Origin of the sequence: Geobacillus sp. B4113_201601 (assembly GCF_001587475.1) — a bacterium.
GTDB classification, from domain to species: Bacteria; Bacillota; Bacilli; order Bacillales; family Anoxybacillaceae; genus Geobacillus; species Geobacillus icigianus.
The window spans coordinates 79858-137528 of the sequence record NZ_LQYX01000035.1 but is presented as its reverse complement, the minus strand read 5'-3'; the positions used below and the strand labels follow the sequence as shown (position 1 = coordinate 137528).

Annotated in this window: 56 protein-coding genes and 2 pseudogenes (1 of these 58 running past the window's edge); 40 read left to right on the top strand and 18 right to left on the bottom strand. The window is 54.3% G+C overall.

Annotated features, from left to right (window positions below):
• The 6 genes from B4113_RS05195 to B4113_RS05170 form a co-directional block, all read left to right on the top strand.
• Positions 1–232, top strand: partial view of an ABC transporter permease gene (locus B4113_RS05195; protein ID WP_033020180.1) — the 3' end only. The gene continues 998 nt to the left of window position 1, outside the view; only the last 232 of its 1230 coding nucleotides appear in the window; its start codon lies off the left edge, out of view; its stop codon occupies positions 230–232.
• 123 nt (positions 233–355) lie between these two features.
• On the top strand, positions 356–1333 hold the full coding sequence (gene yhaM / locus B4113_RS05190; RefSeq protein WP_033020176.1) for a 3'-5' exoribonuclease YhaM: 978 nt from the start codon (positions 356–358) through the stop codon (positions 1331–1333).
• 23 nt (positions 1334–1356) lie between these two features.
• Entirely contained in the window at positions 1357–1482 is a 126-nt protein-coding gene (locus B4113_RS05185) for a hypothetical protein (RefSeq protein ID WP_033020175.1), read from the top strand.
• Between the two features lie 106 nt (positions 1483–1588).
• The gene (locus B4113_RS05180) at positions 1589–1774 is read left to right on the top strand and encodes a sporulation YhaL family protein (protein ID WP_033020174.1); all 186 of its coding nucleotides are present in this window, start codon (positions 1589–1591) and stop codon (positions 1772–1774) included.
• Positions 1775–1901: 127 nt separating this feature from the next.
• Positions 1902–2984, top strand: coding sequence for a 3-phosphoserine/phosphohydroxythreonine transaminase (gene serC / locus B4113_RS05175; RefSeq protein WP_033020185.1), 1083 nt, complete (start codon positions 1902–1904; stop codon positions 2982–2984).
• A gap of 94 nt (positions 2985–3078) precedes the next feature.
• The gene (locus B4113_RS05170; RefSeq protein WP_033020173.1) at positions 3079–3603 is read left to right on the top strand and encodes a tryptophan transporter; all 525 of its coding nucleotides are present in this window, start codon (positions 3079–3081) and stop codon (positions 3601–3603) included.
• A 505-nt stretch (positions 3604–4108) separates the two neighbouring features.
• Here the strand turns inward: B4113_RS05170 and B4113_RS05165 are convergent.
• Positions 4109–4297: a hypothetical protein gene (locus tag B4113_RS05165; protein ID WP_033020183.1), complete on the bottom strand. Its 189-nt coding sequence runs from the start codon at positions 4295–4297 to the stop codon at positions 4109–4111.
• 154 nt (positions 4298–4451) lie between these two features.
• Here B4113_RS05165 and B4113_RS05160 point away from each other — a divergent pair, with 154 nt between their 5' ends.
• The gene (locus B4113_RS05160) at positions 4452–5057 is read left to right on the top strand and encodes an HTH-type transcriptional regulator Hpr (protein ID WP_172418675.1); all 606 of its coding nucleotides are present in this window, start codon (positions 4452–4454) and stop codon (positions 5055–5057) included.
• Here B4113_RS05160 and B4113_RS05155 read toward each other — a convergent pair.
• Positions 5050–5391 (bottom strand): YhaI family protein, encoded by a 342-nt coding sequence (locus tag B4113_RS05155; protein WP_033019625.1) that lies wholly within the window; start codon positions 5389–5391, stop codon positions 5050–5052. The two genes, B4113_RS05160 and B4113_RS05155, sit on opposite strands and share 8 nt — an antisense overlap.
• Before the next feature lie 184 nt (positions 5392–5575).
• Between B4113_RS05155 and B4113_RS05150 the strand changes: the two genes are divergently transcribed.
• Positions 5576–5761 (top strand): hypothetical protein, encoded by a 186-nt coding sequence (locus tag B4113_RS05150; RefSeq protein ID WP_033019628.1) that lies wholly within the window; start codon positions 5576–5578, stop codon positions 5759–5761.
• 78 nt (positions 5762–5839) lie between these two features.
• On the opposite strand, the gene B4113_RS18555 is transcribed toward B4113_RS05150, so the two are convergent.
• Positions 5840–5935 (bottom strand): YjcZ family sporulation protein, encoded by a 96-nt coding sequence (locus B4113_RS18555; protein WP_081897173.1) that lies wholly within the window; start codon positions 5933–5935, stop codon positions 5840–5842.
• 230 nt (positions 5936–6165) lie between these two features.
• Here B4113_RS18555 and B4113_RS05145 point away from each other — a divergent pair, with 230 nt between their 5' ends.
• Positions 6166–7008, top strand: a complete 843-nt coding sequence (locus B4113_RS05145) for a peptidylprolyl isomerase (RefSeq protein WP_033019740.1) — start codon at positions 6166–6168, stop codon at positions 7006–7008.
• Positions 7009–7063: 55 nt separating this feature from the next.
• Here B4113_RS05145 and B4113_RS05140 read toward each other — a convergent pair whose 3' ends face one another.
• Entirely contained in the window at positions 7064–7486 is a 423-nt protein-coding gene (locus tag B4113_RS05140) for an HIT family protein (protein WP_033019631.1), read from the bottom strand.
• A 458-nt stretch (positions 7487–7944) separates the two neighbouring features.
• Between B4113_RS05140 and B4113_RS05135 the strand changes: the two genes are divergently transcribed.
• The 8 genes and pseudogenes from B4113_RS05135 to B4113_RS05095 all read left to right on the top strand — a co-directional run bounded on the left by B4113_RS05135 (position 7945) and on the right by B4113_RS05095 (position 17499).
• The gene (locus tag B4113_RS05135) at positions 7945–8682 is read left to right on the top strand and encodes an ABC transporter ATP-binding protein (protein WP_033019632.1); all 738 of its coding nucleotides are present in this window, start codon (positions 7945–7947) and stop codon (positions 8680–8682) included.
• Positions 8679–9878 carry an ABC transporter permease gene (locus B4113_RS05130; RefSeq protein ID WP_033019634.1) on the top strand — a complete coding sequence of 400 codons (1200 nt, stop codon included), beginning with the start codon at positions 8679–8681 and terminating at the stop codon, positions 9876–9878. Before B4113_RS05135 ends, B4113_RS05130 begins: the two co-directional genes overlap by 4 nt.
• A gap of 100 nt (positions 9879–9978) precedes the next feature.
• Positions 9979–10227: pseudogene (locus tag B4113_RS05125) on the top strand (hypothetical protein); the annotation flags it as partial.
• A gap of 204 nt (positions 10228–10431) precedes the next feature.
• Positions 10432–11469 (top strand): uroporphyrinogen decarboxylase, encoded by a 1038-nt coding sequence (gene hemE / locus B4113_RS05120; protein WP_033019742.1) that lies wholly within the window; start codon positions 10432–10434, stop codon positions 11467–11469.
• Positions 11470–11484: 15 nt separating this feature from the next.
• On the top strand, positions 11485–12435 hold the full coding sequence (gene hemH / locus B4113_RS05115) for a ferrochelatase (RefSeq protein WP_033019638.1): 951 nt from the start codon (positions 11485–11487) through the stop codon (positions 12433–12435).
• Positions 12428–13870 (top strand): protoporphyrinogen oxidase, encoded by a 1443-nt coding sequence (gene hemY, locus B4113_RS05110; RefSeq protein WP_033019640.1) that lies wholly within the window; start codon positions 12428–12430, stop codon positions 13868–13870. Before hemH ends, hemY begins: the two co-directional genes overlap by 8 nt.
• A gap of 606 nt (positions 13871–14476) precedes the next feature.
• On the top strand, positions 14477–15049 hold the full coding sequence (locus B4113_RS05100) for a TetR/AcrR family transcriptional regulator (RefSeq protein ID WP_033019642.1): 573 nt from the start codon (positions 14477–14479) through the stop codon (positions 15047–15049).
• A gap of 74 nt (positions 15050–15123) precedes the next feature.
• Positions 15124–17499 (top strand): YhgE/Pip domain-containing protein, encoded by a 2376-nt coding sequence (locus B4113_RS05095; RefSeq protein ID WP_061912280.1) that lies wholly within the window; start codon positions 15124–15126, stop codon positions 17497–17499.
• Positions 17500–17919: 420 nt separating this feature from the next.
• On the opposite strand, the gene yhfH is transcribed toward B4113_RS05095, so the two are convergent.
• A complete protein-coding gene (gene yhfH / locus B4113_RS18550) occupies positions 17920–18057 on the bottom strand; it encodes a protein YhfH (protein WP_082799297.1) in 138 nt (45 codons plus the stop codon).
• Between the two features lie 149 nt (positions 18058–18206).
• Between yhfH and B4113_RS05090 the strand changes: the two genes are divergently transcribed.
• The 5 genes from B4113_RS05090 (at position 18207) to B4113_RS05070 (ending at position 23769) form a co-directional block, all read left to right on the top strand.
• Positions 18207–18941, top strand: coding sequence for an MBL fold metallo-hydrolase (locus B4113_RS05090; protein ID WP_061912279.1), 735 nt, complete (start codon positions 18207–18209; stop codon positions 18939–18941).
• Between the two features lie 273 nt (positions 18942–19214).
• Entirely contained in the window at positions 19215–20759 is a 1545-nt protein-coding gene (locus B4113_RS05085; RefSeq protein ID WP_061912278.1) for a fatty acid--CoA ligase family protein, read from the top strand.
• 174 nt (positions 20760–20933) lie between these two features.
• Positions 20934–21944, top strand: coding sequence for an ABC transporter substrate-binding protein (locus B4113_RS05080; protein WP_061912277.1), 1011 nt, complete (start codon positions 20934–20936; stop codon positions 21942–21944).
• Between the two features lie 69 nt (positions 21945–22013).
• Positions 22014–23006, top strand: coding sequence for an ABC transporter permease (locus B4113_RS05075; protein ID WP_061912299.1), 993 nt, complete (start codon positions 22014–22016; stop codon positions 23004–23006).
• Complete coding sequence (locus B4113_RS05070) at positions 22972–23769, top strand: ABC transporter ATP-binding protein (RefSeq protein WP_033844799.1); 798 nt, start codon at positions 22972–22974, stop codon at positions 23767–23769. Before B4113_RS05075 ends, B4113_RS05070 begins: the two co-directional genes overlap by 35 nt.
• A 60-nt stretch (positions 23770–23829) precedes the next feature.
• Here the strand turns inward: B4113_RS05070 and dat are convergent, their stop codons facing one another.
• Positions 23830–24693 (bottom strand): D-amino-acid transaminase, encoded by an 864-nt coding sequence (dat, locus tag B4113_RS05065; RefSeq protein WP_061912276.1) that lies wholly within the window; start codon positions 24691–24693, stop codon positions 23830–23832.
• 340 nt (positions 24694–25033) lie between these two features.
• Between dat and B4113_RS05060 the strand changes: the two genes are divergently transcribed.
• A complete protein-coding gene (locus tag B4113_RS05060) occupies positions 25034–25750 on the top strand; it encodes an AzlC family ABC transporter permease (RefSeq protein WP_061912275.1) in 717 nt (238 codons plus the stop codon).
• Positions 25743–26048 (top strand): AzlD domain-containing protein, encoded by a 306-nt coding sequence (locus tag B4113_RS05055; protein ID WP_033843212.1) that lies wholly within the window; start codon positions 25743–25745, stop codon positions 26046–26048. Before B4113_RS05060 ends, B4113_RS05055 begins: the two co-directional genes overlap by 8 nt.
• Positions 26049–26116: 68 nt before the next feature.
• On the opposite strand, the gene B4113_RS05050 is transcribed toward B4113_RS05055, so the two are convergent.
• Positions 26117–26710, bottom strand: a complete 594-nt coding sequence (locus B4113_RS05050) for an SCO family protein (RefSeq protein WP_033843213.1) — start codon at positions 26708–26710, stop codon at positions 26117–26119.
• A gap of 190 nt (positions 26711–26900) precedes the next feature.
• Here B4113_RS05050 and aceA point away from each other — a divergent pair, with 190 nt between their 5' ends.
• The 9 genes from aceA to B4113_RS05005 all read left to right on the top strand — a co-directional run bounded on the left by aceA (position 26901) and on the right by B4113_RS05005 (position 42802).
• Entirely contained in the window at positions 26901–28187 is a 1287-nt protein-coding gene (gene aceA, locus B4113_RS05045; RefSeq protein ID WP_033843214.1) for an isocitrate lyase, read from the top strand.
• Positions 28188–28373: 186 nt separating this feature from the next.
• Entirely contained in the window at positions 28374–28568 is a 195-nt protein-coding gene (locus B4113_RS05040; protein ID WP_033019657.1) for a hypothetical protein, read from the top strand.
• A gap of 406 nt (positions 28569–28974) precedes the next feature.
• Positions 28975–29508: a competence protein ComK gene (locus B4113_RS05035; RefSeq protein WP_033843215.1), complete on the top strand. Its 534-nt coding sequence runs from the start codon at positions 28975–28977 to the stop codon at positions 29506–29508.
• 79 nt (positions 29509–29587) lie between these two features.
• Positions 29588–30211 (top strand): TVP38/TMEM64 family protein, encoded by a 624-nt coding sequence (locus B4113_RS05030; RefSeq protein WP_033843216.1) that lies wholly within the window; start codon positions 29588–29590, stop codon positions 30209–30211.
• Entirely contained in the window at positions 30208–30756 is a 549-nt protein-coding gene (gene lepB, locus B4113_RS05025) for a signal peptidase I (RefSeq protein WP_033843217.1), read from the top strand. The genes B4113_RS05030 and lepB overlap by 4 nt, the downstream gene beginning before the upstream one ends.
• Positions 30757–30955: 199 nt before the next feature.
• Complete coding sequence (gene addB / locus B4113_RS05020; protein WP_280516686.1) at positions 30956–34462, top strand: helicase-exonuclease AddAB subunit AddB; 3507 nt, start codon at positions 30956–30958, stop codon at positions 34460–34462.
• Entirely contained in the window at positions 34459–38187 is a 3729-nt protein-coding gene (gene addA / locus B4113_RS05015; protein WP_033843219.1) for a helicase-exonuclease AddAB subunit AddA, read from the top strand. The genes addB and addA overlap by 4 nt, the downstream gene beginning before the upstream one ends.
• Positions 38188–38279: 92 nt before the next feature.
• The gene (locus B4113_RS05010) at positions 38280–39464 is read left to right on the top strand and encodes an exonuclease SbcCD subunit D (protein WP_033843220.1); all 1185 of its coding nucleotides are present in this window, start codon (positions 38280–38282) and stop codon (positions 39462–39464) included.
• On the top strand, positions 39461–42802 hold the full coding sequence (locus tag B4113_RS05005; RefSeq protein ID WP_033843221.1) for an AAA family ATPase: 3342 nt from the start codon (positions 39461–39463) through the stop codon (positions 42800–42802). The genes B4113_RS05010 and B4113_RS05005 overlap by 4 nt, the downstream gene beginning before the upstream one ends.
• Positions 42803–42889: 87 nt before the next feature.
• On the opposite strand, the gene B4113_RS05000 is transcribed toward B4113_RS05005, so the two are convergent.
• The 7 genes from B4113_RS05000 to B4113_RS04970 all read right to left on the bottom strand — a co-directional run bounded on the left by B4113_RS05000 (position 42890) and on the right by B4113_RS04970 (position 45217).
• Positions 42890–43111 (bottom strand): spore germination protein, encoded by a 222-nt coding sequence (locus B4113_RS05000; RefSeq protein WP_033843223.1) that lies wholly within the window; start codon positions 43109–43111, stop codon positions 42890–42892.
• Positions 43112–43220: 109 nt separating this feature from the next.
• Complete coding sequence (locus tag B4113_RS04995) at positions 43221–43598, bottom strand: spore germination protein GerPE (RefSeq protein ID WP_033843224.1); 378 nt, start codon at positions 43596–43598, stop codon at positions 43221–43223.
• Positions 43595–43786, bottom strand: coding sequence for a hypothetical protein (locus B4113_RS04990; RefSeq protein WP_033019677.1), 192 nt, complete (start codon positions 43784–43786; stop codon positions 43595–43597). The genes B4113_RS04995 and B4113_RS04990 overlap by 4 nt, the downstream gene beginning before the upstream one ends.
• Positions 43783–44385 carry a spore germination protein GerPC gene (locus B4113_RS04985; protein WP_033843225.1) on the bottom strand — a complete coding sequence of 201 codons (603 nt, stop codon included), beginning with the start codon at positions 44383–44385 and terminating at the stop codon, positions 43783–43785. The genes B4113_RS04990 and B4113_RS04985 overlap by 4 nt, the downstream gene beginning before the upstream one ends.
• Positions 44386–44466: 81 nt before the next feature.
• On the bottom strand, positions 44467–44691 hold the full coding sequence (locus B4113_RS04980) for a spore germination protein GerPB (protein ID WP_033019681.1): 225 nt from the start codon (positions 44689–44691) through the stop codon (positions 44467–44469).
• Positions 44692–44704: 13 nt separating this feature from the next.
• Entirely contained in the window at positions 44705–44926 is a 222-nt protein-coding gene (locus tag B4113_RS04975; RefSeq protein ID WP_033011654.1) for a spore germination protein, read from the bottom strand.
• 66 nt (positions 44927–44992) lie between these two features.
• Positions 44993–45217, bottom strand: a complete 225-nt coding sequence (locus B4113_RS04970; protein WP_033019684.1) for a spore germination protein — start codon at positions 45215–45217, stop codon at positions 44993–44995.
• Between the two features lie 146 nt (positions 45218–45363).
• On the opposite strand from B4113_RS04970, the gene B4113_RS04965 reads away from it, so the two are divergent.
• From B4113_RS04965 to B4113_RS04955, 3 genes and pseudogenes are all read left to right on the top strand, one after another.
• Positions 45364–45588 (top strand): spore germination protein, encoded by a 225-nt coding sequence (locus B4113_RS04965; protein ID WP_033019685.1) that lies wholly within the window; start codon positions 45364–45366, stop codon positions 45586–45588.
• A pseudogene (locus B4113_RS04960) lies at positions 45589–46017 on the top strand (AMP-dependent synthetase); the annotation flags it as partial.
• Positions 46018–46336: 319 nt separating this feature from the next.
• Positions 46337–47506, top strand: coding sequence for a DUF418 domain-containing protein (locus tag B4113_RS04955; protein WP_033844800.1), 1170 nt, complete (start codon positions 46337–46339; stop codon positions 47504–47506).
• A 12-nt stretch (positions 47507–47518) separates the two neighbouring features.
• On the opposite strand, the gene B4113_RS04950 is transcribed toward B4113_RS04955, so the two are convergent.
• On the bottom strand, positions 47519–47689 hold the full coding sequence (locus B4113_RS04950; RefSeq protein WP_051962627.1) for an aspartyl-phosphate phosphatase Spo0E family protein: 171 nt from the start codon (positions 47687–47689) through the stop codon (positions 47519–47521).
• Between the two features lie 450 nt (positions 47690–48139).
• Here B4113_RS04950 and B4113_RS04945 point away from each other — a divergent pair, with 450 nt between their 5' ends.
• Entirely contained in the window at positions 48140–49042 is a 903-nt protein-coding gene (locus tag B4113_RS04945) for a fumarylacetoacetate hydrolase family protein (protein ID WP_033843227.1), read from the top strand.
• A gap of 194 nt (positions 49043–49236) precedes the next feature.
• Complete coding sequence (locus B4113_RS04940; RefSeq protein WP_033844802.1) at positions 49237–49590, top strand: YisL family protein; 354 nt, start codon at positions 49237–49239, stop codon at positions 49588–49590.
• A 41-nt stretch (positions 49591–49631) separates the two neighbouring features.
• Here B4113_RS04940 and B4113_RS19425 read toward each other — a convergent pair whose 3' ends face one another.
• Positions 49632–50159: a hypothetical protein gene (locus tag B4113_RS19425; RefSeq protein ID WP_153017130.1), complete on the bottom strand. Its 528-nt coding sequence runs from the start codon at positions 50157–50159 to the stop codon at positions 49632–49634.
• 240 nt (positions 50160–50399) lie between these two features.
• Between B4113_RS19425 and B4113_RS04935 the strand changes: the two genes are divergently transcribed.
• Positions 50400–53240: an EAL domain-containing protein gene (locus B4113_RS04935; protein WP_061912274.1), complete on the top strand. Its 2841-nt coding sequence runs from the start codon at positions 50400–50402 to the stop codon at positions 53238–53240.
• A 100-nt stretch (positions 53241–53340) separates the two neighbouring features.
• On the opposite strand, the gene B4113_RS04930 is transcribed toward B4113_RS04935, so the two are convergent.
• Positions 53341–53889, bottom strand: coding sequence for a DUF2777 domain-containing protein (locus B4113_RS04930; RefSeq protein WP_033019694.1), 549 nt, complete (start codon positions 53887–53889; stop codon positions 53341–53343).
• Positions 53890–54138: 249 nt separating this feature from the next.
• On the opposite strand from B4113_RS04930, the gene asnB reads away from it, so the two are divergent.
• Positions 54139–55986, top strand: a complete 1848-nt coding sequence (gene asnB, locus B4113_RS04925; RefSeq protein ID WP_033019752.1) for an asparagine synthase (glutamine-hydrolyzing) — start codon at positions 54139–54141, stop codon at positions 55984–55986.
• Positions 55987–56155: 169 nt separating this feature from the next.
• On the opposite strand, the gene B4113_RS04920 is transcribed toward asnB, so the two are convergent.
• Positions 56156–57671, bottom strand: a 1516-nt coding sequence (locus tag B4113_RS04920; protein WP_235597961.1) for an alpha amylase N-terminal ig-like domain-containing protein, incomplete at its 5' end; no start/stop codon positions are given.

Genomic DNA, 57671 nt, shown 5'->3' with positions numbered 1-57671 from the left:
TGTTGTCGGCGCCTCGTTTATTCCTTTTTTCACGCCGATGCTCATGTTTTTACGCATCGGCCTCGTTTCAGTACCGGCGTGGGAGGTGGCGCTCAGCTTCGCCTTGTTGGTAGCGACGATGGCGCTGCTTATTTTGGTTGGCGCGAAAGTGTATCGCGGCGGCGTGCTTATGTATGGGCGAATGAACGTGTTCAAGGATATGAAACAGGCTATTCAGCTGACGAAAAAGTAAGCGATCGGAGAAGGCATAAAAACATCGAATCGTTCCTTGCCGGGCCGGCAAGGCTTTCTTTTTTGCCGTTTCCCCGTTATGGTATACTAAAGGATACGTAAAGAGAAACGGAGGAGAACGAACGTGGCGAAAGGGATTATTCACTATGAAGTCGGGGAACAAGTCGACTTGTTTTTGCTCATTAAATCAGCGACAAAAGGAATTGCCAGCAACGGCAAGCCGTTTTTGACGCTGATGTTGCAAGACAAAAGCGGCGACATTGAAGCGAAACTTTGGGACGTGTCTCCCGATGATGAGGAGCGGTACGCGCCGGAATGCATTGTCAAAGTGGTCGGCGACATTCATAATTACCGCGGCAAACTGCAGCTTCGCATCCGCTCGATCCGCCCGGCTCATCCCGGCGATGCGGTGCGTGTTGACGATTTTTTAGAGACCGCCCCGCTTGCCCGCGAGGAAATGAAAGCGAAAGTAATGGAATACATATTTGCGATGGAAAATCCAAACATTCAGCGCATTACGCGTTATTTGCTGAAGAAATACGAAAAGCCGTTTTTTGAGTATCCGGCGGCGACCAAAAATCATCACGAATTCATCTCCGGACTCGCGTATCACGTTGTGTCGATGCTCGAGCTTGCGGCGGCGCTCGTCCGTCTGTATCCATCGCTGAATAAAGATTTGCTGTATGCGGGGGTAATTTTGCACGACCTTGGCAAAGTGATCGAGCTGTCCGGCCCGGTCTCGGCGGCGTATACGCTTGAAGGCAACTTGCTCGGCCATATTTCGATCATGGTCAGCGAAATCAGCAAGGCGGCCGAGCAGCTCGGCATCCAAGGCGAGGAAGTCGTCATTTTGCAGCACCTTGTCTTGGCCCACCATGGCAAAGCGGAGTGGGGCAGCCCGAAGCCGCCGCTCGTCAAAGAAGCGGAAGTTCTTCATTATATTGACAATTTGGACGCGAAAATGATGATGATCGATCGGGCGCTGGAAAAAGTGAAACCGGGCGAATTTACCGAGCGCATTTTCGCTCTTGACAACCGTTCGTTTTACAAGCCGGCGTTTTTGGCTGTTTCAACATCGGAAAAAGCGGGTAAAGAGAAGTAGCGACACGCAAAGGAGGGATGAGTTTGATCGAACCGATCATCGAAATCGTCCCCGTCACCCAATACGAGCAAGCGAAAGAAGAGCTGAAAGAGCTGCGACAGCAATGGAGGAAAGCAAAGCAGAAAAAGAAAAAGCGAACCGAAGCATAAGCGTTGTCCCAACCAAAGAGGCGGCATGTCCGCCTCTTTTTATGCATATGACCGCTCCTTCGTGCGTATAGTTTAGTGAGACAAGCATACGAAAAGGGGGATGGAGATGCTTAGCCTGCCATGGTGGATGTATATCGTGGTGGCCGGCATTCTGTTCAGCGGCTATATGACCGTCAAAACAGCGGCGCGCGAGCGGGAAATGGACGAAGCGTTCATTGAAAAAGAAGGGGAAGTTTATATGGAACGCATCCGCCAAGAGCGGGAGCGGCGGAAGCAGGCCAAGTCCTTGTGATCGACAAGGGCTTTCTTTTTTTATGATGTTGAAAGCGCTTTTTTCGAAAAATTCCCTTTCTTTTTTTTCGAATCGTGTTAGGATAATAATATCGATGGACTACCAGGAGGCAAAGTGGGGGATGACGATGAAACGCGCATACAATTTTAACGCCGGCCCGTCAGCGCTGCCGCTGCCGGTGCTTGAACGGGCTCAGCGGGAGCTGCTCAACTTCCAAGACACCGGCATGTCGGTGATGGAGTTAAGCCACCGAAGCAAGGAATATGAGGCGGTTCACCAAGCGGCAAGCGAACGGCTCAAGCGTCTTCTTGACGTTCCGGACGACTATGATGTGCTATTTTTGCAAGGCGGGGCGAGCCTGCAATTTTCGATGGTGCCGATGAATTTCCTCGCCGAAGGGCAAATCGGCTGCTACGTGTTAACGGGCGCGTGGTCGGAAAAAGCGCTGAAAGAGGCGCAAAAAATCGGGGCAACGACAGTCGTCGCCTCAAGCAAGGACGCCAACTATACGTACATTCCTTCATTGGATGAAGTCAAGTGGCCCAAACAGGCCGCCTATGTCCATATTACGTCCAACAACACGATTTTCGGCACGCAATGGCAGGAATTTCCTGATGTGCCCGTTGATTTGATCGCCGATATGTCGAGCGACATTTTGAGCCGGCCGTTTGATGTCAGCAAATTTGCCTTGATTTACGCCGGGGCGCAAAAAAATCTCGGCCCTTCCGGCGTGACGGTCGTCATTCTTCGTCGCGATCTGCTCGATCGCATTCCCGACGGGCTGCCGACGATGCTCGATTACCGCACGCACCAGAAGAGCCGCTCCCTTTACAACACGCCGCCGACGTTTGCGATTTATATGTTGTCGCTCGTGCTCGAATGGGTCGAAGAACAAGGCGGCGTCCCAGCGATGGAAGCGCGCAGCCGGCAAAAAGCGGCCGTGCTGTATGACGCCATTGACGAAAGCGGCGGCTTTTATCAACCGCATGCAGAAAAAGGAAGCCGCTCGCTCATGAACGTCACGTTTACGCTTCCGAGCGAAGAGTTGACGAACACGTTTCTCGCCGAAGCGAAGGAGCGCGGGTTTATCGGCCTTGGCGGACATCGGTCGGTCGGCGGCTGCCGGGCGTCGATTTACAACGCGGTGCCACTCGAGGCGTGCGAGGCGCTCGCCTCGTTTATGAACGACTTCCGCCGTCGTTTTGCCTGAAAATTTCTTCTTCACTTTTACACAGCAAAGTGATATAATGATAGAAACATTCTCAAGCAAGAAAATAGACGAGGAGAGATGAGGAGAGATGAGCATGAACGTAAGAACATTAGTATCGATGGCGCTGTTAGTTGGAATCGGGGCTGTCCTGCACGCGGTCATTCCCGGGCTGTTTGCCGGCATGAAGCCGGACATGATGCTGGCGATGATGTTTTTGGCGATTTTGTTGTTTCCAAGCGCCAAAGCCGTCGGCCTTGTCGGCGTCGCCACCGGCTTCATTTCCGCCATGACAACAACGTTCCCGGGCGGACAGCTTCCGAATATCATCGATAAAATCATCACCGCCTTTGTCGTTTTCGCCTTGGTGGCGGTGCTTCGGAACTATCGTCAAACGGTGATCGGGGCCGTCGTGCTCGCGGCGGTCGGCACCGTCATCTCCGGGACCGTGTTTTTGACGGCGGCGCTGTTGCTTGTCGGGTTGCCGGGAGGAACGGCGTTCTCGGCGCTGTTTGTCGCCGTTGTGCTGCCGACCGCGGCGTTGAATGCGGCGGCGATGGCCATCGTCTATCCGATCGCCGCGGCCATCTTCCGGCGGATGAACGTGACAGCGCACGTGTGAGCGGCAAAAAAACCCGATCATCGTTGGTCGGGTTTTTTGCTATATAAGTTGCAATAAAGAATTTCCGAGTTTTCGTTGTGGGTTTCATCTAAATACAAGCCAATATCAGAGTAATCAGTGGGATGTAAAACAAAATTTCAACTTATATATAAGTTGCGAGTTTGTTTTCCATGGCATTGTTCGCTCTTTTTGTCACCGCGTCAGCTTTAGAAGGCTGGTGAAAAATCGCTGTCACACACCCATCGGCGGCATTTTCATTCAGAAAAGATCCATGGGCGGCGCGATCTGTCCTCCACCTGGGGATGAAAGTCCGCGCCAGCGCGGCGTTTTCGTTCAGAAAAAGAAAGCGGATTCTGCGAGGTTTCTCTCATTGAGAAATGGGCGGAACTCAGCGGTATTTTGCACGAAATCACCGTCCTTCTAGGTGATCAAGACGCGACATGGAGATCGCAAATTCTTGATAACCTGCTGAACAAACGGCGATGGAAGACGGTGAGAACAAAGCTCAAACATGGCGAAGCAGCCAAGCCATGAGCAGACAAGCGCACGCTATTCCAATATAGCGCATCGCCTGCTCTTTCAACAGCGCTTTTGGCGGGTACGCCCGCGCTTTCCATAGCGAGACAAACGTGTTTATAAAGAGACAGAAAAATAAGAACCCCGTTGCGAAAAGTAGCCATTGTATATACGCCATTGCTTTCTCCTCCTGTGTGCGGAAAATGCCTCAAGCTTTACTACTATAAATATGCAAAAAAAGTCATAAAAATAAATATTTTTGTCTTTATTCCTTTTTGTTTTATTGATATAATAGGTAATAAAAATATGATGAGGGAAGAGTGGGTGGAACGATGAAAGGGACAGAACAGCATTATTCCGTCAAAGAGGCGATGCTATTCAGCCAACGGATCGCCCAGCTGAGCAAAGCGCTGTGGAAGTCGATTGAGAAAGATTGGCAACAATGGATTAAGCCGTTTGATTTGAACATCAACGAGCATCACATTTTGTGGATCGCTTATCATTTTAAGGGCGCTTCGATTTCCGAAATCGCCAAGTTTGGCGTGATGCACGTATCGACCGCGTTTAATTTTTCTAAAAAACTGGAAGAGAAGGGGCTGCTTTCGTTCTCGAAAAAACAGGATGACAAGCGCAACACCTACGTTGAGCTGACGGAAAAGGGGGAAGAAGTGCTGATGAGATTGATGGAGACGTATGATCCGAGCAGAAATGCCGTCTTTAACGGAGCGCTGCCGTTGCGAGAATTGTACGGGAAGTTTCCAGAAATTTTAGAAATGATGTGCATCGTCCGCCACATTTACGGCGATGACTTTATGGAAATTTTTGAGCGGACGTTCGAAAACATTAAAGAAGATTTTGAGGAGCAGGACGGCAGGCTCGTCAAACGTAAGGCAAAGGCAGAAGAGCGCGAGAAGGAGCTGGCCGGCCAAGCTAACTGACGGCGCGAATGAGCGCTTTCAGCTCCGTCATTAGCGGCACAAACAGTTGCTGGGTCAGCAGAGCGTCAACCGTTTGTTCGAGCGGGAGGTTGGGAGGCAGCATCCCGGCGAACTGGACGAGCAAGGGAGTGAAGATCGTTAATCCTTCCGCTTTCTGCTGTTCGTATTGGTCGGCGAGCTCTTGGCAAAAGGCCAAGAACGCGTCGACCTCTTCTTTCGTTAAGTCGGCGCGGATGACCAAGGCGTAAAACGGTTTTTTCGCTTCGTCGACCATTTCCATCAACAGTGACTGGTGAAACTCCAGCTTGGCCACTCGCTTTTCCAACGATTCCATACATCGCGCTCCTTTGACAGACATCAACGTACGCTTGTTTATCTTTATTTTACCGGATTTGCGCGCACGGACCAACCAAAAAATCCGTCTGCCCGCGAAGCAGAAAACGATTGATTTCGGGCGACGAACGATGTAAAGTTAAAGCCATGGGCGGCGTTTGGCGAAAAAGAAAGGGGGACTCGCTTTGACGCTTGATTATTATTTTCTCCCTCTTGCAGTCATCGTTTTGTTTTTCGTGAACCGGTTCACCTATTTGCTGTGCGCGCAGCGCGACATTCCCGAGGAGCAGCAGCCGGCCGTGTTTCGGACGATCAATGTGCTGACCACCATGTTATTGATTTCCTCATATTTGGAAGTGTTGTTTACATAACCAAACGGCTGTTTCTGCGACTGACAGGGGGAACGCGCTAAAAGAGGGTGCCCGAGCGGGGGAGCACCCTCTTTTGGCTTAGTAGATGACGCAGGCGCAGCCGACGATAATGAGCAAAATAAACAGCACAACAATTAACGCAAAGCCTCCAGCATAAGGTGCAGGTGCGCTCATCGTAACACCTCCTTTCGGCAGGGGGGAGCCCGCCGCGGCGCTTCACCCTCATCATATGTATGGCAAACGGGCATGTTATGGGCGGATGACGGAGCCGGAAAGAGGTTTTTTTTTCTTTGGAAATATGGTATAGTAATTGTCGTGGCTAAAGCGAACAAGCCGTTTCGCCCGCTGCGGGCTCGAACAGCAAAGGCGAAAGGCGGAAAAATGAAATGGGAGTTGTGAAGCGGATGAAAAAGTGGATGATGACGGCCGCCGTCGTTTCGGTCATGGCTTTATCGGCCTGCAATAACGGCGATTCTGAGGTGGTCGTGGAGACGAAAAACGGCAATATTACAAAAGACGAATTTTACAATGAAATGAAAGAACGCGTTGGAAAATCCGTCCTCCGCGATTTAATCGACGAAAAAGTATTGAGCAAAAAATACAAAGTAACCGATGAGGAAATTGATCGGGAAATCGAGCGGATTAAAGACGCTTATGGCACACAGTACGATCTAGCCGTGCAGCAAAACGGCGAAAAAGTGATCCGTGAGATGGTCAAACTTGACTTGCTGCGGGCCAAAGCGGCTGTGGCAGATGTAAAAGTGACGGAGAAAGAGTTGAAGGACTATTACAACAACTATAAGCCGAAAATCCGCGCCAGCCATATTTTAGTGAAAGATGAAAAAACGGCGAAAGAAGTGAAAGCCAAACTAGACAAAGGCGAAGATTTTGCCAAACTGGCGAAAGAATACTCGCAAGACCCGGGATCAGCGTCGAACGGCGGCGATTTAGGTTGGTTTGGCCCGGGGAAAATGATGAAAGAATTTGAGGAAGCGGCCTACAAGCTTGATGTCGGCGAAGTGAGCGACCCGGTCAAAACGGATTACGGCTATCACATCATTAAAGTGACGGATAAAGAGAAGAAAAAATCATTTGCCGAGATGAAAGATGAAATCGCCTTTGAAGTGAAGCGAAGCAAGCTCGATCCGTCGACGATGCAGTCAAAGGTCGATGAGTTGGTAAAAAAAGCTGATGTCGAGATTAAAGATAAAGACTTGCAAAACGTAATCGAACAAGGGAGAAAATAAAAACGGAAGCCGCGTGTTGCTTCCGTTTTTTTGTGCGCCACAGCCGGCAGAAAAATCAGCCGAGCTGCTCGCGAATGGCGGCGGCGATCGTCTGCAAATCGGCTGGGGTGTAATCGCTCGCGTGCGATTTCCAAACCGCCCCAAATCCGTCGCCTTTGCCGTAGCGCGGAATGAGATGGAGATGGTAATGAAACACCGTCTGGCCCGCTTGCTCGCCGTTATTGTTCAACACGTTGAGCCCGACGGGGGAAAATGCGTGCTTGAGCGCGTTAGCGATCGCCGGCACGACGCTGAACAAACGGCCAGCGACGTCCGAAGTGAGCGTAAATACGTTTTCCGTATGTACTTTCGGAATAACCAGCGTATGCCCTTTCGTCACTTGGCTGATGTCCAAAAAGGCGAGCACGTGTTCATCTTCATACACTTTCGCCGCCGGCAGCTCGCCGTTCACAATGCGGCAAAAAATGCAATTATCCACTGGAATGGCCCCCTTTCCTTTTCCCTCATTGTACCATAAAAAAACCGGGATGTAATCCCGTGAAAACGGCTACATCCCGGCGGTGAAAAGGGGAGAGGGAAATCGGTCCGATGTGCGTTTGATGAACACCCCATTTGCGGCGAAACTCGTGTCAGCGTGAGCGTTTTCCTTTGTTCAACGTGACCATCCCCTTTGAGAGGGTCGCTGCCATTTGCATTTGGCAACAGGTAGTCATGGCTGCAAAACGGTCACCATCGTTTTCGGCTCACTGCGGTGTCTTTGACGAACACCCCATTTCTTATGGATCGGTTCATCTACGTTTGGCTTCGCCTCATCCCCTCTTCGTTTTTTATCATGTCTGAAAGCTGGGGATGTATGCGGGGGTTTTTTTGGTAAACAAGGCGGTTGTTTGGTACAATGGGGACAAAAGCCATGATCACAGCAGAAAGGGAGAGACGATGACGCTTTTGCACGTGGAGCATTTATACGGAGGCTATACAGCGCAAAACGTATTGGAAGACGTGACGTTTGCCGTCAAGCCCGGCGAAATGGTGGCCTTAATCGGGCTGAACGGGGCCGGCAAAAGCACGACGATCAAACATGTGATCGGTTTGCTCGATCCGCGCCGCGGCGCTATTTCCATCAACGGTTATACGCTCGAAACCGAACCGGAAGCGTATCGAAAACAGTTTGCGTTTATTCCGGAAACCCCCGTGCTGTATGAAGAGTTGACGCTTGAAGAGCATTTGCGTCTCGCGGCGATGGCGTACGGGCTAAGCGAGGACGAGTATGAGCGCCGCCTTCCGCCCTTGCTTCGCGAGTTCCGGCTCGAGCGCCGGCTTTCCTCGTTCCCGGCGCACTTTTCCAAAGGAATGAAGCAAAAAGTGATGATCGTTTGCGCGTTTTTGCTTGAGCCGCCGCTGTACATTATCGACGAGCCGTTTCTCGGCCTCGACCCGCTTGCCATTTATGCGCTGCTTGAACGGATGAAGCGGGAAAAGGCGAAGGGAGCGGGCATTTTGTTGTCGACACACATTTTGGCGACCGCCGAGCGATATTGTGATTCGTTTGTGATTTTGCATCAAGGCCGCGTGCGGGCGAAAGGGACGCTTGACGACATCCGCCGCCAATGCGGACGGAATGAGGCGACGCTCGATGACCTGTATCTCGAATTGACAAAGGATGATGAATCATGATGGATGCCGGCCGGCTTTGGCGGCAGCGGTTGTGGGCTGATTGGCAAAAAAAGGGTCGCTATTGGCGGTACATGTTGAACAGCCATTTGCTCGTCGGCTTGCTGATCGTTTTGGCGGGCTTGGCCGTGGGGTATGAGCGTTGGGCGGCGGGACTTCCGCGCTCGTTTCCGTATCCGCTCATCGCCGCCGTGGTGTTTGGATGGGCGGCTTCGTCTGGAACGGTGCGCACGCTGTTTTGCGAGGCCGATCTTGTGTTTTTGCTTCCAGCGGAACGGCAGCTGCGCCCGTATATTCAACGGGCGTTTTGGTTTTCTTTAGTCTGGCACGTTTACGGCCTCTGTCTGCTGTTGTTGCTGGCTGGACCTCTTCATGCCCGTTTTTCGCCGCTGCCTTGGCCGCTGTTTTTGCTCATCCTCACGGGGCTGAAACTATGGAATTTGTGGGCTGCCTGGAGAGGAAGTCGAATCGCTGATCCGTCTTTTGGGCGCTGGAGTGCGTTTGTCCGCTTCAGCTTGGCGGCGGTTGCGATCGGTCTTGTGCTGGCGTCAGCGCCGTGGCCATTTTTGGTGGCGGTCGCTTTGTGTATCGCCGGCGTTTCTGTCTACGTCTGGCGGCTGACGAAGGGAAAAGGGTGGAAGTGGGAGCGGCTTATTCGTGATGAACAGCGGGCGAAAAACAAATTTTACCGCTTGGCCAGTATGTTTGTCGATGTTCCCGGATGGCAGGAGGAAGCGAAGCGGCGGCGCTGGCTTGATCCGGCGCTTCGCCTCATTCCGTACGGGAGGGCGCACGTCTTTTTTCACTTATACGTGCGCACGTTCTTCCGCGCTGGTGGATATGCCGGTTTGTATATCCGTCTAACCGCGATCGGCGGCGTCCTTCTTGCGTTCATTGGAAACGAATACGCCCAAGCGGCCATCGTGTATTTGTTTCTTTATGCGACCGCGCTGCAATTGGCGGCGCTGTTTTATCGTCATCGCCATTCGCTATGGCCGCGGCTTTATCCCGTCCCATCGACCCAGCCGGCCGCGGCGGCGGTTCGGTTGTTGTTCGTTTTGTTGTTTGGACAAAACACCGTGTTTCACCTTGTGCTCGCCGCCGTTTCGCCGCGCGGGCTTTGGGTGGCGACTTGGCTTGTAGGAACCATCATCGCGTTGTGGACGGCGAGGCGGCACGCGGCTCCCAAGCGGGCTTGACGCCACCGGCTGGCGTTTTTGGCGCTGGCGTCGGCTATTGTGGCGATGAGTAAAGTGCTGGCCGTGACCGGCATCAACGATGTGATGGTGTCGCCGTTTGTCCGGCATCTCGCTCGCCGGCTCGATCGCGCACTTGTTTTCGGTGGCGATTGGCGGCGGAGCGGCGACATTAACCGCGCTCGGCCAAGTCGCGGCCATTTGGGTTGGCGGTGGTACGCTCGTTCCGTGGGCGCTCATTCCGGCTGCCGCGATTTGCGGCGTTGATCCGTTTGAGCTGGCGCGCCGCAACTTGCCGCCGGTTGCTATCGGTTTGGCGATCACGACCGTTGTCGCCATGGTTCTCATCTAATGAAAAACGCTGTCCCGTGCTGTCGGAACAGCGTTTTGCTATAATAGGCACAGGTTGAAAAATCGGTCGATTTTTTGACAGTTCGTTTCCTTCTCTATACATTGGACATCGAAAGCGGTATAGTGAAAAAGAGATACGCAATGCGAATGAGCAAAAACGATAAGGAACGGCTGATTGGACTGGGTGAAAGAAAGGCGGATGAAGATGACGAGACGAATGAACGATACATTTTTGCGCGCCTGCCGCGGCGAAAAAACGGCCTATGTGCCGGTTTGGTATATGCGGCAAGCTGGACGATCGCAACCGGAATACCGGGCGCTGAAAGAAAAGTACTCCTTGTTTGAGATTACGCACCAGCCGGAGCTTTGCGCTTATGTCACTAGGCTGCCGGTGGAGCAATACGGCGTCGATGCCGCTATTTTATATAAAGATATTATGACACCGCTGCCGGCCATCGGTGTGGACGTGGAAATTCGCGGCGGCGTTGGTCCCGTCATTTCCAACCCGATCCGCTCGCTTCATGATGTGGAGCGGCTTGGAGAGATCGACCCGGAGCGCGATGTGCCATACGTCTTAGAAACGATTCGACTGCTTGTCAACGAACAGCTCGATGTGCCGCTGATCGGCTTTGCCGGCGCGCCGTTTACGCTCGCCAGCTACATGATTGAAGGCGGCCCGTCGAAAAACTACCATAAAACGAAGGCGTTTATGTACGCTGAACCAAACGCGTGGTTTGCCTTGATGGACAAGCTTGCGGCGATGACGATCCGCTATGTGAAAGCGCAAATTCGAGCCGGGGCGAGCGCCGTGCAAATTTTCGACTCTTGGGTCGGGGCGGTCAATGCGGATGACTACCGCACGTTCATCAAACCGGCGATGGCGCGCATTTTTGCCGCTTTGCGCGAAGAAGGGGTGCCGCTCATCATGTTTGGCGTCGGCGCCAGCCATTTGGTGCGCGAGTGGAATGATTTGCCATTGGATGTCATCGGTCTTGACTGGCGGCTGTCGATTCGCGACGCGCGTCGTCAAGGGGTGACGAAAACGATTCAAGGCAATTTGGATCCGGCCGTGCTGCTCGCGCCGTGGGATGTGATTGAAGAGCGGGTGAAGCGCATTTTGGACGAAGGAATGGAGCGGCCAGGCTATGTCTTCAACTTAGGACACGGCATTTTTCCAGATGTTGAGCCGGCGACATTGAAGCGGCTGACCGCTTTTATCCATGACTATACTTCACGGAACTAAAAGAGGTGCAATACGATGGCAAACAAAACGATTGGGCTGTTGGTGATGGCGTACGGCACGCCGTATCAAGAAAGCGATATCGAACGGTATTATACGCACATTCGCCATGGGCGCAAGCCGCCTCAGGAACAGATCGATGATTTAAAAGCGCGCTATCGGGCGATCGGCGGGCTGTCGCCGCTCGCTGCCATTACAGAGGCGCAAGCGAAACGGCTGGAAGAGCGGCTGAACGAGGTGCAGGATGATGTCGAGTTTCGCGTGTATTTGGGTCTCAAACATATTGAACCGTTCATCGAGGATGCCGTCAGGCGCATGCATGAGGACGGCATCAGCGAAGCGGTTGGCATCGTCTTAGCCCCGCATTATTCAACCTTTAGCGTTCGCTCGTACAACGAGCGGGCGAAACAAACAGCCGAGCAGCTGGGCGGGCCGACGATTTATACGATTGATCAATGGTATGACGAACCGAAGTTTTTGCGATATTGGGCCGAGCAAGTGGAGGCGATTTTTGCGGCCATGCCGGAGCATGAGCGCGAGCGGGCCGTACTGATCGTATCCGCCCATAGCTTGCCGGAAAAAATCATTCAAGCCGGCGATCCGTATCCTGCGCAGCTTGAAGACACGGCCAAACGCATCGCCGAGCAAGCCGGGGTCGCCCATTACGCCGTCGGCTGGCAAAGCGCTGGACAAACGCCGGAACCTTGGCTCGGTCCGGATGTGCAGGATTTGACGCGCGAGCTTCATCAAACTTACGGTTATACTTCATTCGTCTATGCGCCGGTCGGCTTTGTTTCTGATCATTTGGAAGTATTGTACGATAATGACATTGAATGTAAACAGGTGACCGAGGAAATCGGGGCCCGCTATTATCGTCCAAAAATGCCGAATACCGATCCGCTATTTATCGACGCGTTGGCGACGGTCGTGCTCAATCGGCTGGCCAAAGAAGGCGATCGCGATGAGTGATGGACAACGGACGGTGGTCATTGTCGGCGGCGGCATTACCGGCCTAGCCGCCGCCTACTACTTGCAAAAAGCGATCAAAAACCAACGTCTCCCGCTGACGTGCAAGCTCGTCGAAGCGACGCACCGGCTCGGCGGAAAAGTGCAGACGGTCATTCGCGATGGCTTTGTCATCGAGCGCGGGCCGGATTCGTTTTTGGCGCGGAAAACGAGCGCGTTCCGCTTAGTGCAAGAGGTCGGGCTTGAGCGCGAGATCGTTCACAATGCGACGGGAACGTCGTATATTTTGGTCAATGACAAACTGTATCCGATCCCAGGTGGGGCGGTGATGGGCATTCCGACGCGCCTCGCCCCGTTTTTGACGACCGGCTTGTTTTCTCCGTTCGGCAAGCTGCGAGCCGCGCTTGATTTCGTGCTGCCGCCGGTGAAAACCGAGGGCGATATGCCGCTCGGCCGCTTTTTCCGCCGCCGTTTAGGCGACGAAGTGGTCGACCATTTGATCGAGCCGCTGTTATCGGGGATTTATGCCGGCGACATCGACAACATGAGCTTAATGGCGACATTCCCGCAATTTTTCCAACTTGAACAAAAATACGGGAGCCTCGTTCGCGGAGCGAGACGGACGACGCCGAAGGAGCAGAGAGAGCGAAAAGGGGCGTTTCAGACGTTAAAAACAGGCTTGCAATCGCTCGTTGAAGAAGTGGAAAAACGGCTCGAGCCGGGCAGTGTCATCAAAGGGGTGCGCGTTGAGCGGATCACCCGCCTCGGCTCGACGTACCGGCTGCGGTTGAGCACGGGTGAAACGTGGGAGGCGGGCAGCGTCATCATCACTACCCCGCATCACACGGTGCCGGATCTGTTCGCCGACTACCCGTTTTTTGCCCCGTTCCGGTCAGTGCCGCTCACATCGGTGGCAACGGTCGCGCTCGCCTTTCCGGAAAAAGCGATTCGTCGGGACATTGACGGCACCGGGTTTGTCGTTTCGCGCCGCAGCGATTACACGCTGACCGCATGCACGTGGACGCATAAAAAATGGCCGCATACCGCGCCCCCCGGCCAAGCGCTTTTGCGCGGCTATGTCGGACGGCCGGGCGACGAAGAGATCGTCGATCAGCCCGATGATGAAATCGTTCGCGTTGTGCTCGATGATTTAAACAAAGTGATGAACATCGACGGCCCGCCGCAGTTTGCCGTCATTTCGCGGTGGAAGCGGGCGATGCCGCAGTATACGGTCGGTCATCGCGAGCGGTTGGCGGACATTAAAGTGCAGATGGCCGCCGCGCTGCCGGGGGTGTTTTTAGCAGGCAGTTCCTATGAGGGGCTCGGGCTGCCCGATTGCATTGACCAAGCGGAGAAGGCCGTCCGCGATGTGCTTGAGTATTGGGAAAAACAGCAGTCCGTTCAAATGATGGAAGCGGGGAGCAAACGCGCTGAGTAATCGAGGACCGGGGCCGAACGGTTTAGGGAGGGGCGCTGTTTTCTCACTTTGAACCGAGAAGCCTTCGCCCTCTAGACCCCGGAGAGAAGGAGCGTTCAGCGGTGTGCAGGCGAGAGGGGACGATCTTCTTGCAGCCGATGAAGCCGCGCCGTTCGGCGGCTTCTTCGCAGCGGGAACGGGGCTGATCGAAAAGGCGCTCTTGAAGATCAACTCGCATGACGGAAAAAATTCATCACATTTTGGAAGGATGAAAATCCCTCGATCCATTTTCCTATTTAGGTATTTTCACGATCGTCACAATATATAGTGCGGCCGAGAAACGTTTGCTGCTTATATAGCATATAGTGTGTCCGAGAAGCGCTTGGTGCTTATATAGCGATGAGAGAGGGGCTGACTCAAAAGGTTGTCTGCTTTCAAGATCGGCACAACCGATCGTGCGGCAGAAGCAGTCAGCACTTATATAGAGCAGCGAAAGAGGGTGTCTCGATCCTTTCGGGACACCCTCGTTGTCTATCCGTTCCCCCTTTACAGGAAACGCTGGCTATGATAAGATAAGGATACGAATTGACCAAAATGTTCATTTAGTCATATTGAAGGATGAGGCTCATGGCAAGCGACCGGAAACGACAAATCATTTCTGCAGCGGCCCAATCATTTTCCGCTTTTGGCTATAAAGCGACGACGATGGAACAAATCGCTAGGCTCGCCAACGTCGGCAAAGGAACGATTTATACGTTTTTTAAAAGCAAAGAGGAGCTTCTTGATGAAATTATTTCTTCCTTGATCGCTCAAATTAAAACCGAAGCCGAGCAGGCGATGGATCCATCGTTGCCGTTTTCCGAAAATGTTCCCCGCGCCTTGTATCGCATTCTGAAATTTCGCCAACGCCATCAGCTGACCGCCAAGCTGCTTCAAGAAGTGCGCAGCATCGGCACGGCGGCGGTGCAGGAAGTATTGGCAAAGTTTGATCGCGAGATGGTCCGATTCATTCGATGTAAAATCGAGGCGGCGGTGGAAAAAGGCGAAATCCGCCCTTGTGATTCGGAAATTACGGCGTTTGTGATGCTGAAAACTTACATCGCCCTGATCGTCGATTGGGAAAAGGAGCATGAGCCGCTGAGCAAAGAACAAATTGCCGAATTGTTCACGCTGTATTTTTTGCAAGGATTATCAAAATAGATGATCCATTCTTTATTTCTCGTGTTTGACTAAATAGACAAATTGGTCATTTGTACAAAGGAGGGATTTGTGCGATGCTGGCCAAAGAATGGCGGGCGATTTTGTTTCGTCCTAAAGTGCTGATTCCCATTGTTGCTGTTTTGTTTATCCCCCTTCTTTACAGCGGGTCGTTTTTATGGGCGTTTTGGGACCCGTATGGTCATTTGGACCGCTTGCCCGTGGCGGTCGTCAATGAAGATCGGGGAGCGAACCTCGATGGCCATTCTCTTCATCTCGGTGACGATGTGGTGAAGCGGTTGAAAAAAACCCATTCATTTTCTTGGCATTTTGTCAATCGCGATAAGGCGTTAAACGGTTTGCAAAACGGCGACTATTATATGGCGATAATGATTCCAGCTGATTTTTCTGAGCACGCTACGACGGTGCAAGATGCTGCGCCCCAACCGCTTCGCCTTAAGTACATCGTCAATGAAGGAGCGAACTATCTCGTCGGGAAAATCGGCGATTCTGCCGTTTCAGCCATCAAAGGGGAGATCGGCAAAAATGTCACTAAAGCGTATGCCGAAGCCATGTTGACGAAAATGAAAGAAGCGGGAAAAGGTTTGAAAGAAGCGGCGGATGGCGCTGAGCGGCTGCATGAAGGTTTGCAATCAGCAGAACAAGGAAGCCGCCGTCTGACAAAAGGAGTAGACGCCGCCGAGCAAGGAAGTGCACGTTTAGAAGCCGGAATGCAGAAGCTTCGAGAAGGAACGGGAAGTCTATCAAGATATTTAACGGAGTTAGCGGATAAATCGATCGTGTTTGATCAAGGCCTTCAGGCGGCTAGTAGCGGCGCTTCGCAAGTGAAAAATGGCGCATCCGCTCTCCAAGCTGGTCTTGGCCAATTAGCGGCCGGCGCAAACCGGTTGGCTGACGGAGAGCAGCAAGCTCAGGCCGGTGCTACCCGGTTGGCCGAGGGGCTCAATCAATCATTAACGGGGTTACAAACACTGCAATCTCGTCTTCCGGCGCTGACGGATGGAACAACGAAGCTGCGTTCTGGTGCCGAGCAACTATCTCAAGGGATGGCGCAGTGGGGGCAGAAAGCGGGAGAAGCAGCAGCTGGTGCTGACCGAGTAAGCGAAGGGCTCGCGCAGTATGCTGCGGCACTGCAGGCGTTGTCTGAGAAAGCGGTCGATCCGAATCAAAAGGCAGCTTTACAGGCACTGTCACAACAGTTGCAGCCGCTTGTTGAGGGAAGTAAAGCGGTGGCGGTCGGTGTAGGAAAACTTGCTGATACAGCTGGACAGCTGCAAGACGGGGCCGCTCGCCTTGCCGGTGGAACGGCATCGCTTGTCAACGGGCAACAAGCTGTGCAAGATGCGATCGACAAGCTCGTAGATGGTCAGCAAAAACTTGCGTCCGGAGCCTCTCAATTATCGGCCGCTCATCAACGATTAGGATCGGGAGCAACAGAGCTCGCCAAGCAGCTTGGCCGTGCTGACCGCGGCGCTGCGCGATTGGCTGCCGGAACAGACCAATTGGCGCAAGGAGTTGGAGCGCTTGCAAACGGATCAGACAAACTTGTATCTGGTACGCATCAGTTGGCGGGTGGGGCCAAGAGGCTGAATGATGGGACAAAAGAGCTAGCCCAAGGAGTGAATTCGCTTCACCATGGAATGAAAAAGCTCTCTAACGGGGGCCAAGCGCTTACCAACGGATTAGATTCACTAACAAAAGGAGCGGCAAAGATGGAAGACCGCCTGAACGAGGGGGCGAAACAAGCCGCCCACGTTCAAGCGAACGACCGCGTGTATGATATGATCGCCGATCCTGTGCAAAAGAAAAAGCAGCCGCTCCATCATGTTCCTAATTACGGAACGGGATTTGCGCCCTACTTCTTGTCATTAGGGCTGTTTGTCGGTGCCCTGCTGTTGACCATCGTCTTTCCGCTGCGTGAACCAGTCGATCGCCCGACTTCTGGAATAGCATGGTTTTTCGGAAAATGGGGAGTCTTGGTGGTGGCCGCGGTATTCCAGTCACTCTTGGCTGATGTGTGGTTGCTGTATGGACTCGATTTGCACGTGCAAAGCGTTGGGCGCTTTTTGTTGTTTACGTGGATCATCAGCCTGACGTTTATGATGATCATTCAATTTCTTGTGACCTTGTTTGATAATCCCGGCCGTTTTCTCGCTATTTTGCTGCTGATCGCCCAGCTGATCGGAAGCGCTGGAACGTATCCGATTGAGCTTGTTCCGTATAAATTGCAATCGTTGCATCCTTGGCTGCCGATGACCCATGCGATTCGCGGGCTAAGAGCGGTCATTTCAAGTGGCGATTTTGCGGTGATGTGGGAAGAAGCGACGAAGTTAGGAATTGTGGCGGTGATTTTTGCGGCTGGAACGTTGCTTTATTTTCACTTTTTGTACCGGCGGCGTTATCGGACGGCTGCAGAGGAGCCTGCCATGTAAGGCTGAGTGTGATCTGTGCTTTGATTCGCACCAGCAGGATGAGGGAAGTTCGTTTCTCTCATTTGTTCTTAAATGCTATCCTTTTTTGCTATTGAACCGACCGTATTCATTGTTCGGTCACGAGCGAAATTTGCTAAGTGAAGAAGGGGTATCCCACAAGGAGCGGGATACCCCTCTTTCGTTGCGTGTTGGGCTTCTACGGATCGGTTGTGCCGATCTTGAAGGCAAACCACCTTTTGGATCAACCCTTCTTTATCGGATGCTGGAGATTTTTATGCTCATCATGTCGGGGGATATCATGCAAAAAAAAAGACGCCTCTATGATGGAGGCGTGTGCAAAAGACAGGCTGTATCGGGGAACAGCCGTTTGCCGGCGGGGCAGCCGGCACAATGTGTGACGCAAGGGATGCGTCCGCTCACCTATTGGCGGTAAGCGGCGCCAAGGCAGTCCGAGCACGTGTTGCCGTAGCATTCATGTTGCTCATCCATCTCTTTTCCGCAGTGCAGACATTTTTTTGGTGGTAAGTTTCTGAAAAATTCCAACACTTTAGCCAACATTTCCGATCCCCTCCGTTGTCTTGTTGGTTTTATTGTATTATAACACAACCTAGAATGTCAATAGTTGTTTTAAAACAAAATATGAAAGATGAAAAAATAGGCTTCGTTGTGTATGATGGAAATAAAACGAAAGAAAGGAGAGAACGGCGATGAAAGTGACGGTCATCGGTTATTGGGGAGGATTTCCCGCTGCCAATGAAGCGACATCAGCGTATTTATTCGAACATGATGGGTTTCACCTTCTTGTTGACTGTGGAAGCGGAGCGCTTGCCAAACTGCAAAACGAGGTCGATGTCCGGCAGTTGGATGCGGTTGTCCTTTCCCACTATCATTACGATCATGTGGCCGATATTGGACCGCTTCAATACGCGCGCCTCATCCATCGAAATTTGGGCGCCGATTTGCCCGTGTTGCCGATCTATGGCCATGCGGAAGACGAGGAGGCGTTTGTCCGCTTGACCCACAGCGGCATCACCGAAGGCGTAGCGTATGATCCGCAAGAAACGGTAACGGTGGGTCCGTTTGCGCTGTCGTTTCTCAAAACCGCCCATCCGGTGCCGTGCTACGCGATGCGGATTAGCGCCGGCGGCAAGGACGTTGTGTATACCGCTGATTCCAGCTATTTGCCGGAGTTTGTGCCGTTTGCGCAAGGCGCCGATTTACTGATCAGCGAGTGCAACTTTTACGCTGGGCAACATGCGGCAGCGGCCGGGCACATGACGAGCGAGGAGGCGGCGGCTATCGCCAAAGGGGCAGAAGTCGGCGAATTGTGGCTGACGCATTTGCCGCACGTTGGCCGTCATGAGCAGCTTGTCGAGGAGGCTGCCCGCTTATTTGGTGGCGTCATTCGCCTAGCTCGCACCGGGCTCGTATGGGCACCGTAGCCAAGCCGGTTTTAGGAGGCTATTGAAAAACGGTTGGTTCTCTTGAGTCATGGGGAACGTTTGCAAGGCGCTCCTGATGCGACAAAGTTTATCTATTTGCGAAACAGGTTTGATAAGCGGCTCGCTCCCTTCAATCACCGGCCTTTTAGAGAAGCAGCAAAGGAAACGCTTTCTCTTGTCCTTTGCTGCTCTTTTTTTTATAATAGGTATAGTTCGAATTTTTTTACTTGTAAAATGAATGGTCATTCATTCATTTTGGGGGAGGAGCTTCGCATGAACTTACCTGCACGATTAGCGCAAATCGCAAAGCAATTGCCGGACAAGGAAGCGTATGTGTTTGTAGGGGAGCGCTGCACCTATCGGCAGCTTAACGCCGCTGTTTCACAATTCGCTGATGGGTTGGCACAGCTTGGCATTCGCCGCGGCGATCACGTTGCCCTGCTGCTTGGCAACTCGCCGCAGTTTGTCATCGGCTTGTACGGGGTGCTGCGACTCGGCGCGACCGTCATCCCGATTAACCCGATTTACACCCCGGAGGAAATCGGCTATATTTTGCAAAACGGCGATGTAAAAGCCGTCATCGGCCTTGATTTGCTCGCGCCGTTGTTCGCCGAGGCAAAGCGGCGGCTGCCGCTGCTTTCCCATGCGATCGTTTGTGAAACGCCGCAAGGAAAGGAAAAAGCAGTTCCGTTGACCGAAGAGATGAAAACGTTTGCTGCCGTGTTGGCTGCCGGCAGCCCGGAATTCACCGGCCCTGAGCTTGCCGATGACGAAGTGGCCGTCATTTTGTATACGTCGGGAACGACAGGAAAACCGAAAGGGGCGATGCTCACCCATAAAAACTTATACAGCAACGCCCAAGATATAGCCGATTATTTAGGCATCAATGAGCATGATCGCGTCATTGCCGCTTTGCCGATGTTCCATGTGTTTTGTCTGAGCGTCGCTCTCAATGCTCCGCTGATGAACGGGGGAACGGTGCTCATCATGCCGAAGTTCAGTCCGGCGCAATTGTTTGCGCTTGCTCGCGAAGAGCGGGCGACGATTTTTGCCGGCGTGCCGACGATGTATAACTTTCTTTACCAGTATAAGGAGGGGAGTGCCGACGATCTGCGGACGCTTCGCCTTTGCATTTCAGGAGGCGCTTCCATGCCGGTTGCGTTGCTGAAAAACTTCGAAGAAAAATTCAATGTGATCATTTCCGAAGGGTATGGGCTGTCCGAAGCGTCGCCGGTCACTTGCTTTAACCCGCTCGACCGGCCGCGCAAACCGGGGTCGATCGGGACGAACATTAAGAACGTGATCAACAAAGTGGTGAACGAATACGGTGAGGAAGTGCCGGTCGGCGAAGTGGGCGAACTTGTCGTCCGCGGCCCGAACGTCATGAAGGGGTATTATAAAATGCCGGAGGAAACAGCCATCGCCTTGCGCGACGGTTGGTTGCACACCGGTGATTTGGCGCGCATGGACGAGGATGGCTACTTTTACATCGTAGACCGAAAAAAAGAGATGATCATTGTCGGCGGCTATAACGTGTACCCGCGTGAAGTCGAGGAAGTCCTGTACAGCCATCCGGATGTGGTCGAAGCGGCGGTGATCGGCGTTCCCGACCCGGATTACGGCGAGGCGGTAAGGGCGTTTGTAGTCACGAAAAATCCGGAGTTGACCGCCGAGCAATTGATCGCCTATTGTCGCGAACGGCTGGCGAAATATAAGGTGCCGACCGCCATTGAGTTTTTGAATGAACTGCCGAAAAACACAACTGGAAAAATTTTGCGCAGAATATTGAAAGAGCAATTCGTTGCTTCTCGCGCTTGATGGTTGGGGCGGAAAGCGCCGGGAGGTCCGTGACGCGGCAAAGAAGGGGCTCGCGCGTCTGGGCCTCTCTTTTTTTCATTTCCGGCAATAGTATATTGAAAATAATTTTATTATTTTTTATAATTTTAAATATAAGATAGTTTTGAATTATTTTACATAGGGGGACTAGATTATATGGGCAAGCGTATACGGCGTTTCGCCATCGTCTGTGCGGCCGGCTTGTTTCTGCTCGGCGGCTGCGGCCGAGCAAAGGAAACAGGGGGCGGCCAAGGAAACGGGGAAGGCGGAGGACAGAAGGAAAAAACGTACAAAATCGGCGTGACGCAAATCGTGGAGCATCCGTCGCTCGATGCGGCGCGCAAAGGATTCCAGCAAGCGTTAAAAGACAAGGGGCTGTCCGTTAAGTATGACGTGCAAATCGCCCAAGGCGATCAAAGCACCAACCAAACGATCGCCAACAATTTTGTCTCCGATGGCGTGGATTTGATCTTTGCCAATTCAACCCCAAGCGCGCAGGCTGCGCTCAATGCGACGAAAGACATTCCCATCGTCTTTACATCGGTATCCGATCCGGTTGGCGCCCAGCTCGTGCAATCGATGGAACAGCCGGGCGGCAATGTCACAGGAACGACGGATACCCACCCTGACGCGATTCCGAAAACGGTGCAGTTTATTGACAAGTATGTGCAAGGCCATCGCGTCGGCATGGTGTACAACGCCGGCGAACAAAATTCGGTCGCCCAAGTCGAGCAAGTTAAAAAAGCGATGGAAGGGACGGATTTGCAGATCGTGCCCGCATCGGTATCCACGTCCGCGGAAGTGAAGCAGGCGGCTGAATCGCTGGTCGGCAAGGTCGACTGTTTTTACATCATTACGGATAACACGGTTGTGTCGGCGCTCGAATCGGTCATTCAAGTCGCCAATGAACACGACATCCCGCTGTTCGTCGGCGAGCTTGATTCTGTCAAACGCGGTGGGTTTGCCGCCTATGGCTTTGACTATTACGACATCGGATATGAAGCCGGGGAAATGGCGGCGCAAATTTTGCAAGACGGCAAAAAGCCGTCCGAGCTTCCAGTGCAGTATCCGAAAAAGCTGAAGCTGGTCATCAACAAAAAAGCGGCCCAAGAAATGGGGATTAAACTCAATCCCGAATGGGATTCGATCGCGGAATACATTGAATAAACGAGCGGCTTCCCCCTTCGACGAAGGGGGATTGCCGTCAAAAGGCGGGTGAATGGTGTGTGGACGGCCATGTTCAGTTCGGTGGAGGCCGGCTTGATTTACGCTGTGATGGCGCTTGGTGTCTATTTGTCGTTTCGCGTGTTGGACTTTCCCGATTTGACGGTTGACGGCAGCTTTGTCACCGGCGCATCGGTCGCCGCCGTGATGATCGTCAACGGAGCGAATCCGTTTGCCGCTTCGGCCGCGGCGCTATTGGCCGGATTTGCCGCCGGAGTCGCGACAGGACTTTTGCATACAAAAGGGAAGATCAATCCGCTCTTGTCAGGCATTTTAATGATGATCGCGTTGTATTCGATCAATTTGCGCATCATGGGAAAATCGAACATTCCGCTCCTTCAAGAGGAAACGGTCATCAAGCAAATTACAGCCGCTTGGCAGCAGGCCGGATGGGATGATGTGCTCAACCGAGCCCTTTCCTTCACAGGATTCGCGCCGCGAACGTGGGCGGTGCTCGCAGCGATGGCGGCGGTGGCGGTCGTGGTAAAAGGAATGGTGGACTGGTTGTTGAAAACGGAGTTGGGCATTGCCATGCGGGCCACGGGGGACAATCAGCCGATGGTGGCGAGCTTTTCCGCCAATACGGATGGCCTCATCATCTTTGGGCTTGGGCTGTCGAATGCGCTTGTCGCTTTTTCCGGGGCGCTCGTCGCCCAGTACGGAGGATTTAGTGACATCGGCATGGGAATTGGCATGATTGTCATCGGGTTAGCTTCCGTCATTATCGGCGAGGCGCTGTTTGGCGCTCACTCCGTTGTTCGGGCGACGTGGGCAGTGATCGGCGGGGCCATCGTCTATCGCCTGATTTTGGCGCTCGCTTTGCGGGTCGAGTTTTTGGAGACGAGCGATGTGAAGCTGATTACCTCTCTCATTGTCATGGCGGCCCTCATCGTGCCCAACCTCTGGGCGGCCCAAAAAGAAAAGCGGAGAAAAAGACGAAAAGCCGAGCAGCTGGAGAGGGGGGAGGCTGTTGCTGGAGCTGAAACGAATTACAAAAGTGTTTAACGAAGGAACAGCCGATGAAAAAATTGCTTTAGGCGGCATCGACTTGACGCTTTCCCCCGGCGATTTCGTCACGGTCATCGGCAGCAACGGCGCCGGGAAATCGACGCTGATGAACATCATTTCCGGACGGCTGTCTCCCGACACGGGGGAAGTGTGGATCAACGGCCGCAATGTGACATCGCTTAAGGAACATGCGCGCGCCCGTCATATCGGCCGCGTTTTTCAAGACCCGATGGCCGGCACCGCCCCGCATATGACGATTGAGGAAAATCTTGCGCTCGCTTACAACCGGACGAAGCGGCGCACGCTTCGGTTCGGCGTGACGAAGCAAAAGCGCGAGTGGTTTCGCGAGACGCTGCGAACGCTTCATTTAGGGCTAGAGGACCGGCTGACAGCGAAAGTAGGACTGCTTTCCGGCGGCGAGCGGCAGGCGCTCTCGTTATTGATGGCGACGTTTACTAAGCCTGATGTGCTTCTTCTTGATGAACATACGGCTGCTCTCGACCCGGCGCGCGCTGAGCTCGTCACTGAATTGACGAAGGAAATCGTCGCCAAACACCGTTTGACGACGCTGATGGTGACGCATAACATGGAGCAGGCGATTCGCCTTGGCAACCGGCTCGTTATGATGGACGGCGGACAAATCATCTTTGCCGCCGAAGGAAAGGAAAAGGAGGAGCTGACCGTCGAACGGCTGCTTGCTGAATTTCAACGCATTCGCGGCAGTCAATTTGCGAGCGATCGCGCGGTCCTCAGCCAATAGACGAGGCGAGGTGCCCCGAACGAGAGGAGCGGGACACCTCGCTTTACATTGGTGGGCCCACTAGGCGTTGCGCGCGGCCGGCTGCGTTGCCGTTTGGTAGGCGGCTTGCAACGATTGGGTGACGGCTCCCGGCTGGCCGCTGCCGATCGTGGTGTCGTCCACTTGGATGATCGGAATAATGGACGAAGTGGTACTCGTTAAAAACAGCTCATCGGCTTGGGCGAGGTCGTGGACCGAAAACGCTTCTTCCATGAACGGGATGCCAAGCTCACCGCAAAACTGCTTCACTTTCGTGCGGACGATGCCGTTTAAAATCCGCTCGGTGGCAGGATGGGTATATACCGTCCCAGCTTTGACGAGAAAAATGTTCGACGAACTTCCTTCCGTGACGATGCCATCGCGGTGGAGAATCGCTTCGAATGCCCCGCGCTCGATTGCTTCTTGCTTGGCCAGCACGTTTGGCAACAAGTTCAAACTTTTAATATAGCAATACTCCCAGCGGACATCCTTGGTCACAATGACGTGCACGCCACGCGTCATTTCGTTTCTTTTCCGCGCCATCGGCTCGATGTAGGCATACAAGTTCGGGCGGTTTTCCGCCGGAAAAGCATGGGCGCGGGGAAAGCTTCCGCGCGTCACTTGCAAATATAAAATGGCATCTTCGTGCACATCGTTCAAGCGGCGGAGCTCCTCGAGCCGCGCGGCCAGCTCTTCGGGAGCGAACGGGACGGACAGGCGAATAGCAGCCGCCGAACGATACAGACGATTGAGATGTTCTTCTAACCAGATGTACGTTCCATTGTATAGGCGCACGACTTCGTAGACCCCATCGCCGAACTGCAAGCCGCGCTCTTCCATCGGATACGTCACCTGTTCATAGCGGAGAACGCCGCGTTCGGTCAATACGTGCGGTTTTACTGACACAATAGCCCACTCCTTTTCAATTGCGCAAATAATGAATCAATTCGATTATATCATAGATGGATTTTCTCCCCTACTCCCGCTTTGCGCCCAAGCGGGAGTTTCCTAGGAGGCTGGTGATTTCGTGCGAAAACGACTGATTCCACTCGTTTCTCAATTAGAAAAACCTTGCAGAACCAGCTTTCTCTTCGGAATGAAAATGCCATCGATTGGTGTGCGACAGCGGCTTTTCACCGGCTTTCTAGTTAAGAGGATAAAAGAATTGACCTATGTTCGGGTTGCGAAATGACAGCGATTTTTAGACAATAAACATATCAAACTAGCGAAACGGGGGAATGGATGGATGAAAACGACATGGATGGCCGGGAAAATGGCGCCGTTTCGCCAAGGGGTGCAGGCGGGGGTGGCGATCGCCATCGGCTATATGCCGATCGCGCTGACATTTGGTCTGCTCGCTAAGACGACCGGGCTGACGCTCGCAGAAACGGTGCTGATGAGCGTCGTCGTTTTTGCCGGCGCCTCGCAATATATTGCCCTCAGCTTGCTTTCCGTCGGTACCGGCATATTTGAAATCATTTTAACAACATTTGTTTTAAACCTTCGCCATTTTTTAATGTCCGCTTCGCTCAACGAAAAAGCGGAGGCGGATGCGCTTTGGAAAAAGGCGCTGTATGCGTTTGGCATCACCGATGAAACGTTTTCCGTTGCGGCCATGAAAGAGGGGACGGTCAGCGCTTCGTATATGTTTGGGTTGATCATGATGGCGTACGGCAGCTGGGTCGTCAACTCCGGCATCGGTTATGCTGTCGGGGCGAGTTTGCCGGAAAGCTTACAAGAGAGCATGTCGGTCGCTTTGTACGCCATGTTTATCGGCTTGCTCGTCCCAGCGCTGAAAAAGGAGCGGAAAACGGTATGGCTGGCAGGATTAGCCGCCGTGTTCAATTCGCTCGGCACGCTTGTCTTTCACCTGTCTAAAGGCTGGTCGATCGTGCTGGCAACGCTTCTTTCCGCAGTCGTCGTCGAGTGGCTGGCGAAGAAGGGGGAGAATGAGGATGAATAACGCGATCGTTTGGATGATTCTCGGCATGGGGATCGTCACGTATTTGCCGCGCATGTTGCCGTTCGTGCTGCTTGGGCGCGTCGAGCTGCCGCCGTTTTGGCAAGGAGTGCTGAAAAATGTGCCGTATGCTGCACTTGGCGCGCTGATTATCCCTGATATTTTTTTCATTCAAGACGACGTTCTTTTTGGGGTGATCGGTTTTGCGGCGGCGGTGACGGCCGCCTGGCTCGGTGCGAATGTTATTGTTGTTGTGCTTGCTGCGGTTGTCGTGCTTAGTTGCTATTCGATGTTGATGTGAAAGGTTCGGCGTTCTTCAATGAAAAAAGGGCAGACAATGCCCTCTTTTTTTACACCTGTACAAAATCGTTATGACAATTCATCCATAATCGTTTCGTACACTTCATCAACACGAAATCGTGACGCTCCCCCCATGTCGATCTGTTCGATGACCCGTCCGTCCCGATTGAGCAAGTAAGCGAGCGACGTATGCACCATCATCCCGTTTCCCGGGTCACGGTATTGGAAGTGGAAAGCGTCCGCCGTCGCTTTTGTCGCCGCTTTGCTGCCGCGCAAAAACACCCATCCTTGCCCATCGCCAGTTATGCCAAATGCATTTGCGTATGCTTGCAGTTTTTCTTTCGTGTCGCGCGCTGGGTCGATAGTGATCGTGACGAATTCCACATCGCGCCCGAACACTCCGGCTTTTTGCAGCCGGTCGCGCAGTTTGGCCATTTGCATCGTCGTATTCGGGCAAATATCCGGGCAGTTCGTATAGATGAATTCGATGAGTCGAACTTTGGGCGGCAAGCCGTCAAAGGAATAAGGGGCTCCCCACGCCGTTTCCATCGTCACGTTCTTCGGCAGACGCATGGAAGCTGGTTGGTAGACAGTGAAATAGATAATGCCAACACCGATGCCAATCAGCAAGAGCCTGGCGACAATGATATATAGTTTTTTCATCATGATCCTCCCTTCATGATCGATCATACCAAAACGAGGAGCGACAAAAACACCATGTTTATGAACATTGTGCGGCTATTTTCCTAATGAAAAAAATTTTGCAAAAAAGGATTGCATTTTTCTAGTTCTGTTATATAATAATGTTGTAAATAAATATATGTATTATAACAAAAGAATGGGGGAAGGGAAAATGGCGTCATTTGCTGAACGTGTTCGTCAATTGGAGGAAAGCTGGAAAAATGAGGAGCGCTGGAAAGGAATTGTCCGTCCGTACAGCGCGGAAGATGTCATTAAGTTGCGCGGCTCGCTTGATATTGAGCATACGCTCGCTCGGCGCGGAGCCGAGAAGTTATGGCAGCTGTTAAATACGGAAGATTACGTTCATGCGCTCGGCGCGCTGACCGGAAATCAAGCGGTGCAACAGGTGAAAGCGGGGCTGAAAGCCATTTACTTAAGCGGCTGGCAGGTGGCGGCCGATGCCAACCTCGCCGGGCATATGTATCCGGACCAAAGCTTGTATCCGTCCAACAGCGTTCCACATGTTGTGAAACGCATTAACCAAGCATTGCAGCGTGCAGATCAAATCCAATATTTGGAAGGCAGCGGCGATATCGATTATTTCGTGCCGATCGTTGCCGATGCCGAGGCTGGGTTCGGCGGCCAGCTGAACGTGTTTGAGCTCATGAAAGCGATGATTGAGGCGGGAGCGGCTGGCGTCCACTTTGAGGATCAGTTGTCATCGGAGAAAAAATGCGGCCATTTAGGAGGCAAAGTGCTGTTGCCGACGCAAACGGCGGTGCGCAACTTGATTGCAGCGCGCCTCGCTGCCGATGTGATGGGTGTCCCGACGGTGCTGATCGCCCGCACCGATGCCAATGCCGCTGATTTGATCACAAGCGACATCGACCCGCGCGATCAAGAATTTATTACCGGCGAGCGGACGCCGGAAGGGTTTTACCGCACGAGAGCTGGTCTCGGTCAGGCGATCGCCCGCGGTTTGGCCTATGCGCCGTATGCGGATCTCATTTGGTGCGAAACGAGCGAACCGAACTTGGAGGAAGCGCGGCAGTTTGCCGAAGCCATTCACGAGAAGTTCCCGGGCAAGCTGTTGGCGTACAACTGCTCGCCATCATTCAACTGGAAGAAAAAGCTGGATGATGAAACGATTGCGAAGTTCCAGCAAGAGCTTGGGAAAATGGGATACAAATTCCAATTCGTCACTTTGGCCGGGTTCCATGCCCTTAACTATAGCATGTTCGAACTGGCGCGCGGTTACAAGGAGCGCGGCATGGCGGCGTACGCTGAGCTGCAGCAAGCCGAGTTTGCCGCTGAGAAGTACGGGTATACGGCTACGCGCCATCAGCGCGAAGTCGGCACCGGCTATTTCGATGAAGTCGCCCAAGTCATCTCCGGCGGCCAGTCGTCGACCGTCGCGTTGAAAGGATCGACCGAGGAAGAACAGTTTACAAAGGCTTGAATGAAACTGACCGAAACGGTTGTCTGCCTTCAAGATAGCATCGCATGAAACACAAAGCGATGCGCCGATCACTGCGAAAGAGGTTGTCCTGATCCTTCGGGACAACCTCATTTTTTTGGTTTGGCTGCAAGTGCAGCGCATAAAAGGAAAAAGACGGCGCATGCTATATAGGCAGGAGGCGATGCGATGAAAAAGGACAAAAGCGAGCTGCCGGAGGTAATGCCGGCGGAATTCCGCGTCAGCACCGATCTCCATTTTGAACAATGGGGAATGAATGAGGAAACGTACGCGGGCGACTCTGTCGGCGAACATACGGCGCTGGAACAAGCGAATGAATATTTGGCGATGAAAGAAATCGGTCAAACGTTTGAGAACGCCTAAACCGACCCATGACCAGCGTCATGGGTTTGTTCATTAACTTTGGTTCGTCATCAAAACGTGTACTTGACAGACAGTGAACTTCTCTAAGAGACCGATGATTTAAGGGGGCAAGCCGCTGATCAAGCCCGTTTTTCAAATAGAAAAGCCTCGTCGCATCAGGATTACCTTTCAAACGATCCCCCATTGCTCAAAAGAAACAACCATTTTTCACCAGCCTTCTAAACAGGTGTAGGCAAAAAATGATTGATTTCCCCTGTTCTTTCGTGGATGCATAAGTTAAGATGTGTAATGAAAAAATCAAGTACAATTTTTGATGAAGAGCCTTAACTTTTTTCAAAATATAGAAAAATATAACTACTTGTGTTATGATAGAAAATAGCGAGCGAATAGGAAAGGAGATGGATCGATGAAGATCAACGAGTTCATTGTCCTTGAACAGTTCATCGTCAGTCGATATACGATGGCAATTCTCCCCTACTTTTTGAACAGCGACGTGTATGCGAAAGTCATCGAGGAAGATGGCGAGTACATTGTGAAAAAAACGCCGACCGATATCGTCAAACAGAGTTGTGATTATTATGGCAGTAGCTACCGGGGGAGGAAAGAGGGAACCAAGGCCATTATCGGCATCACCCATAAGGCGCCGATCGCCATCGAACCGTCCAATGAAATTTACGTATTCCCAACCGCTTCTCCACGAGATTTCCGCTGCGTTTGGCTTTCGCACATGCACGTCTATCAATACGAACCTGCCAAATATGAACAGACCATCGTGTATTTCCGCAACGGAAAAAGTGTCTCCCTCGATGTTTCCTGCAAGTCGTTTATCAATCAATTGCACCGGACCGCCCAACTGCGGACGAAGTTATCCGAACGGATGGAAGCGCGAGAACGCAAGCTCCAGTACATATTCCGCATGCAGCAGGAAAAACAGACGTAATTTTGCAAAGGTGAGTTCCAATTGGGCGCCTAGGGGTGTAAAATAGACATATAAACAGCATGTGAATGGGGAAAGATACATGGACATGGAAACCGTCAAACAATGGTTCACACTCGATCACATTCTTGCTTTGCTTGATCAGTATCGCTCCTTTGGCTTGCTTCCCGGCATCGCGGTGACGCTTTTGGAATCATTTTTTCCGATTTTGCCAATGGTTGTTTTTGTCATGGCCAATGCAGCGGCGTTTGGGTTGTGGAAAGGATTTTTCATTTCTTGGTTCGGCGCCTCGCTTGGGTCGCTCCTCGTTTTTTGGCTGACGCGGAAAGTGGGGCAGAAGCGCTTTTTTCATTTTGTCCGCCGTCATCGGAAGGTGCGCCAATTTATGCATTGGATTGAACGGCACGGATTCGGGCCGCTGTTTTTGCTGTATTGTTTTCCGTTCACTCCGTCGGCACTTGTCAACATTGTCGCCGGGCTGTCGCGCATCAGTCGGCAGCAGTTTATACTGGCTGTGCTTCTCGGAAAGATGATCATGGTGTTTACGATCAGTTTCATCGGCTACGACTTGGTGGCGCTCGTCCACCAGCCGCTGCGGACGGCGATGATCACCGCAGCCGTTTTCCTTCTTTGGTATGCCGGAAAGCGGGTCGAAGCGAGGTTTTCACTGACGGAAAAACGCGAAAGCGAGGGGGACGGAGAGTGACAGAACGGAAAGAGAAACAAGGGCGCCGGTGGCTGTGGATGACAGCCGTCTGCCTTGCGGTTGCGCTCCGTTTGTTTGTGTTCAGTCCTTATATCGTTGAAGGAAAATCGATGATGCCAACGTTAGAAAATGGCAATTGGCTCGTTGTCAACAAGCTGTCTTATGACATCGGTCCGATTCATCGGTTTGATGTAATCGTCTTTCACGCCACGAGAAACGAAGACTATGTCAAGCGCGTCATTGGCTTGCCGGGCGACCGGATTGAGTATAAAAACGATGTGTTGTATGTCAATGGGAAACGGATGGATGAGCCGTATTTGCGCCCGTATAAGCAAAGATTAGCTGGGGGCAAGCTGACCGGTGATTTTACGCTGGAGGAAGTGACAGGAAAAACGAGGGTGCCGCCTGGCTGTGTGTTTGTCCTTGGCGATAATCGTTTGGGCAGTTGGGACAGTCGGCATTTCGGCTTCGTGAAAATCAGCCGAATCGTCGGCAAAGTCGATCTTCGCTATTGGCCGCTGAACGAGTTCGCGTTCCAGTTTTAACGAATCAACGGAAGACGTCTCTCACTTCGAAACAATAGTGAAAGGGAGATGACCATCTTAAAAAGAAAGGCCCTAAAAAAGTGTCAGCGTAGCTGGCGGGAGTATGTCACGCTGGATGAGGCTGCGCTTTTTTTCTTTCCAAAAGCGAACGTATGTGCTAAAATAAAGAAAATAAAGGAAACGGATGGTGGTAAGAGCCATGTCGCTTCGGTTTTTGCTCGGGCGGTCGGGAAGCGGGAAAACGGCCGCCTGTCTGAGCGAAATACAAACCATGCTGAAAGAAAGCCCGCAAGGACGAACGATCGTTTACCTCGTTCCGGAACAAATGACGTTTCAATGCGAATACGCCCTAATACATACAGAAGGGACGGACGGGATGATCCGTGCCCAAGTGTTCAGTTTCACGCGCCTCGCTTGGCGCGTGCTGCAAGAAACCGGCGGCATGAACCGCTATCACGTGCATGATGTTGGCGTGCAAATGATGATCCGCAACATTATTGAACAGCGCCGGCAGGAGCTTAGACTGTTCGGACGCGCGGCGGACAAACAAGGGTTTATTGAGCAGCTGCACGACATGATCGCCGAATGCAAACGATATTGCCTGACGCCGGGGGAGCTCCGCCGCCACGCCGAGGCGCTTACGGCCGAGTCGAATCAACCGGGACGGCGGCTGCTCGCCGACAAACTAAGCGATGTCGCGCTCGTCTATGGCGAGCTCGAGCGAAGCCTGAGCGGCCATTATCTCGATTCGGAAGATTATTTGCGCTTGCTCGCTGAACAAATTCCGCACTCCGTTTATTTGCGTGACGCTGAGATTTATATCGACGGATTCTATCATTTTGCGCCGCAGGAATACGCGGTCATCGAACAGCTTCTCCGCCATTGCCGACGCGTCACCGTTTCTTTGACCATTGACCGGCCATATGACGATGGCATGCCGGATGCGCTCGATCTGTTTTATTTGCCGGCGCAAACGTATCAACAGCTGCGCGCACTCGCGCTCAGCAGCGGCGTATTGATCGAAGAGCCGGTCGTGCTTACGGAAAACCGCCGGCATGAAAGCAGCGCGCTTGCCCATTTGGAAAGGCAATTTCACCATCGTCCGTTGATTCCGTATGAGGAAAAGACCGATGCGGTTTGCATTTACGAAGCCGCCAACCGGCGGGCGGAAGTGGAGGCGGTTGCCCGCGAAATCATTCGCCTCGTCCGCGATGAGGGAGCGCGCTATCACGACATTGCCTTGATCATTCGCGATCTTGAATCATATCGCGATGTGGTCAAAACGGTATTTTTTGACTTTGGCATCCCGTCCTTCATGGACGAGAAAGAGCCAATGCACTACCATCCGCTCGTTGAGCTCGTACGCGCCGCTCTCGAAACCGTCGTGACGCGCTGGCGCTACGAGGCGGTGTTTCGGGCGGTGAAAACCGATTTGCTTTTTCCGGCTGACGAAGACGCGGCTTGGTGGCGCGAGGCGGCGGACAAGCTGGAAAATTACGTGCTTGCCCATGGAGTGAAAGGGGAGCAGTGGACGAGCGGCGAACGTTGGACGTACCGCCGCTATCAAGCGCTTGACGGGTTGAATGTGCCGCAGACTGACGAAGAGCGGCAGTTTGAAGATGAGTTGAACCGGTGGCGCGAGGTGTTGACCGCCCCGCTTCGCCGGCTTGACCGCCGCTTGCGCCGGGCTTCGGATGGACGCGGGCTTTGCACGGCGTTATATCTCTTTCTCGAAGAATTGCAGATTCCAAAAAAACTCGAGAAAATGAGCGCCGAAGCCGAAGCGGCCGGGCGCTTAATCGAGGCGCGTCAGCACGAACAAGCGTGGAACGCGGTCGTTGACTTGCTCGATCAATATGTGGAAATGCTTGGAACCGAGTCTCTTCCGCTCGCCGAGTTTGCCAAAATCATTGAAGCCGGGCTCGATCGCCTCGAATTCTCGCTCGTTCCGCCGGCGCTCGATCAAGTGATTATCGCCCAACTGGATCGTTCGCGGCTGTTTGACATCAAGTACGCGTTTGTCATTGGCGTCAACGAGGGCGTCATTCCGGCCAAAGTGAAGGAAGAAGGGCTGATGGCCGAGATCGAGCGCGAACAATTGCGCGCGCTCGGCGTGTCGCTAGCCCCCGGAAGTCGGGAGCAGCTGTTTTATGATCCGTTTTTCGTCTACTTGGCGCTCGTGGCCCCGCGCCGCCGTCTGTACGTCGCCTATCCGCTCGCTGACGGTGAAGGAAAGGCGCTGATGCCGTCCCCGCTCATTCAACAATTGAAGAATTTGTTCCCGCTGGCGCCGGTGAAGTTATGCAGCAACGACCCGTTCGATGTCCCCAAGGAGGAGGCGGAATCCTTCGTCACCGTCCGGAGGGCGACGCAAACGTATTTGGTCAGCCAACTGCGGGTGTGGAAGCGGAATTATCGCATCGATCCGTTGTGGTGGGGAGTGTATAACGCGCTCGTCCGCCATCCGGAGTGGCGCAAAGACGTGCAGCATGCCATTTCCGCTCTCTTTTATACGAACAAAGCGGCGCCGCTGAAAAAACGGTGGAGCGAGCGGCTGTACGGAACAAAGATTCAAGCGAGCGTCTCGCGCATGGAACAGTTTCAAAAATGCCCGTACGCTCACTTTGCCTCGCACGGGCTGCGTTTGAAAGAGCGCCATGTTTTTCGGCTTGAGGCTCCCGATGTCGGGCAGTTGTTTCACGCTGCCATCAAGCAAATCGCCGACCAGCTCCGTGAACGGCATGTCGAATGGAGCAAACTATCAAAGCTGGAATGCGAGCGGCTGTCGGCCGAGGCTGTTGAGCGGATTGCCCCGCTCATTCAGCGGCAAGTGCTAGCAAGCTCATCTCGCTATCAATATATGAAACGGAAACTGCAAAACGTGGTCGCCCGCACGGCGTACGTGCTAAGCGAGCACGCGCGGGCGAGCGGCTTCGTTCCGGTTGGGATGGAGCTGTCGTTTGGACCGGGCGGCGATTTGCCACCGCTTCGCTTTCGGCTCCGCGACGGAACGACGATGGAACTCGTCGGGCGGATCGACCGCATTGACAAAGCAGAAAGCGGCCAAGGGGTGCTGCTTCGCATCATCGATTACAAATCGAGTGCCAAAGCGCTTGATATAGCGGAAGTATACTATGGGCTGGCGCTGCAAATGTTCACGTATTTGGACATTGTATTGACGTATGCCGAACAATTGGTCGGAAAGCCGGCGCTTCCGGCGGGAGTGCTTTATTTCCATATTCACAATCCGATCGTTCAAGCGAAACAGTGGGTCGATGACGAAGTGAAGCTGGCGCAAAAGTTGCTTGAACCGTTTCGGATGCGCGGACTGCTGCTCGCGGACGTGGAAGCGATCCGGCTGATGGACAGCAAGCTTGAAGACGGGCAATGGTCGCTGATTGTACCCGCGCAAATCACCAAAAGCGGATCGATCCATTCGCGCTCATCGGTGGCGAGTGAATCGGATTTTACGGCGCTTCGTCGCCATATCCGCCGCTTGTTTGTCGAGATCGGCGGGCAAATCGCCGATGGCGTTGTATCGATTGCTCCATATAAGCTGAAAGAGAAAACGGCGTGCGAGTTTTGCCCGTTCAAGCCGGTGTGCCAGTTTGACGAGGCGCTTCCGGGCAATGAATATCGAAAACTAGTTCCGCAGACGAAGGAAGCGGTCTTGGAAAAAGTAGCGGAAGGAGAGGACGAGCGATGAACATGGCGATTCGCCCGAAGCCGGCCGGAAGCCGATGGACGGAAGAACAATGGAAGGCGATCACCGCCGGCGGCCGCGATCTTCTCGTTGCCGCGGCGGCCGGTTCTGGCAAAACGGCCGTTCTTGTCGAACGGATCATTCAAAAAGTGACGGCGGAAGAAGGAGCGGTGGATATCGACCGCCTGCTTGTCGTCACGTTTACCAATGCCGCTGCGGCTGAGATGAAGGCAAGGATCGGCGAAGCGCTCGAACGGGAGCTGGCGAAACACCCGCATTCTCTCCACTTGCGGCGCCAGCTCAGCCTGCTTCCCCGCGCTTCGATTTCGACGCTTCATTCATTTTGCTTGGATGTCATTCGCAAATATTACTATTTGCTTGATTTAGACCCGTCGTTTCGCATCGCTGATGAAACGGAGATCGAGCTGCTCAAGGAAGACGTCCTTGAAGACCTGCTTGAAGAAGAATATGGAAAGGCGGACAATGATCGCTTTTTGGCGGTCGTCGATGCGTATACGGGCGATCGGAGCGATGCAGAGCTACAGGAAATGATTTTCTCGCTTTATGAGTTTTCTCGCTCTCATCCTGAGCCGGACGAATGGCTTGCCGGCTTGGCGTCAATGTATGATGTTGATGCTGAAGCGGACGTGAGAACGTTGGCGCCGGCACGCTATCTCGCTCAGCATGCAGAAATGGAGCTGACGGCGGCTTTGCGATTGATCCGAAAGGCGCTGGAGCTGGCGGAAGCACCGGGCGGTCCCGAGCCGTACACGGAACGGTTGCGCGAAGACGCCGCGCTCGTTTCCGGGCTGCAAATGAGGGTGGCCGGACCGTGGGACAAGCTGCACGAGGCGTTGCAATCCTTGTCGTTCGGACGCTTGCCGTCGTGCAGCAGCAAACGATACGAAGCGCACCTGATCGATGAAGTGAAGGCGTTGCGCGAGCAGGCGAAAAAGAAAATCGAAGCGCTGCGCGACCATGTATTTTCGCTTCCTCCGTCCGCTTGGCTCCGCCACATGCAGGAAATGAAACCGATCGTGGAAACGATCGCCGCGCTCGTTCGCCGTTTTGCTGCTAGGTTTCAGGAAGCCAAACGGGAAAAAGGGGTCGTAGATTTCTCCGATTTGGAGCATTATTGCTTGCGCGTTCTGCGGCACCGCCATCCAGAGACGGGCGAATGGCAGCCCACCGCCGCCGCCCTCGAGTACCAAGCTCAGTTTGATGAGGTGCTTGTCGACGAATATCAAGATACGAACCTTGTCCAAGAAGCTATTTTGCAATTGGTCAAGAAAGGAAGCGAGCGGACGGGCAACTTGTTTATGGTCGGCGATGTCAAACAGTCGATTTATCGATTTCGGCTGGCCGAACCGCTGCTGTTTTTGGATAAATACAAACGGTTTACGGCGGACGGAGAAGCCGGGGGCATGAAAATCGATCTAGCGAGCAACTTCCGCAGCCGCCGGGAAGTATTGGACGGAACGAATTTTCTTTTTTCGCAAATCATGGGCGAAGCCGTTGGGGAGCTCGTTTACGATGAAGCCGCGCGCCTGAAATACGGCGCCGATTACCCCGACGGGAGCGATGCCGTCCCGGAAGTCGTGGTCATCAATCGGCAGCGGACCGAGGAAGAGGAAGAAGAGGAAGCGGCTGAATTGGCGGCCGCCGAGCTGGAAGCGCGCTGGATCGCCAAAAAGGTGAAAGAGCTCATTGCCCGGCCGTTTTGGGTGTACGACCGTTCTACCGGTGCACCGCGGCGCGTGATGTACCGCGATATCGTCATTCTTGTCCGCTCGATGACCAATGCATCGCCGATGATCGAGCAGTTGCAGGCGCAAGGCATTCCCGCGGCGGCTGACCTGTCTGCCGGCTATTTTCAGGCGACGGAAGTATCCACCATGCTGTCGCTGTTACGGGTCATCGATAATCCGGATCAAGATATTCCGCTGGCGGCTGTGCTCCGTTCGCCGCTGTTTCGTTTTGACGAAAACGAGCTGGCGATGATCCGCTTGGCCGCTCCGAAAGGCACGTTTTATGAAGCGCTGCAGTCTTTCCAAAACAAGCCGGCCGAGACGGATGAGGAGGAACAAGCGAAGCGGAAGGCGGCGGTTTTTCTCGAGCGGCTGGCAAGCTGGCGCACGATGGCGCGCCGCCGTTCATTGGCCGACCTCATTTGGCAGCTGTACCGCGATACACAGTATTACGATTTTGTCGGCGCGCTGCCGGGTGGAAAACAGCGCCAAGCCAACTTGCGCGCCTTGTATGATCGCGCTCGCCAGTATGAATCGGCGTCGTTTCGCGGGCTGTTTCGCTTTCTTCGCTTCATCGAACGGCTGCAAGAGCGCGGTGACGATCTCGGCTCCGCCCGGCCGCTCGGCGAGCAGGAAGATGTCGTGCGGATCATGACGATCCACAGCAGCAAAGGGCTCGAGTTTCCGGTCGTCTTTTTGGCCGGGCTCGCGCGGCCGTTTTATACGCGCGATTTGCATCATTCGTATTTGCTCGACAAAGAGCTTGGTTTTGCCGCCCGCTATGTCCATCCGCGGCTGCGCATCAGCTACCCGACGTTGCCGTTTATGGCCATTCAGCAAAAAAAGCGGCTCGAGCTGCTGGCGGAGGAGATGCGCATTTTATACGTCGCGCTGACGCGAGCGAAAGAAAAGCTGTATTTCATCGCTTCCGTTCCTGACGCGGACAAGGAGCTGAAAAAGTGGAGAGGGGCGATGGCGGAAGACGGCTGGCTTCTTCCTGACGACATGCGGGCATCGGCTCGCTCGTATTTGGACTGGATCGGGCGCGCCCTCATCCGCCACCGCGCCGGCTGCGAGCTTGTGGGAGAACCGGCGCCTGCGGAGATCGCTTCCCACCCGTCTGTCTGGCGCATCGTGATCGTGCCGGCCGCCGAGCTTCACGGCAGCGAAGCGACAGCGGATGAGACAGAGCTTCACCTATTGCCGGCTCTAAAGGAAGGACTTCCCGTTCCAGCCGGCGAGGAGTGGGAGGGAGAGGCCAAGCGGCGCTTCATGTGGACGTATCCTTACGAAAAAGAAACAGCGGTGCGCGCCAAACAATCCGTATCTGAGCTCAAAGAACAGCGCGCGCTGTTTGGGGAGCAGGCGGACGAATGGCGGCCGCGCCAAGGGACGGCGCCGGTGTTTTCCCGTCCGCGCTTCATGCAGGCCAAAACATTAACGCCCGCTGAAAAAGGGACGGCGCTTCATGTCGTGATGCGACATCTCGATTGGCGCGCTCCGCTTGATGAGCGAGCGATCCGCAGCCAGATTGCCCGCCTCGTGGAAAACGAGCTGCTGGCCGCCGAACAAGCGGAAGCGGTGGACAGCGAAGCGATCTTGTCCTTTTTCGCCACCGATATCGGCCGACGCCTTCGTGAAGCGCGTGAAGTGCACCGCGAAGTGCCGTTCAGTTTGGGAATTCCGGCGGCTGAGCTTTATGGGCGCCTAGGGATGGAGGGCGACCGCCGCGTGCTTGTGCAAGGGGTGATCGACTGCGTGTTTGCGGATGAACGCGGTTATGTGATGCTCGATTATAAGACCGACGAAGTGGTGGATCGCTTTGGCGGACAACTGGAAGAAGCGGCTCGATTTCTGCTCGGGCGTTACGGGGAGCAGATGCGCTTGTATCGTCGGGCGATTGAGCAAATCTGGCGGGTGCCGGTTTCGGAATGCTATTTGTATTCATTTTCCGGCGGGTGTGCGATTGCTGTTGACTAACGGCGGAAACGACCGGGGAAAAGAGCGCGGCGACGGAAAGAAAACGTGGCGTCGATCGGGCCAAAAGCCATAGCCAAGGGGGAGAGAGAAAGATGCGCATTTTGCATACGGCCGATTGGCATTTCGGGCGAACGCTTGAAGGGCGGAGTCGGCTCGCCGAACAAGAAGCGTTCGTTGATGAGCTTGTGGAACTCGTTTCAGCCGAACGAATCGATGTGGTGTTGATGGCGGGGGACGTGTTTGACTCCGTCAACCCGCCGGCAGCCGCCGAGCAGCTGTTTTATGAAAGCTTGGCCCGGCTGTCGGATAAAGGCCGCCGGCCGATCGCGGTCATCAGCGGCAATCACGATCACCCGGAGCGCATTAGCGCCGCTTGTTCGCTTCTTCTAGAGCATCGTATTTTCCTATTTGGACGACCGCAGGCTTCGGTTTGCCGAATCGACGTTCCATCTTGCGGCGAAACGATGGTGCTTGCCCCTCTGGCGTATCCGTCCGAATCGCGCCTCGCTGAGCTGCTGTCGACGGAGCATGACGAAACGGCGCTGCGCGATCGGTACGACGACCGCGTCCGCGCCTTGTTCGAAGCCATGGCCGCTTCGTTCACCGCTGAAACGGTCAATGTCGCCATGAGCCATCTTTACGTCGCCGGCGGCCATGCGTCCGATTCGGAACGGCCGATTGAAGTCGGCGGCGCCTATACGGTGGCCGCGGAGAGCTTGCCGGCTTCTGCGCAGTACGTGGCGCTTGGCCATCTCCACCGGCCGCAGGACGTCAGGCGGGCGAGAACGTCGGCGCGTTACGCCGGCTCGCCGCTTGCTTACAGCTTTTCCGAGGCAGGGCATGCGAAATCGGTTACAATTGTGGATGTCCAGCCGGGCGGCCAAGCCAATGTCTCGGAAATTCCCTTGTCTGCTGGAAAACCGCTCGTTCGCTGGCAGGCGAAAGAAGGTCTGGCCCAAGTGTACCGGTGGTGCGAGGAAGGGCGGGACCGGTCGGGGTGGATCGATCTCGAGCTTTATGTGACGGAACCGTTGACGATGGAAGACATTCAGCGGCTGCGCAAGCTCCACCCGGGATTGATCTACATCCGTCCGGTACTGCGAGACGAGCCGCGCGAAAACGAAGCGTCCGCGGTCAGCCGTGAGCCGCTGTCCCTCGCCGAAATGTTTCGCCGCTTCTATGAACGGCAAACCGGTGGGCACTCTCCTGATGACGAGTTGGTTCGCTTATTTTTGGAGCTGGCGGTGGAAGAAGAAGAGGAAGGTGAAGGAGAATGAAGCCGATCTCGCTGACGATCGCTGGGCTTCATAGCTTTCGTGAAAAACAGACGATTGATTTCACCGCGCTGTGTGCGGGCGGGGTATTCGGTATTTTTGGGCCGACCGGCAGCGGCAAGTCCACGATTTTGGATGCCATGACGCTCGCCTTGTTTGGCAGTGTTGAGCGAGCGGCCAACCGCACACAGGCCATTATCAACCATGCCGAGCAGGAGCTGTTTGTCTCATTTACCTTCGAGCTGGAAAATGCCAACGGGACTAGGCGGTATACGGTGGAGCGGAGCTTGAAAAAAGTGGACGAGTGGCGGGCGCGCAGCGCTGTTTGCCGACTGATCGAACATCAAGCGGAGCCGATCGTCCTCGCTGACAAACTGTCCGATGTCGATCGAGAAATTGAACGGTTGCTTGGGTTGACGATGGATGATTTTACGCGGGCGGTCGTTTTGCCGCAAGGGAAGTTCGCCGAATTTTTGTCGCTCAAAGGAGTGGAGCGGCGGCAAATGCTGCAGCGTTTGTTTCACCTTGAGCGGTATGGCGATCGGTTGAACCAAAAGTTGAAGACGCGGCTTGCGGCTGCCGAACAAGAGCGGGAAAAGATCGAGGCGGAACAGGCGGGGCTTGGCGACGCCTCCAAGGCGGCGCTTGAACAGGCGGAAGCAAAAGAGCGCGAGCTGGTGGCGCTGTTTGCCAAGCGGAAAAAAGAGCTGGCCCAGGTGGAAGCGGAGGTTGAACGAACAAGACTTTTATGGGCGTGGCAACAGGAAAAAGAAGCGGTGGAACGGGAGCTCTCCGAATGGAAACGGCGCGAGGCCGGGATTCGCGAGTTGGAAGAGAAAAAAGAGCGCGCCGAACAAGCGGAGCGCATTTGGCCGTATTGGGAACAGTGCGAACAGGCGGAGCGACTGCGGGCCGAGGCATTTCGCCGCGATCAAGAGTTGGCGCGGCGCCTTGAAGAAGCCCGCACCCATTATGAGGATGCGGCGCGCGCCTATGAACAGGCGCGGCAGGAAAAAGCGCAGCGCGAGCCGCAGCTGTTGGCGGAGACGGAGCGGCTTCGGCAGGCTGAGGAGCTCGAACGGCAAATGGAAGCGCTCAAGCGCGAATGGGCGAGCTTGCGCGAGAAACGGGAGCGCCTGCTCGCTGAGGAGAAAGCGGCGGCACGCCGGTTCGAAGAAGCGTCCGCATGGTATGAGCGGGGCTTAACGCGGCAACAGGAGCTGAAGGAAGAGGCAAAGCGACTGGCGGCAGCGCTGGCCGACAAAGACGAGGTCGAGCGGGCGCACGCCGAGAAGCAGCCAATCGAGCAAGCCGCCGCGGCCATTGCCCGCCTCGACGCCCAGCTTCGGCAAAAAGAATCCGCTTGGCGTCAAGCGGAGGAGGAAAAAGCGAAGAAAGAACAGCGAGCTAGAGCGGCGGAAATGAAGCTTCGCGAGCTGTTCCGTTTCGTGGAGAACACATACCGCTCCGTCTGTTGGCGGCAACAAGAGATAGAAAAGCGGGCGCATAGGTTGCAGCAAGCGATCGAGATGGAGCGAAAGCAGGCGGAGGAGGCGCGGACGGCGGAGTTGGCCGCCTTGCTTGCCGACGGCCTCCGTCCGGGCGAACCGTGTCCTGTGTGCGGGTCGTGCGAGCACCCGCGTCCGGCTGTGATGCCTCATCGAAAACCAACCCGGTTGCCAGATCTCGAGGAGGAATGGCGGCAGTGCGAGCAAAAACGACAGACGCTGCTGTCGCTGAGGGCGCAGTTGGAACAACTCGCTGAGCTTGCAGCTAGCCAAGGGGCGCCGCCGGCCTTGACGGAAAGCGCCCCTGCGGATGAGGTCGCAGATCTTTCCGTCGAGGTGCGAGCGCTTGAACAAGATGTGATCGCCGGCAAAGAATCCGTTTACCAAGCGCTCTCGAAATGGCATGAAGCCGAGGCAGCGCGGCGCGAAGCGGAAAACGCGTGCCGGTGGTTGGCCGCCGATCTCGAGGCGCTGCAAGCCGAGAAACGGCGGCTCGAAGACGAATACGAGCGGCTGATCGGGCAGTGGCGGCGCGCCTATCCGTCGTTTTCATTAGAGGAAATCGATGACGTCTACGAACGCTTGCGCGAGCAGGAGAAACAATGGCGTGAGGTGCAAAAGCGATTGGACGATAGCGTGCCGTTTTTGGAAGAAAAGCAGCGGGAAAAAGAGACGGCGGCACAAGAGCAGCGGCGGCTCGAAACGGAGCGGGTGCGCCTTGAGTCGCTGCTTGACGCCAAGCAGCAGCTGTGGGACGAATACGAGCAACAGTGGAAAGAAAAGACCGGTTCGAATCCAGCCCACATGCAGTTGCAAGCGGTGGAAGGGGAATGGCAGCGGTTAAAGAGCAAAGAACAGCAAGCTTATGAGGCTTGGCAGCATGCCCAGCGCCAATATCAAACATTCGAAAGCGAGAGAAACGCCGCCAAGCATGCGGCGGAAGAGGGAGCGAAGCGGGTGGAAGAAGCGCTTGCCCGTTGGCGGCAGGCGCTGGCCGATACCGTTTTCACCGATCCGGAAGAAGTGAAGGCGGCCAGGGTGCCGGCGGAGCAACGCCGGGAATGGGAAGAAGCGATTCGCCGCTATTGGCGGCAAATGGAACAGGCTCAACATCGCCTTGCCCAGCTGGAGGCGGCGATTGGCGGGGTGGAAGTGAGCGCGGAACAATGGGAAATGATGCAGCTCATCTATGCCGAGCTGAAAGCGCAAATGGAAACGTTGACCGAACAGCTCGGCGCCATCCGGGGAAAGGTGACAGAGCTAAGGAGCAAGCATGCCCGGTTTGTCGAGCTTGAGGCGAAACGAGCGGAACTTGACCGGCAAATCGCCAAATATCAGCAACTGCAATCGTTGTTGCGCGGCAATAGCTTTGTCGAATTCATGGCGGAGGAACAGCTGGAGCAAGTGACCATCATGGCCGCCGAGCGGTTGCAGCGGCTGACGCAGCACCGCTACTCACTGGAACTTGATTCACAAGGCGGATTTCTCATTCGCGATGATGCCAACGGCGGGGTCAAACGGCCGGTGACGACGCTCTCAGGCGGAGAGACGTTTTTGACCTCGCTGTCGCTGGCCTTGGCGCTATCGGCGCAAATTCAGCTGCGCGGCGAATACCCGCTTCGCTTCTTTTTCTTGGACGAAGGGTTTGGAACGCTCGATCCGGAACGGCTTGAGACTGTAATCTCCGCCTTGGAAAAGCTGCATACCGAGCGGTTGGCTGTCGGCGTCATCAGCCATGTTCCGGAAATCCGCCACCGTCTGCCGCGCAAGCTAATTGTCGAGCCAGCCGAACCATCCGGCCGCGGCACGCGCGTATGTTTGGAAGTGATGTAATGGTTGCGGCAGCCAATACCGCCTCGTTGGCCGGCACCGTTCATGGCTGGACGTTACAAATGGAAAGGGGGCCTAGCGAGCCCCTCTTTAGTTGTTGGCCGCGACCGCTTGATCGACCACGTCCGGGTCAAAGGCGTTCGTAAAGCTAATGGCGTTGTTCGTTATCACAAAGTCGCCGGTGTTGAATCCTCCGGATCCTGCTTGCGTTTTGGTGGCGACTTTCGGTGCGATATACAGGCAGTCGCCCACTTGGACAACAGCGCCGCTACCGACGCTGTTAATTTTAATCGGACCGACGAATGAAGGCATGTTCAAACCTCCTCAGCCAAGGCATAGCGACGTCGAAAAGGAACCAGTTCCCGCTGTTGGCGCCTAGTGCCGGAGCGTGCGGCTGGCGGTTCGTTCCGGGCTCGTTCGTTTACGCCCCTAGCTCCGGAGCGGCGAGCTCGCGTATATGTTTTATTCTTGCTTCCGCCTCAACCGTTGAAGTAGAGCCAATCTGGACGACGGCGGATGAAGAAATCGCCAATATGCGTACATCACGGACAGAAAGAACCGGGGATTCGTGGATCGTTTGGCGGACAGTGATCGGCGGCGGTGAAAGCCAGCGCGGGATCGGTTTAGCGAAAATCGGGAATGCTTGTTCTCCTTCCGCTCCGAAAAACAACTCATATTGACGCTGAACGGCCAAGGCGCGTGTACGGGCGGAAATCCGCTCGGAGTCGCCGATTTGCAGTACCGAACTGATGATGAGGGTTTCTGCGTGAAACGTTTGCACCACCGACGTCCGTTTCACGATTGTTCCCCTCGAGCCGGCACGAGCGGAACGAACGGGCCGATAATGAGCGACTCCGGCGGCGTGTCAAACGCCGAAGCCAAGTGAATCGTATCAGCATCGCCGATTAAAAACAGCGAGGCGCTCGTAACAGCCACGAGGCGGATTGCGCCGACGTGTACATCGCGGTTGATGACCGTATAGTTCATGTCTGTTCTCCTCCTGAAGGCAAATGTTTCAAAAACATATCGAGCGACTGTTCAATATCGGCTTTGACTTTCTGAAAAATTTCGTTTTCAGTTGCCTCATCGCGGTCGGCGGTCGGGATATAGCCGCTGGTGGCTTTTTCCTGCAAATAAAAACGAATGCGCTCTTCCGTTTGCCGACCGATGTCTTGCAAAATAAATTGGCGGTACGGATCATCGAGGCGGCGGCCGTATCGCTGCTCAAGCCGCTTTAGCGTTTCCGGCGCTTCTTTGCCTAGGTACGCCGCCACCCTCTCCTGAATCGCTCGCATCAGCACGGGTTCCGGTTTGGGAACGACGGTTTTAACCGGCTCTACAGCCAAGTCCTCAATCGTCCCGCCGGCCCCGGGCGGTGCGATGCCGATGTTCAGCGTGCCTTCCAGCGTTTCGACTTTGAGCTGATCAAATTTATATTCGATTCGTTCGATCGAAGTGCGCGGCTGGGCTTCGATTTCTTGAAGCCGGGCTTCAAGGGTGCGAAGCCGGCGTTCCAACGCGCGCATCTTGTTCGTCTGCCATACTAAATAGCGGTGCAGCTGGGCGAAATAGTCATAGACACTCATCGGACGCCATCATCCTCTCCAAGTCCCCTCTTACTTCAATATATGGACGGCCTTTTGCCATCATCACTGTTTGTGTTGAATTTAGCGGGTGGCGGAATGGAGAGGAACGAGCGGAGCGGACGGCTGCACCGCTGTTCCTAGCGGCACGATGGCCTGCGGCGCCGGCTCGGAGAAGCCTCCCGTGTTGGCGAGCGTCGACAGCGCTTGGATGCTTCCGGCGCTGCCGATCTGCAAAACCGATGAATTGGTCACTGAGCCGATCCGCAGCTGGTGGATGCAAATGCTTTGACTGATGTAAAAACGCATCCCCTCTTCCTCCTTATACGTTTCCGACGACGTTTTCGTCAGCGACATCTGCGTCGTTCGTGTTCGTGTTGCTGTAATAGTTGTAAACGTGGAGCCCGTCGCCCGTATTGAACGAACCGGCACCGGCAAACGTTTTGGTCACGCTTTGCGGAGAAATGGCAAACACATCGCCGATATGGAACACGCCGCTGCTTCCAATGCTGTTCAGTTTCACGATCCCGACAAAAGCCGGCATGGGGGCATGCTCCTTTCACAGCGTCCTTATCCATAATGTATGGGCGCGCACCGAAAAACGTTCCCCTCAATTGTTTGCCGCATTGTTCGAGTCGGAGACGTCCGGATCGCCGGTATTGGTGAAACTAATAAATGTATTCGTCTGCATAAAATCTCCGTTGTTGCTTCCACCTGAACCTGTGTGGGCTTTCGCTGTGCTCTTGGGGGCAATTTGCAATACGTCCCCGAAGTTGACCGTTCCATCTCCGCTCACATGGGTAATTTTAATCGGTCCGCTGATAAATGAGGGCATAGCACTTTCCTCCTTCCGATGGCATCGCTATCGTATTGTATGTAAAGAAGGGAAATTCGGTTCAGCGCCGGGCAGGTGTCCGACGAGCCGGTATCATTGCGGCATATAATAAAAAAAGGGAAGGGACAGAAAGGAAGGGAAAGGCGATGCCAGCGATCGTCATCGGCGGGATTAAAGTGACCAACGTCAGCGGCAACGGTACCGTAAACATGGGAGATGTGCTGCAAATCGCTCCGAAAAGTACCGCGAAAACCAACTCCGGTGCTGGCGGCGGCAATACGGGTGACTTTTTGCAAACAAACACGTTTTGCAGTGTCACGAATACGGTAGATCCCGATGTGTTTGATGCTGGGGTGAAAGGAAATAACTAGACGGTTGCAACGATTGGTGACGGTTGGCTGTATACAGGGGATATGGCGACAGTCGATGAATACGGGCATATTGATATCGTCGACCGGAAAAAGGATATGATTATTAGCGAAGGAGAAAACATTTCCTCGATTGAAGTCGAAGGGGCGCTTTATGAGCATCCGGCCGTGCTTGAAGCGGCCGTCATCGCCGTGCCGCATGAAAAATGGGGGGAAACGCCGCATGCGTTCGTCGTCGTTCGACCCGGGCATACGGTGAGCGAAGAAGAGTTGATCGCCTTTTCGCGGGAAAAGTTGGCCCATTTTAAAGCGATCACAGGTGTAACGTTTGTGGATGAGCTGCCGAAGACCGCGTCTGGAAAAATTCAAAAAGTGCATTTGCACCGTCAATATTGGGATTCAATAGGAAAAACAGGGCGTTATGTCAACTGATGGCGTGACGTGCGTGGGCTGCTCTAACAACAGAGATCGAAGGCTGGCGAAATACGGTTGTTTCTTTTAAGCAATGGGGGGGAGCGTGTGGAAGACGATGGGCTTTTCGATTTGAGAAACGAGGACGATAAGCGGCCTGCTTCCTAAATCACCCACCTTAGAGAAAACGGCAGAAGATCATGATAGGTGACGGAGGGTTTGGCGGTGCAAGGGTGCCGACTGTTCCGTAATGGGGCGAAACGTTTGGCGATCACATGAGATTGCCCACTCAGTAAGCCGCCTCCTTCGGCATAGCGAAAAGATAGAAAGAAGGGATTTGGTGACACCTTTATCGGCAGAACGGATCGCGGCGGCTGACATCTTGCGCGGCTTTGCCTTGTTTGGCATCTTGCTTGTCAACATGCGCTATTTCTCGTCGCCGGCGTTATATGTGGAAGACGTCGGCGACGGCGCCCTCAACCGCGCGGTTGCCGCAGCGATTGATCTTTTGTTTGAAGCGAGCACCTACCCGCTGTTTGCCTTTTTATTCGGATTCGGCACGGTCGTCCTTTACCACCGATTGCGCGAGCGCGGGAAGCGGCCGCTTCCGATTTTGCTGCGCCGCTTCCTTCTTTTGTTGGCGTTCGGCGCCATTCATGCGTTCGGCCTATGGTTTGGCGACATTTTACTTCCGTACGCGCTTGTTGGGCTGATATTGCTGTTGTTCATGAACGTCCCCTCACGCTGGTGGCGGACGACAGCGTTCGTTAGTTTTTTCCTTTTTCATGGCTTCATGACCTTGTTGCTGGCCATAAGTATGGTGGTCGGTTGGATGGGAGCAGCCAATGACCGCGAGGTGGAGGCGTCCGTTGCTCTTCGCCATTACCAAAGCGGAACGTTTCGCGATGTGTTTTGGCAACGATGGCACGATTGGTTGTATCTCAATAGCGATGGCGGGCTTCTATTTACGCTTTTGGCGGTATGGCCGTTTTGCCTTCTCGGCGCCTATGCCGCCAAAGAGCGCTGGCTTGAGGCCGGACGCTATCCGGCCTCGACGTTGCGCCGCTTCATGGTCGTGTCGCTATGCCTCGGTCTGACGTTAAAAACGATTCCGTATTGGGCTGGGGCCAGCGCGTTGACGATGTATATCCAAGACAACGTTGGCGGCACGGTTTTAGCGGGGTTCTACGCCGCGGCCGCCGTGTTGGTTGGCGGGAAAGCCCATCGACGGCCGGCGTGGCGCTGGCTGCAAGACGCGGGAAGAATGTCGCTCACCCATTATCTTCTTCAGTCGCTCATCTGCACATCGTTGTTTTACAGCTACGGGCTTGGGTGGTATGGAAGGGTGGAGGAATGGCAAGGAGCGCTGCTGGCCGTTGGATTGTATGCACTGCAAGTGTGGGTGAGTCGCCCTTGGTTTCAGTCGTTTTATTTTGGACCCGCCGAATGGGTTTGGCGATGGGCGACGTACGGAAAACGGCCGCCGTTTCGCCGCCGACCGAGCCAATAAAAAAACCCGCCGTTATTGAATGGGCGGACAAGATTGCTTCGACTCACCGGTCTGGCGCAAATATTCATTGATCAACTGATCGAGTTGTTGGCTGCATTCGATCGTTTCCTTTGCCGTTAGTCCGTAGGTGAGCGCGAGCTCGATCATCTGTTGCCGCTTTTCTTCAATGAGCAGGAGAACCATTTCCTTCACCATCAATTCGTTGGAATGTCGGTTAAGGCATGCCGTCGTAGACAAAAAACGTCCAGCGCGCACCGAAAAAGGTTGATGAAAAATCGCTGTTTGCCTTGATCGATGCTGGAACGCGAACATAGAGGCTGAGGCACAAGTTTTTTCACTTGAGAACCGATTCGGAGAGGCGGTTGCGCCAGTCAATCATCAGCCTCCTAAAGTTGCGGACGACGAGAGGGGAAGTTAAACATTATTATACATAGAACGACGAAAAAAGAAAGAGATTCGAGAAAATAAGTGATAAATTTCCTAATTTAGACAAAATTCTACAAAAGACAGGAGTTTTGGCTTCGATGGCGAATAGGAGAACGTGGAAGCTTTGCCACAGGCAGAAACGGTCGAGGGCGCTGACCCGCGTTTTTGCTACGGCAACGGAAGACGGATATGGAAAGGAAGAAGGATATGAAGCTTGTCACAGCGGTTGTCAACGGAGAATCGTTTGTTGGAGCCGTACCGGAAGGGGAAACGACGGTGATTCATTTGCGCGGTGCGGAGCGGGCCATGAGCGGAACGGAGACGATACCGGCTTCGATGTTGGCTGCGATCGCGCAAGGAGAGCGATTTTTGGCGCGGGCGCAAGAGGTCGTTGATTGGGCGCTTCGCCAGCCGAAGCCCGACTACGTCTTTCACCTTGCTGCCGTTCGTTTGTTGGCCCCGATTCCACGGCCGGCCAAAAACATTTTTTGCATTGGGAAAAACTACGCTGATCACGCCCTTGAGCTCGGCGGCTCCGCGATTCCCGAACATTTGATTGTGTTTACGAAACCGCCGACGACGGTGATTGGCCATGGTGAAACGATTTTGCGCCATGCCGATGTCACGGATGAAGTTGATTACGAGGGGGAGCTGGCGGTGGTCATTGGCAAACGGGGGCGGGCGATCGGCCGCGAGGAAGCGCTCGATTACGTATTTGGGTACACGATCATCAATGATGTGACCGCCAGAGATTTGCAAGAGCGGCACCAACAGTATTTCCTCGGAAAAAGTTTGGATACGTTTTGTCCGATGGGGCCGTGGATTGTGCCTAAATCGCTGCTGCCACACGCGAACGACTTGCGGATTGAAACGCGGGTCAACGGCGAAGTGCGCCAGCAGGCGAGCACTACGCAACTCATTTTTTCGCTGGAAGCGATTATTGAGACGATTTCCAAAGGCATCACCCTTGAACCGGGCGACGTGATCGCCACAGGCACGCCGGCGGGAGTCGGAAAAGGGATGAATCCGCCGCGGTTTTTGCAACCGGGCGATGTCGTTGAGGTCACGGTCGAAGGAATCGGCACGCTGCGCAACCAAGTGGGCGAGTAACTTGCGCGTAGGCAGTCGACGGCGACCAAGCACCGGCTGTGCTGCTGCCACGGCTGCAAAAAGCCGCCCCTTTCCAGTCGCCGCTCGTGGTTCGGCAAGCGGGAAACGACGCGTTTGGCTGTCATCGTGTTTGTCAATGATCCGCCGCCCATGCTATGATGGGGATGAACATGGAAACGCTGGAGGGATGGACATTGACGCATGCTCATATTACGAGCTGGCTGATCACGATCGTGCTGTTTCTCATCGCCGTATCGATGGCGCGGCGGGGAGCAGGCAAGGCGAAGGTTGTGCAAATGGTGTTGCGGCTGTTTTACCTCATTACGCTGGCGACAGGGTTGATGCTGTTGCATGGCATCACGACGATTTCACCGCTTTATTGGTTGAAGGCGCTCGCCGGACTGTGGGTGATTGGGGCGATGGAAATGGTATTAGCGGCAGAAAAAAAAGGAAAACGCACGGTGGCAGGATGGACGCAATGGATCGTTGCGCTCGTGGTCACGCTGTTTTTAGGGTTGATGCTGCCGCTCGGTTTTGACTTGTTTTAGGCGCAACAAGGGGGTATCCCAAAAGGCCGGGACACCCTCTCTCATCGCCAGAGATCAACACCGGCTCTTTCTCTGCCACACGATATGTTGCGTTTTTCTTGAAGGGAGATCGTCTTTTCGGTCAGCCGCTTTTTCGCCGCGCCGGAATCAACCGGCGGCTTCTGTTCGCGGCGAGAAAGCCCGCTCCTGTCCGCCGGCGATCGCCAAACGATCCGCCGGCTGCAGCTTGGCTGCCCATGACGATGAGGGGGAAGCGGCCTTTCCACGCTGGAAAAGGGAAAGGGAACGCTGCTTTTTATTTTCCTAATTTTCTGTGAAAACCTTGTTGGCAAGCGTCCCTTTTCATCCTCGGGTGGAGGACAGGTCGCGCTCTCCATGGAACTTTCCGTGGACATACTGAACTGACGCGAGATTTTCCTCCCACGGATGGAGAGCAAAACGTCTCCCATGGAACTTTCCGTGAACATGCCGAGCTGACGCGGATTTTCCTCCCCCGGGTGGAGGGCAAAACGTTGACCATGGATCTTTTCTGTCCGAATGACTGTGGCGAAAAACGGCGGTTCGATCAAGCGGTGTCTGTTCGAAGCGACCCGGCTGACTGCTCTGCCCGGCGCTTGCGAGTCGACCGTTTCGGAGAAATGGACGAGGGGGGCGGTTTTCCATAATGAACGGTTGGGATGGTGGCCTTCTGGCGGTTGCTTGGTTGAGAAGCGTGGGGCATGAGAGGTGGGGCTGCTTGCTCGCCTGATTGTTCGATCGGCTCCACTCGAGCTTTTCCGGATGTCCAATGAAAGGGGGGCGGATCGTTGATGCGGTTTTTTGGCTGCCGCCGTGTAGAGGAGCTGCACGATTGGCTTAGGGAGCATCGCTTTTTAGCGGACGAGCCTCCGTTTGTACAAGTTGCTGGCCATGATGAAACGGACGTGCGCCGCGCGATCGAGGCGCTCGCTCACCATTGGCCGCAATCCGAAGTGATCGGGATGACTAGCCCGCTGGCTATGGCGGGAGACGCTTCACTCATGATCGGTGCCGCTTCACTGACCGTTTCCAGCGTTTCCATGCTGGAGCTGCCGGCGAGTGAATTCGCCCGTCCCACAGAGCTGGCAGCGTTGGTGGCCGAGGCGATCCTTCGTGACGATACCGCTTGGCTGCTGCTGCTGACCGATCGCCGCGCGGATTTGCCTTCTTTGCTTCGCCATGTGCCACTGGTGAATGAGCGGATGGTCATCGTTGGGTGCGCGCTGCCGGAACATAGCGTGCTAGTTTCGCGTGACGGCCGGTTGGAGGGCGGGGGAGTCGCCGTTTCGTTCAGTGGCCCGGCGCTTCGCAGCCACTGCTTTGCGCCGGTTTTGTGGGAGCCGGTCGGGCTGGCGTTCACCGTGACGAAAAGCCGCGGCCAGCGGCTTGTGGAGCTGGAGGGACAAAAGGCGTCGCTTTATTTGGAACGTTACTTGGGAAAAGAGTTCATTGACCGTTTGCCGCTGTCGGGAGTGGAGTTCCCGTTTCTAGTGGAACGGAATGGGCAGGATGTTTGCCTGCCGATTGTGGCGGTTGATCAAGACGGGGCGGTTGTCGTGCGCGGCCGCGTCCGTGAAGGGGAAAAAGTGCGTTTTTCTTATGTGCATGCCCCGTCGCTGTACTGGAGTGGGCGCGATTTGGCTGGACAAGCTGCCAAGCAGCCAACCGGCGGAATGTGGCTGTATCATAGCGCGGCGCTGGGCGGGTATACGCGTTCCTTGTTTGACGGCATGGCGGCGGCTCTGCAGCCAGCGGCATTATTCCCCGCGGTGGAAGTGATCGTTAAAGACGCTTATGCTCCGGTGCGACCGGCCGTGTTTGCTGCGGTTTCGCTGTCGGAAACATCGGCAGTGGCAGACAGTGGGCTGCCAGCGCCGTTGCCGACGCCGCCTGATGGGGTGATGGCCTTGGCCCAGTTGATGGCCACCGCATCGCGTGATATGGAGCGCCTCCATGCCCGCCTGCAAATGTCGGAGCAACGGTATAAGTCGTTGTTTGAACATAATACAGATATTGTCTATTCGACCGATTTGCATGGGTATTTTACGAGCGTCAATCCAGCCTTTGAGCGCGTGCTGGGCTACCGGAAAGAGGAGATTTTGCATACGAACTCGCTGAAGTATATTCAACCGAGCGACATCCCGCGCGTCATCCGTTATTTTTATCGGGCGCTGCGCGGGATGGTGCAAACGTATCAGCTGGAAATCCCAACGAAAGCAGGGGAGCGCCTTCTTTTTCAAATCAAAAACATCCCGATCATCATCGATGGAAAAAAAGTCGGCATTTATGGGATCGGGCACAATATTACGGAGCAAAAAAAGGCGGAAGAAAAAATCGCCTATTTGGCGTATTACGATCCCGATACGAATTTGCCGAATCGGACGAAGTGGGAAGAGCTGCTGGCTGAGCAGCTTGAGAAAGCGAGGCGGAAGCAACGAAAAACAGCCGTTGCGTTGATCGACTTGGATCGGTTTAAATGGATCAACGACAGCATCGGCCATTACGCCGGTGATGGCGTTTTGCGCCAGCTTGTCGAGCGCATTCAACGCGTCTTGCCCGTCGGCGCCGCGCTTGGCCGGTTTCACGGCGACAAGTTTTGCTTGTTTTTTCCGCTCAAAACGGAAGAAGGGGCGATGGAAACGGCGCTCCGCGTTGTGCGGGAAGTCGCGAAGCCGACCGTGTATGGCGAAAAAGAATTTTTTATTACCGCGAGCATTGGGCTCGCTGTTTTTCCTGACGATGGAGCGGATGAGCAGGCGCTGTTGCGCCACGCGGACATCGCAGTCAATCGGGCCAAAAAGGTCGGCGGCAACCGGGTCGAGCGGTACAGTGCCCAAATGAATGAGGAGGCGCTGCATCGGCTCGAAATGGACAGCCATTTGCGCAAGGCGGTGGAAGAAAATGAACTGTTTCTTTGTTATCAGCCGATCGTGGACATACATACAGGGGCGGTGAAGGCGACGGAGGCGCTCGTTCGCTGGCGTCATCCGAAACTCGGTCTCGTGCGTCCGGATGAGTTTATCCCGCTGGCCGAGGAAACCGGGGTCATTCATGAAATCGGCCGCTGGGTGTTGCGGACGGCGTGCCTGCAAACGAAACGATGGCAGAAGATGACAGGCAACGATGATCTAGCGGTGTTTGTCAATGTCTCCGCCGTCCAGTTTCAGCACGAACGGTTTGTCGGCGATGTGAAACAGGCGCTCAGACAGTCGCAGCTGCCGCCGTCTTGCCTGCATCTTGAACTGACCGAACATTCGATGTTGCGCCATCTCCCCAGCACGCTGCGAACTATGGATGAACTGAGGCGGCTAGGGGTTGGGATCGCTGTCGACGATTTTGGCAGCGGATATTCGTCGTTTCATTATTTAAAACAGCTGCCGGCCACCATTTTGAAAATCGACCGGGCGTTTATTGAGCACTTGCATACGAACGCGTCGGATGAGGCGATTGTCAAAGCGATGATCACGATGGGACGAGGGCTCGGGCTCGAGACGATCGCGGAAGGGGTGGAAACGGTCGAACAGCTCGATCGGCTCCGCGATTTGCAATGCACGTATGCGCAAGGGTACGCGCTATGCCCGCCGCTGATGGCGGAAGAGGCGACTCCGTATGTGGCCGGAGTTCGGAAATAAATCGTCTAGCGGTCATGCTGCCGCCCAAACGGCCGAAGCCCGCTCATCGGGCAAAGCGGCGCAACGGAAGGTTTCGCACGCTCCCAAGGCGGGCTGCCGGTCAGCCCATCTGGGCGCAAATGGCCCGCTTTCCGCTGTTGAAGGTGATTTCAAAGCGGTCGCTCGCCCGTTTTCCGCGCTCATAATAATGGTGGACGCTGCCGATTTGCTCGCTGTTATCATAAATGATAAAGTTCACACCGATAGGGAGGGCGAACAGCAAGCCATTATAGCAATACAAACAATCGTAAAGAGAAAAACCTAGGCCGTTCAGCCAATGAACGAACTGGAAAAAGGATGGGTCAGATAGAGAAAGAAGCCACTGTTGATACGCATAGGTCAATGGCTTGCGAAAACGGAGGCGATCGCCATGGCGAACAGGAAAAACGCCAAGATCGGTGGCGACGGCGCCGTTTTCCTGCCATTGACCGGATAACCAATGCCCGCCGCGGAACAGTTCGATCCCTTGTTCCGCGACTTCCTCCACTAAAGACGCTTCGTCGGATTCGTCATCAAAAAAGATCCATTCGTCATTGACCAACTCGGCAGTTCCATGCACATAAGCCCGCGGTTGTTCAGCAATCGATTGCAGTCGTTCTTGGATCGTCACGGCGTTTCCTCCTCCTTGTGTTCGTTTTTTCCATTTTTTTGTTTGTTTATTCGTGCGGTGGCCATGATTGGACAATTCAACGAACGAAAAGACGCTGCATAAAATGAAACCATGCCGATGGAAAATGGGCGGTCGTGTCGTCAAAACGGGCGATCGCTGACCAATGCCGTGAAAAACGAGACGGGAAAGGAAATGGAGAAGGCGGGGAACGCCTGTTTGCCATTTTCGATCAGGAAAGGATTGATTCATATGTGTGGCATCACTGGCTGGGTCCATTTCGGCCGCGATTTGCGCCGCGAGCAGGCGGTCATTGCTCACATGACCGAGACGCTGGCTCAGCGCGGACCGGACGATACCAACATTTGGTTGGATGTTCATGTCGCCTTTGGCCACAAGCGGCTCGTCGTCGTAGATCCGGCGGGCGGCAAGCAGCCGATGGCCCGGCACCAACGTGGGCACCGGTATACGATCGTCTATAACGGCGAGCTGTATAATACAGAAGAGATTCGCAGGGAACTGCTGGGCAAAGGCTATACGTTTGAAGGCCATTCCGATACCGAAGTGCTGCTTGCTGCCTATATGGAATGGAAAGAGCAATGCGTCGACTGGCTCAACGGCATTTTTGCCTTCGCCGTTTGGGATGAGGAGCGCGAGCAGCTGTTTATGGCGCGCGATCGACTCGGCGTCAAGCCGCTGTTTTATCGCCAAGCAGACGGGGGGCTGCTGTTTGGATCGGAAATCAAGGCGATTTTGGCCCATCCGGAAGTAAAAGCGGAAATCAACGGCGAAGGGCTGGCGGAAGTATTCGGTCTCGGGCCGTCGCGGACGCCGGGGCACGGGGTGTTTTGCGGCATTCAAGAACTGCGTCCGGCGCACGCGCTCACGTTCTCTCGCTCCGGGCTTCGCCGTTGGCGGTATTGGAACGTCGAAAGCGACATCCACCGCGATTCGTTTGCCGAAACGGTGGAGAAACTTCGTTTTTTATTGACCGATGCGGTCAAGCGCCAATTGGTTTCCGATGTGCCGGTATGCACGTTTTTATCAGGCGGTGTCGACTCGAGCGCCATTACGGCCATCGCGGCGACGGCGTTTGCTGCCGATGGCCGGGGGCCGCTGCATACGTACTCGATTGATTACGAAGGAAACGATCGCTATTTCCAAGCAAACGATTTTCAGCCCAATACGGATGCGCCGTTTATTGAACAAGTATCAAGCCAATTTCAAACGATTCATCATCGTTGTGTGATCACTCAAGACGAACTGTTCAGCCATTTGCGGGATGCCGTCATCGTCCGCGATGTTCCCGGCATGGCGGATATTGATTCGTCGCTTCTTTGGTTTTGCAAGCAAATTCGTGAGCAATTTGTCGTCAGTTTGTCTGGGGAATGTGCCGATGAAATTTTCGGCGGCTATCCGTGGTTTCACCGCCCGGATGATTTAGCGCGCAAAGGATTCCCGTGGATGCGATCGATTGAGGCGCGCATCGGCCTGTTAAAAGAGGAATGGCGGCAAAAGCTTCGGCTCGACGATTACGTGCAAATGCGCTATGAAGAAACGATGGCCGAGGTGCCGCGCCTTGAGGGGGAGAGCGCTGAAGACGCCAAACGGCGCGAGTGGTTTTACTTAAATATGATTTGGTTTATGACGACGCTTCTTGACCGAAAAGATCGAATGAGCATGGGAGCGAGCCTTGAGGTGCGCGTGCCGTTTGCCGATCATCGGCTCGTTGAATATGTCTGGAACATCCCGTGGGAGATGAAAATGTATGGCGGCCGCGAAAAGGGCATTTTGCGCAAGGCGCTCGAAGGGCTGTTGCCCACGGAGGTGCTCTACCGGAAGAAAAGCCCGTATCCGAAAACGCATCATCCCTACTATACGAAACTCGTCAAACAATGGCTGGAGCAGCTGCTCCGCGATCGCTCTTCCATTTTGCATGAGCTGTTCGACCGAGAAAAATTGACTGCGCTCATTGAATCGGAAGGGAAATCGTTCCAAGTGCCATGGTTCGGCCAGCTGATGACCGGCCCGCAGCTGCTCGCTTACCTTGGCCAAGTGCATGTTTGGTTTGAACATTACGGCATTGTGATTACAGAATGACTGTTGCTTGTTAGGTTAGACGAGAGCTTGCGGACCGAAAAATATCATCAGCATTAAAGAATAGCGGCTGCGCGTGCAAGGAGGGCGTCAGACTCGGCGCCCTTTGATTTTTTCACTATGGCAATCGTTTCGTTTTCTTTATCTCGGGGGAATCTTCTCGGTAAAACGGCTACTTCTCCACGGCATAGAGCGCAAACCCATACGCCGGCAACGAGACGGAAAGGCCATCCGCTTCGGCCGCCCACCGTTCGCCGGTGAGCAGGTTGACCAACCGTTTCTTTTTGGCGTTGAACGGGAGTGGAATGTCGGCTGCCTGGTTGCTGCGGTTGATGATAATGACAACGGTTTCGTCCCCGTCTGTTTTTTCATAAACCAATTGATTTGTTTGCTCATCGGCATGCAAAACGGCGATATGGCCCCGACGCAAAGCCCGGTATTGGCGGCGGAGCGCAATCAGCTGTTTGACGTGCTCATACAGGCCGCGATGCTGCTTGTCATCGTCCCAGATCATGCATTTTCGGCACCCGGGATCATTTCCGCCCGTCATGCCGATTTCATCTCCGTAATAAATGCACGGTGAGCCGGTGAATGTCAGCTGGAACAGAAACAACAGCTTTGCCTTGCGGACATCCTCGCCGCAAACGGTGAGGATTCTCGGTGTATCATGGCTGCCAAGCAAGTTGAAAGCCGCCTCATTGACGGTGGCCGGATACGAATGAAGCACGCGCATCAATCGCTCGGCGAACTCACGGGCGTTTATCTCTTCTTTGGCGAAAAAGCGAAGCGCCGCGTCTGCAACGGGATAATTCATCACGGCGTCAAACTGGTCGCCGCGCAGCCACGGCATCGCATCATGCCAAATTTCTCCGAGGATGTATACGTCCGGTTTTTGAGCTTTCACCGCGCGGCGAAATTCACGCCAAAACTCGTGGTCGATCTCATTGGCAACATCCAACCGCCAGCCATCAATATCGCATTCGCGAATCCAATATGTCGCGACATCAAGCAAGTAGCGTCTCACGTCCGGATGGGCGGTGTTGAGCTTCGGCATTTGCGGGACGAACGCGAACGTGTCGTAATTCGGCCGCGGCTCGCTTTGCAGCGGAAAGTCGCGAATGTGAAACCAATCTTTATACGGCGACGATTCCCCGTTTTTCAGCACATCTTGAAACGGCGCGAACTCGTAGCCGCAATGGTTGAATACGGCGTCAAGCATGACGCGGATGCCTTTTTCATGGCAACGTTGGACAAGCGTCTTCAACGTTTCTTTATCCCCAAAGTGGGGATCGATTTCCAAATAGTCAGCGGTATCATATTTATGGTTAGATGGTGCGCGAAAAATCGGCGTCAAGTAAATGCCGCTGATGCCAAGGTCAACTAGGTAATCGAGATGGTCGATGATTCCTTGCAAGTCGCCGCCAAAAAAGCTGGTCGGCGTCGGATCTTCACTTCCCCACGGCCGTACTCCCTCGGGGTTGATGGCCGGGTTGCCGTTGGCGAATCGATCTGGAAAAATTTGATACCAGACGGTGTCTTTCACCCACTCGGGGGCATGGAACAAATCGACCTCATGGAGAAACGGAAAACAAAAGTAGTAAGCGGTGTCATCGGCAGGCGGCGTCAGATAAACCCCTTTTTCCGTATAGACGAGCGTCTCCTCCCCGGCGTGGAGCACAAATCCGTAG

Coding starts and splice junctions, on each gene's coding strand:
- B4113_RS05180 (WP_033020174.1), top strand. CDS start 1,589: ATGCTTAGCCTGCCATGGTGGATGTATATCGTGGTGGCCGGCATTCTG.
- serC (WP_033020185.1), top strand. CDS start 1,902: ATGAAACGCGCATACAATTTTAACGCCGGCCCGTCAGCGCTGCCGCTG.
- B4113_RS05170 (WP_033020173.1), top strand. CDS start 3,079: ATGAACGTAAGAACATTAGTATCGATGGCGCTGTTAGTTGGAATCGGG.
- B4113_RS05165 (WP_033020183.1), bottom strand. CDS start 4,297: ATGGCGTATATACAATGGCTACTTTTCGCAACGGGGTTCTTATTTTTC.
- B4113_RS05160 (WP_172418675.1), top strand. CDS start 4,452: ATGAAAGGGACAGAACAGCATTATTCCGTCAAAGAGGCGATGCTATTC.
- B4113_RS05155 (WP_033019625.1), bottom strand. CDS start 5,391: ATGGAATCGTTGGAAAAGCGAGTGGCCAAGCTGGAGTTTCACCAGTCA.
- B4113_RS18555 (WP_081897173.1), bottom strand. CDS start 5,935: ATGAGCGCACCTGCACCTTATGCTGGAGGCTTTGCGTTAATTGTTGTG.
- B4113_RS05145 (WP_033019740.1), top strand. CDS start 6,166: ATGAAAAAGTGGATGATGACGGCCGCCGTCGTTTCGGTCATGGCTTTA.
- B4113_RS05135 (WP_033019632.1), top strand. CDS start 7,945: ATGACGCTTTTGCACGTGGAGCATTTATACGGAGGCTATACAGCGCAA.
- B4113_RS05130 (WP_033019634.1), top strand. CDS start 8,679: ATGATGGATGCCGGCCGGCTTTGGCGGCAGCGGTTGTGGGCTGATTGG.
- hemE (WP_033019742.1), top strand. CDS start 10,432: ATGACGAGACGAATGAACGATACATTTTTGCGCGCCTGCCGCGGCGAA.
- hemH (WP_033019638.1), top strand. CDS start 11,485: ATGGCAAACAAAACGATTGGGCTGTTGGTGATGGCGTACGGCACGCCG.
- hemY (WP_033019640.1), top strand. CDS start 12,428: ATGAGTGATGGACAACGGACGGTGGTCATTGTCGGCGGCGGCATTACC.
- B4113_RS05100 (WP_033019642.1), top strand. CDS start 14,477: ATGGCAAGCGACCGGAAACGACAAATCATTTCTGCAGCGGCCCAATCA.
- B4113_RS05095 (WP_061912280.1), top strand. CDS start 15,124: ATGCTGGCCAAAGAATGGCGGGCGATTTTGTTTCGTCCTAAAGTGCTG.
- yhfH (WP_082799297.1), bottom strand. CDS start 18,057: ATGTTGGCTAAAGTGTTGGAATTTTTCAGAAACTTACCACCAAAAAAA.
- B4113_RS05090 (WP_061912279.1), top strand. CDS start 18,207: ATGAAAGTGACGGTCATCGGTTATTGGGGAGGATTTCCCGCTGCCAAT.
- B4113_RS05085 (WP_061912278.1), top strand. CDS start 19,215: ATGAACTTACCTGCACGATTAGCGCAAATCGCAAAGCAATTGCCGGAC.
- B4113_RS05080 (WP_061912277.1), top strand. CDS start 20,934: ATGGGCAAGCGTATACGGCGTTTCGCCATCGTCTGTGCGGCCGGCTTG.
- B4113_RS05075 (WP_061912299.1), top strand. CDS start 22,014: ATGTTCAGTTCGGTGGAGGCCGGCTTGATTTACGCTGTGATGGCGCTT.
- B4113_RS05060 (WP_061912275.1), top strand. CDS start 25,034: ATGAAAACGACATGGATGGCCGGGAAAATGGCGCCGTTTCGCCAAGGG.
- B4113_RS05055 (WP_033843212.1), top strand. CDS start 25,743: ATGAATAACGCGATCGTTTGGATGATTCTCGGCATGGGGATCGTCACG.
- B4113_RS05050 (WP_033843213.1), bottom strand. CDS start 26,710: ATGAAAAAACTATATATCATTGTCGCCAGGCTCTTGCTGATTGGCATC.
- aceA (WP_033843214.1), top strand. CDS start 26,901: ATGGCGTCATTTGCTGAACGTGTTCGTCAATTGGAGGAAAGCTGGAAA.
- B4113_RS05040 (WP_033019657.1), top strand. CDS start 28,374: ATGAAAAAGGACAAAAGCGAGCTGCCGGAGGTAATGCCGGCGGAATTC.
- B4113_RS05035 (WP_033843215.1), top strand. CDS start 28,975: ATGAAGATCAACGAGTTCATTGTCCTTGAACAGTTCATCGTCAGTCGA.
- B4113_RS05030 (WP_033843216.1), top strand. CDS start 29,588: ATGGACATGGAAACCGTCAAACAATGGTTCACACTCGATCACATTCTT.
- addB (WP_280516686.1), top strand. CDS start 30,956: ATGTCGCTTCGGTTTTTGCTCGGGCGGTCGGGAAGCGGGAAAACGGCC.
- addA (WP_033843219.1), top strand. CDS start 34,459: ATGAACATGGCGATTCGCCCGAAGCCGGCCGGAAGCCGATGGACGGAA.
- B4113_RS05010 (WP_033843220.1), top strand. CDS start 38,280: ATGCGCATTTTGCATACGGCCGATTGGCATTTCGGGCGAACGCTTGAA.
- B4113_RS05005 (WP_033843221.1), top strand. CDS start 39,461: ATGAAGCCGATCTCGCTGACGATCGCTGGGCTTCATAGCTTTCGTGAA.
- B4113_RS05000 (WP_033843223.1), bottom strand. CDS start 43,111: ATGCCTTCATTCGTCGGTCCGATTAAAATTAACAGCGTCGGTAGCGGC.
- B4113_RS04990 (WP_033019677.1), bottom strand. CDS start 43,786: ATGAACTATACGGTCATCAACCGCGATGTACACGTCGGCGCAATCCGC.
- B4113_RS04985 (WP_033843225.1), bottom strand. CDS start 44,385: ATGAGTGTCTATGACTATTTCGCCCAGCTGCACCGCTATTTAGTATGG.
- B4113_RS04980 (WP_033019681.1), bottom strand. CDS start 44,691: ATGCGTTTTTACATCAGTCAAAGCATTTGCATCCACCAGCTGCGGATC.
- B4113_RS04975 (WP_033011654.1), bottom strand. CDS start 44,926: ATGCCGGCTTTTGTCGGGATCGTGAAACTGAACAGCATTGGAAGCAGC.
- B4113_RS04970 (WP_033019684.1), bottom strand. CDS start 45,217: ATGCCCTCATTTATCAGCGGACCGATTAAAATTACCCATGTGAGCGGA.
- B4113_RS04965 (WP_033019685.1), top strand. CDS start 45,364: ATGCCAGCGATCGTCATCGGCGGGATTAAAGTGACCAACGTCAGCGGC.
- B4113_RS04950 (WP_051962627.1), bottom strand. CDS start 47,689: ATGGTTCTCCTGCTCATTGAAGAAAAGCGGCAACAGATGATCGAGCTC.
- B4113_RS04945 (WP_033843227.1), top strand. CDS start 48,140: ATGAAGCTTGTCACAGCGGTTGTCAACGGAGAATCGTTTGTTGGAGCC.
- B4113_RS04935 (WP_061912274.1), top strand. CDS start 50,400: ATGCGGTTTTTTGGCTGCCGCCGTGTAGAGGAGCTGCACGATTGGCTT.
- asnB (WP_033019752.1), top strand. CDS start 54,139: ATGTGTGGCATCACTGGCTGGGTCCATTTCGGCCGCGATTTGCGCCGC.